The organism is Thermosipho affectus (genome assembly GCF_001990485.1).
GTDB classification, from domain to species: Bacteria; Thermotogota; Thermotogae; order Thermotogales; family Fervidobacteriaceae; genus Thermosipho; species Thermosipho affectus.
In genome coordinates, this window is record NZ_LBFC01000021.1 from 56,869 (window position 1) to 111,503 (window position 54,635).

A 54,635-nucleotide genomic window follows, 5' to 3' on the forward strand; every position below is an offset into this window, starting at 1 on the left:
TTCCACCTGCATTTGTCAAATCTTTGTTTTCAAGACCTACATTTGGAGCAGGTCCCATACCGATAATACCATTTTCGCTTTGAAAAAACACGTGAATATTTTTTGGAATGTAATTTGCCACTAGAGTGGGTAATCCTATTCCAAGATTTACCAATTGCCCATCTTTCAATTCCTTGGCTACTCGTATTGCAATTTTTTCTTTTATATTCATTTTTCCACCCCCACAATGTAATCGACGATTACTCCTGGAATTTTTATTTCATTTGGGGCGAGTGAACCTGTGGGGACTGTTTCTTCTACTTCTACTATTACCATTTTGGCGGCAAGTGCCATTAGTGGATTGAAATTTTCTGCGGTAAGATTAAATACTAAATTCCCCATGTAGTCTGACTTTTTAGCTTTAATAATGGATATGTCTGCGTGTAATGGGAGTTCTAAAAGGTATTTTTTTCCATCAATTTCTAATAGTTTTTTTCCGTTTTCTACCACGGTTCCTACTCCAGTAGGTGTTAGTATTCCTCCCAATCCTACCCCAGCAGCACGAATTCTTTCGGCTAGTGTTCCTTGTGGAACTAATTCAACTTCTAAGCTTCCTTCTATCATTTGTTTTTGAGTTTCTGGATTTGTTCCAATGTGTGAAACTATTACTTTTTTACATAACTTATTTTTTATTAATTTACCTATTCCTTTGTCTTCAAATGCCGTATCGTTTGCTATAACAGTGAGACTTGAGATCTTATTTTTTACTATTTCGTCAATAATTTTTTCTGGAGTACCTACTCCAAGGAACCCACCAATCATTAAAGTAGCTCCTTCGTATATTAGTGTCTTGATTTCTGATATATCTATTACTTTCAAAAAATCTCCCCCCTTTTTTGTAAAAATGTTTCAAAGAAATTATAACGTTTTTCTAAAAATTATTCAAAAAGGAAAAGAGCAGAAAATTTAAGGTTTTTTGGTTATAAAACCTAATAAAAAAAAACTCCAGGATTTCCTGGAGTTTAATCATTTAAGAACTCTTTAATTTTTTTTGCTGCTTTTTTTCCTGCGCCCATTGCAAGTATTACAGTTGCCGAACCTGTTACAATATCTCCGCCAGCGAAGACTTTTGGAATACTTGTTTGGCCATACTCGTTTGTTTGTATGTATCCCCATTTGTTTAACTTTAAACCTTCAAATTTTGAAAGCAAAAGTTTGTTTGGGTTTGTTCCTATAGCTTCAATTGCAATTTCTGTAGGAATAATGAATTCACTATTTTCTATTGGAATAGGTTTTCTTCTACCACTTTTATCTGGTTGACCTAACTTCATTTTTACACACTTTATGCCAATTAAGTTTCCTTCTTTGTCACCAATATAGCTAATAGGTTGTGTGAGTAGTTGGAATTTCACACCTTCTTCCTTAGCGTGGTGGATCTCTGCTTTTCTTGCAGGCATTTCTTCTTCGCTTCTTCTGTAGATTATAGTAACATTTGCTCCGAGTCTTAAAGCACTTCTTGCGGCATCCATTGCAGTATTTCCTCCCCCAATTACCACAACATTTTTACCAATTTTTACTGGAGTGTCATATTCTGGGAATTTATACGCCTTCATTAAGTTTATTCTTGTTAAAAATTCATTTGCAGAATAAACACCGTTTAATTCTGTGCCTTCTATATTCATAAATTTTGGTGTACCGGCACCAACACCAATAAAAATTGCATCGTATTTTTCTAATAATTCTTGCGGTTCAATCGCATTTCCCACGGGAATATTTAAGAGTATGTTTACTCCTAGTTCTTTCAAAAAATCAACTTCTTTTTTTACTATTGATTTTGGTAAACGAAATTCTGGAATTCCGTATATTAGAACACCACCAGGCTCTGAGAATGTTTCATATACATCAACCAAAAATCCTGATTTTGCAAGTTCAGATGCAGCAGTAAGTCCAGAAGGTCCAGCTCCTATTATTGCTATTTTCTTATTTAATTTTTTTTCAATTTTTATCTCATCTTTTATATTGTTTTTAGATGCCCAATCGGCAACAAATCTTTCTAACGATCCAATAGCTATGGGTTTTCCCATTTTATTTAATACACAGGCACCTTCGCATTGTACTTCTTGTGGACACACCCTTCCGCAAATTGCAGGAAGAGCGTTGTATTTTTTCAATATTTTGTATGATTCTTGGAATTTTTCATTTGCAATTTGTTTTATAAATCCAGGAATGTCAATGCCGACGGGACACCCTTTTACACATGTAGGGATTTTGCATTGTAAACATCGTTTTGCTTCTATTATTGCTAAATTTTCAGTATACCCCAATGAAACTTCAGAGAAGTCTTTTGCACGTTCTTTTGGATTTCTTTCGATAGGGTTTACTCTATCTTTTAAAGCCATGTTGGTTCCCCCACAATCTTTAAGTAATTTTCTAAAGCCTTCTTTTCTTCTGCTTTATATTGTGAAAGTCTTGTTAAGAAACTGTTCCAGTCAACATCTCTGCCATCAAATTCGGGACCGTCAACGCAAGTGTATTTTAATGTATCTTTTATTCTAACACGACATCCACCACACATTCCAGTTCCGTCAACCATTATGGCGTTTAATGAAACAAAAATTTTTAAATTGTGTTGTTTGGCAACCTCAGAACAAGCTTTCATCATTAAAGCGGGACCTATAGCCCATACAACATCGTATTTTTCTTCCTTTATCAACTTTTCCATTAATTGGTTAGGAAATAACTTTTCGCCTTTACTTCCATCATTAGTTGCAAAATATAAGTTTTCTGAATCTTTGAATTCATCTTCCAAAATTATAGATTCTTTGTTTCTTGCAGCTAAAATTGTATCTACCTTATTACCGACATTTATTAATGCATCAACGATTGGTGCAATTGCTGCAATTCCTACGCCACCACCAATTACCAATACTCTTCCATAACGTTTTATTTCACTTGGAGTTCCTAGAGGTCCTACAACATCCTTTATATAATCATTTTCTTTTAGTTTGCAAAGTTCATACGTGCTCTTACCAACTGCCTTTACTATTACTCTGAACATATTGCCTTTAGTTTTAGAGATAGTTAAAGGAATTCTTTCGCCACCTTCGTGAATTCTAAAGATAACAAATTGTCCAGGTTTGGCTTTTTTTGAAATTATTGGGTTTTCTATCCAGAAAAGATGTACACCATATGCCAATTTTTCCTTTTTTACTATGTTATTTAACAATAAAAGCCCTCCTTTAAATAGTAGATTTATGACTTTGGATTTTTTTTGCTGCAAATGATATGGAAAAGTTCAATATTTTTTCGATGTCCCATTTTTTTATATATCCATACAAATAAGCTGCAGAAACAGCGTCTCCAGCGCCTGTGGTGTTTACTACTTTTACTTTTTTTGCCTTTTTTTGTATCATTTGCTTTTTGTTAGCGTATAAAACACCATCTTTTCCCATCTTTAAGATAACGTTATTTGTGTATTTTAAAAGATGTTGTATATTGTCTTTTAGAGTTTGTTTTTTTGATATTTGTTGTATTTCTTGAAGATTCAAAGATACCATTTCAGGTTTGAATTTTTTAATAATTTCAAATTGGCTAGTTTCTGAAAGTTCTACAAATGAAATTTTTGAATTTTTAAGTGCTCTAATAAGGGTGTTTTCTGGAATACCTGTTTGGATAAATGAAAGTTCCATTTTTTCCGGAATTTGGTCTTCTGATAAAAATTTATTTGCTCCAAGGTTGTGAAATATTGTGTTATTTCCATTTTTATCTATTATTATACTGGTAACAGCAGTAGATGTGTTTGCAATTTTTGGAGTAAATAGTAATATATTTTCAAGTGAATTTTTAATGAATTTTCCAAAGATATCATTTCCAATACATGAGATAAGCCTTACCTTTAGACCGAGTTTTGATAAATTTACTGCAACATTTGTAGCTTTTCCGCCTGTGGAAAGAACGGTAAAATTTGAAATGTTGTTGTTTTCTAATTTAATAGAGTCTACGTAGTAAAGTATATCTAGATTTGTTTTTCCTATACATACAATATCAACTTTCTCTTTGTAAAACAATGGAAGCAGCCCCCAATATACCAGCATTTTCGACTAAAGGACTTTGAATAATTTCATATGTGTTTTTAAAAGAAGGCATTACAAGTTCATCTACCCTTTTCTTAAGTGGATTAAAGAGAATATCTCCTGCTCTTGATACACCGCCTCCGATAATTATAACTTCCGGGTTGAATATGTGGATGAAACTTGTAATACCTATTGCAAGTGCTTCTACAACTTCATCTTTAATCATATTAGCCAATCTGTCATTTTGTTTTGCTAAATCAAATATGGATTTAGCGGTAATTTCGTTATCTTTAAATATCAGTGAATCTGGGTATTTCTTTTTCCGTTCCTGTGCCATTCTTACTATCGCAGTAGCTGATGCATAGGCTTCAAGACAACCATAGTTGCCACAACCACATAAAGGACCGTTTGGATTTATTATTACATGTCCTAATTCTGTGCCGATACCGTTATTTCCAGTAATTAATTTGTTGTGAGATATAACTCCTCCTCCTACACCCGTTCCAAGTGTTAATGCCACAATGTGTTTTTTTCCTTTTCCAGCTCCAAACCATTTTTCACCTAAGACAAAAGAATTTGCATCATTTTCTATGTAGACTTTTTTATTTAATAATTTTAAAAGTTCTGGTCCAAGCTCAAAGTTATGCCAATCTGGGAAGTTTGGTGAAAACCTCACAATTCCATTATCTTTATCAATTGAACCAGGAGAACCAATTCCAACAGCGTGAAAATCACCATTTGATAATTCCAAAATTGCATCTGCAATCCTTTTGACTACGGTTTCTCCGCCAAGATGTACTTTGGTTTCTATTGATGATTTTTTTAAAATTTTTCCTGATTTTGTATCTACTAATCCGATTTTCACGTATGTTCCACCAAGATCAACACCTATGATTTTCATTTTGTGGCCTCCTTTGCAAGGTAAAGTGAGCAACATCCTTTATAGTCATAGATTTTGCTTGCAGAATTTACAAAAATATCAGGAGAGATGTTGTTTAAAAGTACTTCTCTATATTTTCCATGTGGATGCATGCATCCAAGCACGACGGTTTTAAAATGTTTTTGTGCCATATCAAAAACCATTTTTACATCATTTATAGCAGGTGGCTTACAGTTTTCAAATTCGGTTTTTTTCGTTGGGATGAATATGTTTAATACTATAGAATCGAAATATTCTTTTAACATTTCCAAACTTTTTATTTCATGAGTTATTTTCCCACAGAAAATCCCGATTGTTATATGTGGTATCTTTTGTGCCTTTAATGGTAAAACAGAGTTTAGTATTTCTTCTGGGGATCTAGAGAGCTTGTATATATCTTTCATTACATCTTTATCTGAGAAAAAATCGAAACTTATGACATCCGCGATTTCGTCTATTTCAAATGGAGGATTTTTGGGAAAGCCTATGTGAAAATTGTAAATTAAATTATACTTTTCTTTTAGATCTTTTAATTTTTTGATATAACCTTTAAAGGGTATGGTACCATCAAACATCATTCCACCACTTATTAGAAATGATTTATATCGTTTTGTGTATCTTTCCATATCATCTATGTGTGTCATACTTTTAATATAAACTCCTCCACAATGTTTACAGTTTATAGGACAGGATTTTGTAACAGATATGGGTAAAGTTCCAGAAGGATTTACTATTACCACTTAAAATTCACCGCCTTAGTAGTTAATTTTTCTTTTTCATCAGTTTGTATCCATCCTTTTAATCCTAGAAGTTCCATGTATTCCACTGCTTCTGTGTATTCTGATTTTGTAATTTTTCTGCCAATAAGTGGATCGTTTTTTGCTCCAAAATGTGGAATGTACTGTGACATTAGAGAGACAGGTATTCTTGGATCAAGTTCCAATACAAATCTTAAGGCTTTGAAGTGTCCAGATACATTGTTTGGTAGTACAAGTATTCTAATTATAAGTCCTTTATTTTCAATAAAAGGACCTACTTGCTTGTACATTTCCTTTATTGCAACTTGCGCAATTTCCCAATAATTGTCAACTTTTGAGTAAATTTTACCATACATAGAGTTCGTATATCGAATGTCGGCAAGGTATATATCTACATAACCTTCAAGCATCTTTAAAGTTTCTACATTTTCATAACTTGAGGTATTATACACAACTGGTAATTTGAATCCTTTTGATTTTGCGATATTCAATGCTTCTATTATTTGTGGTACATATTGAGTTGCTGTAACTAGATCCAATGTATGTGCACCACTTTCTTGTAGCTTTAAGAATGCATCCGAAAGTTTTTCAACTGATATTTCTTTACCGATACCTTTTTGTGAAAAACCCATATTTTGACAGTATACACATTTCATTGGACAACCTGAAAAAAATACAATTCCCGCCCCATTTTTTCCGGAAATAGGTGGTTCTTCACCTTTGTGAAGTAATATATTTGCAATCTTAATTTTGGAGTCTGCTCCACAAATTCCCCGTTTTTCATATCTATTTATCATGCATTTTCTTGGGCATAATGTACATCTTTTTAGCATTTTACCCTCCTCTTTTGAGTTCTATAAAATGTTTTTCAAATTCTTGGATTTTATTTCTAACCTTATCTATAGCATCTTCAACTTGCTCAAGACCTGCATATAATTCTTCAGTTGCTTCGCGGGTAGTTTTAGAAACTTTGATAATTTTATCGATATTATTTATTGTGGAATTATTTATTTCGCTTATAGCGTTAAGTGATTCATTTACTTCCAGTATTTCTTTTGAGGCTTTTTCTGAAATTAAAATGTTTGATGTTATAATTTTTTCGATATTTGAGAGTGATTCTTTGGAATTTTTGGCAAGTTCTCTCGTGCTATTTGAAAGTTCCATTATCATCTCTGCAATCCTGGAAAGTCCTTCTCTATCAATATTTTCTCTGCTTGTTTCAATTGATGCATTTATTGCAAGAACAGTAATGGTATCTGAAATATCCGTTATTTTTTCCGTTAGATTTCCTAGAACATCTGTTAAATTTGCAAGTTTAGCACTGGATTCAATTATTTCTTTCATTTGTGCTGTGAAATCTTTGACTTTTTCTGTAGATGTTTCGATTTCAGCAGTTGTTTCTTCAATAAATGCGGCAAAATCTTCTACAGATTTGTCAAGTTCATTCATGGCATTTTCTGTATTTTCGGCCATTGATTTTATTTCAGCTGTCGAAGATGAAGTTAAGACAATATTTTCAAGTATATCTTTGAAGAGATTGTTAACTTTTTCGAAGTTTTCTTGGCTTTTTTTGTTTATAAATATACCAAATATATATCCCAAAGTTATGCTAATTATGGATATCAACGGAAGTATAACAGTATAAAATAGCTTTTTGAATTTTTTTATCATTGGAAATAGATCATCTTCGTTAACAGCTGCTACTATAAAATTTTCTCCATCGAATGAAAAAGCTGCGATCTTTTTTTTGTTTTCAAATGTATATTCGTATGTGCCTTCCTTTTTTTCTTGCATATACTTGAAGAAGTTTGGGAGAAGTTTTGAAAAATCTTTTCCAATTTTTGATTTATCATTATGATTTAAAGTTATACCATCTTTAGATACTAGGTAATAATACTCCAGTGTATCTTGTTTGAATATTACATTATATGCTTTTGTCTTAGCAATTATATTTATTTTGTCTTCAAATTGTGAAACGGCGGTTTCCTTAAGCGCTCTAGAGAAAAAAGGAATAACAAAGGTAGTTGCCAATAGCCAAACAATTACCAAAAAACATATGCTAAGCGCTAATGAAAGTTTGGAAAAATTTTTCATATATATCCCTCCTGAAATAAATAATTACTTTTTCTCATTGTTGAGTGAAACTATTATATTTTTCATTTTTTCAAGTGTTAGTAATGTGAAGTTCTTATTCTTTCTTATATAACTATTTGGTAAATAATTAAAATTGGCATCTTTTTGTATAAAAAATTTGACGTTTTTATTTTGGAGTTGTTCTATGTATTGTTGTCCGTCATTTCCCAAACCACTTAAAACAAAGATAAGAAAGTTTGAACTTGCATATTTTATTAAAGATCTAAATAATGTATTTATCGAAGGATGTGTAATGGTAGATTTATCTTCAACGCTCTTAACTTTGTCTTTGGATATAAATATCAAACTTTTTCCTCCATCTGGTAAAAAAATTCCCTGTGATAATTCTGTAATATTATTCACAATCATTACGTTTTGATGCGTAGTATTTCTTATATGTTCTGCAAAACTTTCCATGAATTTTCCGGTAAAGTGAATATTTATTATAACTGGTACATTTAATTTTTTATTTATATTAACTAGCTCAACTGCATTATTAGGACTACCTGCAGAACCAACTATTATAATCTTATTCATTTGCATCACCCAATAATTTATTGATTGTATTTACAATTTTTTGTGGAGATTCGTCTTTTGAAATAAATGCATCTGCCCCAGATTCAAGTGCTTTTGATAAGTTGTTCTTTGTAAGAGTACTTAAGAGTATTATAGGAATATTTTTTTTTGTTTTTTTAATTTTTTTTGTAAGTTCAAAACCATCTAAATTAGGCATTTCAACATCTGATATAATAAGGTCGAAATGTTTATTTTCAAGTTTTTTTAACCCTTCAATTCCATCTTTTGCGGTTTCGGTCTTGAATTTGGATTTTTCAAGAAAGTTAGAGATAATTTTTCTTGTAATAACAGAATCGTCTATAATCAGTATCTTTTTGTGATTTTGAGATGTTTTTACGTGTTTATTGAATTTTTCTATATCTATTACAGGGATGGGATATGGAAAAATATTTTTTACAAATCCTTTTATGTATGAAAGCTCTTCTGGAACAAACTTCCCATCAAAGATACCAATTATATTTTCTACAACTAATGCTTTGTCATTTTGGGTTATAACCACAAATTTTGGCTTTTTTGAATTATATATTACATCATATACTTTATTGCTTAATAGTATTTTACCATCTATTACTTCTTCATACTTTGAAAGCTGGATAATATCTGAAGTTTCTATTGAAAATACCATATCCTCGTCTTTTAGTATGAGTACTTTTGTAATGAAATTCTTTATTTCAAAGAAAATAGTAAATTTAGTGCCTTTATTTTTTTCACTTTCAACTTTAACGTCTCCACCTCTTAGAGTAGAAAAATTTTTAACCATATCTAAACCTATACCTCTACCGGAAAGTTCATCCGCTTCATCTTTTGAACTAAAGCCTGGTAGAAATATGGCTTCTTGAGGTGAAACATCTAAATTTAATTTTTTTATTTTTTCTTCTATTTTATTATAGTCAATTCCCCTGCCATCGTCTGAAATCTCAATAAATATTTTATTTTGTTTTATATATGCTTTTATTTCTATATTTCCAATTTCATTTTTGCCGATTTTTTTTCTTTCTTCAGGTGTTTCAATTCCATGTGCAACGGCGTTTCTTGCAAGGTGTACGAGTATGTTTATTATATCTTTTACATCTTTCTTTTCAATTTTGACGCCTTTTACGTTTAGTTTTACATTTATTTTTTTTCCATATCTTTTTGCTTCTTTTTGTACAAGTTCTTTGAAGTCATTTAAAACACTTTCTAAATCTGTAAATAAAATACTATCAAGTATTTCGAGCATGTTCTTTTTCAAGTTTTTAATTTGATTTAAGGCGGTTTTTAAATCATTTCTTATAATTGTATTTTCTATTTCCAAGATTTGTGAGATAAACTCACTGATTTCGGAAATTTCAAATATGTCTTTTTCTGAAATCATCAAATCTTCTTCTATAGAGATCTTTCCATCAAGTATATCCGAAAATTTTGAAAGTTCGCTTTCCGTTAAATCTTCTTTTTTATTTGAAATGTTGGAGATTATAGTTATGACGTTGCCCAAAAATGTATTATCGGGTATCTCTTCATTTTCCGATTTTTCTTTAAAATAACTTTCTATCTTATGGAAAAGCTTTGAAAAATTTTTCATTTCAACAAGACTTGCTGATCCCTTTAAAGTGTGAAAGATTCTATACAGATCTTTTATATAGCTTTTTTCGTTTTCTTCTTTTATTTTTGAAATAAGTTCTTTTGCTTCTCTAGATTTTTCTGAAAGTTCCGACAGAAATATTTCTGTAAAATCCATAATATCACTCCAATATTTGCAGATTACCAAAGTCACATTTTAAGATTTTCATATCGTTACTTTCGAAAACTTTTCCATTTATAAGTCTTATTTTGTTGCATTGATATGCATTATGGTTTGTGACGACTACGTGTTTGCCGTCTGTTATCTTTTTTACTGGGATTATTTTTTTGTGTTCTATAAATCCAATATACTTATCTACGGGAAATTTTATAACTTCTTTACTTTGAAGTATTGTAACTACATTTTTTTTATAAATAGCAAATTTTTCATCTAATATTAGATATTCTTTTTTATCTTTGCCGATCTTTTTTTCATTGTTTTGGGTGGAGGTCCTTATTTGGTGTGGAACAGATATTTTTTCAATATTGTATATAAAATATTCATCTTTATCAAATATCACACCTGTGTAGATATCGTTATTTTCTATTTTTTTAGGGGAGTAATTTGTTTCTTTTATTATTCTTGTTATACCAAAGGCGAATTTTTCAAAAACGAGAAAAAATTTAAGTCTAGGTTTTTTGAGATTTTTATGAGAGTATACGGGATAAAGCTTGTTAGCAAACAAACAAAAACTTACATTATCGGGTGTTTTTATTAGCTTTGAACTTATTCCTGTAATTTTTTCCTTTGGAAGAGCTATTTTGTATATTTTGTTTGTATCTTCTATTTCACATAAAAAAAACATAAAGTTCACTCCTTAAGGAGGTATTTTAATTGCCATATTTCATCATCGTTATTTTGATTTAAAAGTACTGCCACTTTATAGGATTTTTTAGCATCATTTATCTTATTAAGTTTTATTTCTAAGAAAGTTTTATATTTGAATACCATGTAGGATAGAGGAATTTTTTTAGATAGCCCCTTTATTATTCTGTAAGCTTTTTCATATTCCTCGTTTTCAATGTAATTTTCAACTAGGTGAATTTCATCTTCAAAATCAAGTTCTTTTTCGGAAATTTTTGGAACATATTTTTCTTTTATTTTTTTTGTTTTTTTCAATATGTATGGAACATCTATAGGGATGAAAAAATCATATAACGCAGGATGATATTCACCTTGACCCAAAACTACATATCCATTTTCTTTTGTTAGTTCAAAAAGTTTCTTAGCCATTCTTTTTTGCTCAGGTATATATATTAGGACTCTCCTTATAAATATTATATCAAATTTATCATTCAAAATTTCCATTATATTTTTATTGTAAAATTCGACATATTTTTTATACTTTTCTTTTACATAAAATGTATTGCCTACTACGTTAAAATATTTTCTTATTTCTGTGTTAGTAAGAAATCGTACACTCCAAAATTTGTATTTTCCATTTTTTGCTTCTTTAATTCTATCGGAATTTATATCTATACCTATTATTTTTGCATTCAAGTTTAAATCATCAATCAAAAACGATAAGGAGTATACTTCTTCTCCTTTTGAGCAACCAACACTTAGGATTTTCCAAAAATCCTTTTTTTTCATGATATTTTTTAAAAACTCAAAAGTTTTTCTATCTCTGAAAAAGTAAGTTTCTCCTATTGTTAAGTTGTCTATTACTAGTTTTTTAAGCATGTTTTCACTTAAATTTTCTACGTTTATTTGTTTTTCTAATCTTTCTACAAGTTTTTTAGAAGTTTTCAAATTTAACTCTTTTAAGATTTTTGATAGTTTTTTTCTCATTTTTCCCCCTAGGCAAATTATACTATAATTTTGTGTGATATAATACGTAAGAGGTGATTTACATGCCAATAATTAATCTTTTTGGAAACTCAGATCTTATGAAAGAAAAGTACGTCGAAAGTTTAAAAGATCGTGTTAAATCAGAATATATAAGAATATATCCAGGATATGATATATCTGTAGTAATTGAAAAATTGTCAAATTTGGGGTTATTTTCAGAGAACGTTATAGTAGATATAATTGATTTTGATAAATTTAAAACAAGTGAAAGAAAAAAAATATTGGAGTTGAATGTTTCAGATAAAGATTTTTTGATTTTAAGGACACAAAATAAGATTAAGGGATTAAAAGTTGAAGAATTTAAGTTACCAAATGTTTGGGAAGAAGAAAAATGGAAGAAGTTGATATCAAAATTTTTAGTTGATGAAGGTTTGAAAAATGATGAAGAGCTAATTAATTTGTTATTTGAAAATGTAGGGCCTAATGAATATGCAATTTATAATGAGATAAAAAAGTTAAAAGTTTTTGGGAAAGATTTATCTATTGAATTGGCAAAAGATTTGATACACAAATATACTACTTCAAAGTTGGATGATTTTTGTTTCATGATTTCTGAGAAAAGGAAGGAAGTATTCAAATGTGTAAAAGAAATAACAAAAGATTATGAATTTCCTAAAATAGTTTACAGTTTGGCCAATCATTTTATCTCATTATACAAATTAGCGATTTATGCAAATGGTAAGGTACGCTTTAGTTGGCCCGAGATTTCAAAAATTTCAAGAGAGTTGAAAGTTTCAAGCTCAAAGATAGCAAGATTTGTAGGATTTAAGTTTAAAAATCAAAGATTTGAACCAGTAAACCACTTAATTACTTATGATTTAGACAAAATAGAGGCTATAATAAAAAGATTGTATTTTTTAGATAGAGCTGTCAAATCTGGAGGGGTTATGAATGTTGAGTTATTGAATTTTATTGAGGAGGTGTGGTAATTGTTTTACGAAAAATATGCAAAAAAGATAATGGTATTTCTAATGATAATTAATGTTACTTTCTTTATTGGATTGTTTAGGATAAAGTTGAAAGCAGATTTTTCACTTTTTAAATTGGAAAATTCAAAGTATGAAAAAATTTTAAATGAGATGGAAAAAGATTTTTCATCTGAAAACCAACTAAATTTATTAGTAGAATTTGACTTTAATCCATTAAGTCTAGAAGGGTTAAAGAAAATTAGAGAGTTAAATGAAAAATTGGAGGGAATTGATGGAATAGGGAAGGTTGTTTCCCCACTTCCAAAAGAGATACCTGTGGGATTTAGAAAGGTGAATATTTCAAATATAACAGAAGAGAATTTTAAGTTGGCTAGATCTTTTCTTGAAAAACTTAATACGGTTTTGAAAAATGATGGAAAGTACTATGTTATGTTTTATATTTTTCCAGAGAAAAAGGTAGTGTCAGAGATAGATAAAGTAATTAATATACCGCATTATTTTGCAGGTAGTGCATATTTGCAAGAAAAAATTTACGATTATTTGTTGTTAATTATCTTTACTATTCCGCCTATCGCAATTTTAACCATATTTATTGTGTTTAAATGGAGATTAGGTGGAATAAAGCCTACGTTATTTTCTGTTTTTCCCGCGGGAATGGGTGCATTGTGGACTCTTGGATTTATAGGTTGGACTGTGAAGGAGATTTCAATTTTGACAATACTTGCACCTATTTTCACGATAATTATGGGAAGTGCGGATGGATTGCACTTTGTTTCTCATTTTATGGATAACAAAGAGAAAAATGATAAATTTGGTGCTTTAAGGGAGACATTTAGAAGTACTGGTGTTGCAATGATTTTAACTACAATAACAACAGTTGCTGGCTTTTTATCACTAGTGATAATAGATTCTCGATCTTTAGCTCAAATGGGCAAATTTAGTGCACTTGGTGTTACTTTTGCAGGTATTGCCACTTGGTTTTTTTTGCCGGTTGTACTCCTAAAGAGTGATATAACACCTAGAAAGGAAAAAAGTAGAATATCGGTAATGTTTAAGAATTTTATAGGTAGAAAGTCTGTGATTTTTACGATATTTATATTATTAGTGTTTTTACCAGGGATGTATTTTGTAGATAATAATTTTTATATGTTGGATCTTTATAAAGAATATACTTCCGTTAAAAAAAATGTAGATGTTGTAAGTAAAGTTGCAGGTGTTTCCGTACCAGTATATGGATATTTTAAAACCAATGATTTGCTATTACCGGATTTTGCAGATAAAATATTGAATTTTGAGAAGAGTTTATCTAATGTTAAGGCGGTTTCGTTTTACGATATAATGAAAAACATAAATGAGAAGGTCCTAGGACAAAAAGGTTATCCAAAGAATATTTTTCAGGTAAAAGTACTTTTAAATTTAATTCCACCTATTTACGATAATTTTATAAATTTGGAAAGCTTGTCGGGGAGAATTTTGATTTTTCCAAAAGAAATTAACAATGAAATTTTAACTGATATAGAGAAAAAAGCTCCATCAAGTGTAAAGATAACAGGTACTCCGTACATTATGAAAGAGATGAATGAGGTATTAGTCCCTCAACAGATAAAGTCTTTATTACTTGCAGTACTTTTGGTGTTTTTGATTGTCTTGATTAGATTAAAAAACTTAAAGGAATCTTTTATTTCAATTTTGCCTATTTCCTTGTCTTTGCTAGTTATGTTTGGGTTCATGGGCTACTTCAATATAAAATTGAGTATAATTACTGCAACAATGGGAAGTATTGTGGTTGGAGTTGGTATAGACTATGCTATTCACTTTATTGAGAGTTATAACTACTATTTAAAAATTTTAAAGAATAAAAAACTTGCCATTGAAAAATCTTTTGATGTAACTTCAAAACCTATTTTGGCAAACGCATTAGGACTTGCAATAGGTCTTTCGGTTTTACTCTTGTCTCCTTTGAAAATACATGAATATTTAGTTGGAATAATGTGGGTTTCTATGATTACAAGCTCAATTTTTAGTTTGACACTTTTACCTACTTTACTGTTTATTGCAAATTCGGATAGAAATGGAGTATAATATTAATATGGATGGCTGGAAGGAAATATCATATATTTTAAAAAAAGAGGTAGCATCCTCTAAAGTTTCGTTATTAAAACTTTCAGAAAAGCTGGAAATAGATATTGAAAATCTCCGAAGATATTTTGAAGGAGACTTTTCTGGCGAGCCTGAATTTATCAAAGATGATTTAAAAAAACTGAGGTTTTTTTTTAATATTTCTGAAGACCTCACTACTTTATTTGAACTTGGGAAAAGTCAAAGAGAATTTCCATTAAAAAGGTTAAAAAATATATATGTAATTTATTTTTTGCTTTTTATCAGTGGTTTGTTATTTTTTATTTCTGTAAAATTGTTAATTGAAATTTATAAAGCTCCTTTAGTGACTTTAAGGTCGCAAAAAGAGATTGTTGTTGATGGAAAAGTTGGAAGGATATTTTCACTTGGGATAGGAGAGCATGTAGTAAATGGAAAAGCTTTGCTTTTGAAAATCAACAATGAGAAAAAGCTAATCAATATGTATAATTTTAAGGTGGTGATAAAATGGGAAAAATAAGAAAGGTAGATATGGTTAACTTAGTCATGTTTTTTTTCTCTTCTCAAGTTGAATATTGGTTTGAGGAAGTTAAGAATAGATTGATAGAATATTTTGGCCCTATTGATTACAAATCCGAGATTTTAGATTTTGAAAAATATACATTGTATTATAACAAAGAGATGGGTGAAGGTGTACGTGGAATATTAATAAGTTTTGAAAGACTTATCCATCCTGCACAACTTGCAGATATAAAAAATATTACTAATAATATTGAAAATGGATTTGCGGTGAATGGAAATAGAAGATTTAATATTGATCCAGGTTATATTCACCATATGCAATTTGTACTGGCAACTACAAAAATGTGGCCACATAGAATATACATTGGAAAAGGAATATATGCAGAACCTACATTGATGTACATTAATGGAAGGTGGAAGGATTACGATTTTACATATCCGAATTATAAAGAAGAAGAATACAAAAAAGAATTGGAAATAATAAGGTTAATGTATCTTGAAAAGAGAAAAAAGTTTTTGAGGTGAAATGATGAATTTTTATGTGGATGTTTTAGGATGTCCAAAAAATGAAGCAGATTGTGCAATATTAAAGGCTCATTTGAAAAAAATGGGAAATAACGTGGTGGATAATTTAAGTGAAGCAGATGCGGTGATTGTTGATACTTGTGGTTTTATTTTGAATGCTAAAAAGGAATCTATTGAGGAGATATTAACATATGTGGAATTAAAGAAAGAAAGGAATTTAAAGGTTTTTGTAACAGGTTGTTTAGTACAAAGATTTGGAAAGGAATTGAGAAAAGAAATACCGGAAGTTGACGGATGGTTTGGTGTTGTAGAACCGGAAAAGATTGCGGAAAATATAGGTAAAAAAAGTGTTATCCCCGATATGCCAAATGCGGTTTATAATTTTTATGGACGAGTTGATAACAAACAATATGCGTATGTGAAAATTTCAGATGGTTGTGATAGAGCGTGTAGTTTTTGTACTATTCCGTTATTCAAAGGTAGTTTTAAGAGTAGAAAAATTGAGGACTTGTTGAATGAAGTAAAGTTTTTAGTTGATTCTGGGATAAAAGAAGTAATATTGGTGGCACAGGATACAACGGGATATGGTATAGATCTTTACGGAGAGCAAAAATTACCTGAGCTTTTAAAAAGGATAAACGATATACCTGGAGATTTTTGGGTTAGGGTTATGTATATGCATCCCGATCATATCACAGATAAGATTATTGAAGCTTTTTCTTATGAAAAAGTTTTAAAATATTTCGATATGCCTATTCAATATGCAAGTAATAATATACTACGATTAATGAATAGAACTAGAAAAGTAGAAGAACTCCTATTGTTGATTAATAAAATTAGGAATTTTTACAGCAATGCCGTTTTGAGGACAGGTATAATTGTGGGATTTCCAGGTGAAACAGATGAGGAGTTTCAAAAAATGCTTGAGTTTATAAAGGAGGTAAAATTTGATAGATTAGGTGCATTTTTGTATTCAGATGAAGAAGAGGCAGCTTCCTTTAAACTAGATGGAAAAGTTCCAAGGAAATTGGCTGAAGAAAGATTGGAAGAATTAATGGATATTCAAGCTCAAATTTCTTTGGAAAAAAACGAAAAACTTGTGGGAAAGGTATTAAAAGTATTATTTGACGAAGAAGAAGCAGGAGTTTTAGTTGGAAGAAGCTATATGGATGCTCCAGAGATTGACGGTAGTGTATTTGTTAAGGGGAATTTTAAAAAGGGGTTTTTTAATGTAAAGATTACTTCTGCAGACATCTATGACTTAGAAGGAGAATTTATTGAGGAGTGGTAGTTTGAATATTCCAAATACTATTACTTGGGCTAGGGTACTTTTAACTGCTGTTATAGTTTTTTTGATTTTGAAGGGATTTTTTTTATTTGCATTTGCGTTATTTCTAGTTGCAGCTATTAGCGACTATTTTGATGGATATTTTGCAAGAAAATTAAATCAGGTAACTAACTTTGGTAAAATTTTCGATCAAATGAGTGATAAGATATTTATTACGAGCATTTTGATAGCTTTTGTAGAGCTTAACTTAGTTCCAAGTTGGATAGTCATAGTTATAGTTTTTAGGGATACGTTGGTTACTACAGTGAGAATGGCAGCTCTTGTGTCTAATCAAGTAATTGCTGCAAATTACTTTGGAAAGTTAAAAACTGTTTCTCAAATGATTTGGATAGTTGTTCTATTTTTGAAAAGTATAGGATATAACGTTTATATGGTAGATGATATCTTGGCGTATGTAGTAGTATTTTTTACCATTGCTTCTGGAATTTTGTATCTTGGACAAAATATTAGAGTTTTGAAGGGGTGATTTTAATTGCGAACGTTTGTTGCACTTGATATAACTGATGAAGTCAAAAAGGTATCTGAGGAAGTTATATCAAAGTTAAAGCGTATGGGGTTTAAGGCTTCGTGGGTTTCTTCTGAGAATTTACATCTTACATTATTTTTTCTAGGAGATATCGACAAAGAAAAGGTAGAGTTATTATCAGAGAAACTTCACAAAAGGCTAGCTGGATTTCCCAGTTTTTCTTTTAATGTTACTGAATTTGGCTTTTTTAGATTCAAGCATTTGCCTAGAGTGTTTTTCTTAAAGGTGGAACAAAATAAAATATTACAAACACTTTATCTTGAAATGCGCTCAGAGATGAAGAAAATGCGCATTTCATTTGATGATAAGGGAAATTTTGTACCGCATGTTACTTTGGGAAGGTTAAAGTATAGTCCAGAAAACTGGGAGGAACTTGTCAAGGATATTGACATTCCAAAGATGATTGTTCCTGTTGATAAAGTAACTATTTATTCTTCTACTTTGACACCTACTGGACCAATATACAAATGGTTGTATAGGGTGAAATTTGAAGGAGGTTTAGACAGAAATGAATGATAATAAGCAAAAAAAAGAAGTATTAAAAAAAGCCATTGGAAAAATTGAAAAGACGTATGGAAAAGGTTCAATAATGTTTTTAGGAGAAGAAAGTAGTGTTCAAAATATTGAAACTATATCAAGTGGTTCTGTGGCAATTGATATTGCTTCAGGTGTTGGAGGGTATCCAAGGGGAAGAATAATAGAAATTTATGGACCAGAGTCTAGTGGTAAAACCACAATAGCATTGCATGCAATAGCTTCGGCACAAAAAACTGGAGGTATTGCTGCTTTTATCGATGCAGAGCATGCACTTGATCCGGTTTATGCAAAAAATTTAGGGGTGAATGTTGAAAATTTGCTTATTGCTCAACCAGATTATGGAGAACAGGCACTTGAAATAGTTGATGAACTTGTAAGAAGCAATGCTGTGGATCTTATTGTAATTGATTCTGTTGCAGCTTTGGTTCCTAGAGCTGAAATTGAAGGGGCAATGGGGGATGTACAGGTGGGGCTTCAGGCAAGGTTAATGTCTCAAGCTTTAAGAAAGCTTGCTGGAAATATAAACAAGTCTAAAACTGTGGTTATATTTATAAATCAAACTCGTATGAAAATTGGTGTTATGTATGGGAACCCTGAAACGACTACAGGTGGTGTTGCGTTGAAATTTTACGCTACTATGAGACTTGAAGTTAGAAGTATAGGAAAGATAACAGAAGGGAAAGAGAATATAGGAAATCAAGTTAGGATTAAATTTGTAAAAAATAAGGTTGCGCCACCATTTAAAGAAGCAATTGTCGATGTTATATATGGAAGGGGAATTGTGAGAGAAAACGAATTGTTTAATTTAGCGGTTGATGAAGGATTAATTTCTAGAAGAGGAAGTTGGTTCTCATATGTGGATTCTTTGGATACAGAACACTCCTTAGGTCAGGGAAAGAACAATTCGTTGGAATATCTTTTAAACCATCCTGAATTGTTGAATGAAATAGAGGAAAAAATAAGGGAAAAGCATGGTTTACTAAAGAAAGGTGAAACAAGTGAAGAAGAATCCTCTAAGTGATGCTCTGAGATTTTTAAAATATAGAGCGCGTTCTGAAATGGAAATTAAAACTCGATTAAAGTCAAAAGGATATTCAGCGTGTGAAATAGAAGAAGTTGTTTTACAATTAAAAGAGAAAGGTTTTTTAGACGATGAAAAGTTTGCGTATCTTTATGCATATGATTCATTGACGTTAAAAAAGAAAGGTCCATTTTTAATAAGATTGGAATTACAAAAATTGGGTGTTGATGAGTTTATAATTGAAGATGCATTGAGTAGAGTATTAGAGGAAGTGGATGTGGAGAAAATAAAAACGGAAATAACAAAGAATTTAGACGAAAGAAAAGCAAAAGAATACCTATACAGAAGAGGATTTGGAGGTGAATAAGATGTTGACATATATACTAACGGGAATAGGATTATTAATTGGTGCATTTTCGGGATATGTTATCGCAAAGAAAAAAATAGAAAAGCAACTTTTGATTACAAAGCAAGATGCAGAGCATATAATAAAAAATGCGGAAAAAGAAGCAAGTGAAATCAAAAAGAAAGCCGTTATTGAGTCAAGAGAAGAACTCCACAGGATGAGGGAAGAGTGGGAAAAAGAAAAGAAAGAAAGAGAAGAGGAAATTAGATATTTAGAAGATAGATTGATGAAACGAGAAGAAATGTTGTCAAAAAGGGAAGAACTCCTTGATAAAAAGGAAAGTTATATTGAAGAGATGAGAAAGGAATTAGATGCAAAACAAAAAGATCTAATTGAAAAAGAAAAAGAATTAACTGAAAGATTTGAAAGACTTGCTGGTATAACCCCTGAGCAAGCTAAAGAAATGGTTTTGGAAGAGGCGCGTGAAAAATATGAATATGAAATAGCAAAAGTTTATTCTCAAATAAAATCAAGGTACGAAGAAGATTCTGAAAAGTATGCTAAAAAGGTAATAGCAGATGCTATTCAAAGGTATGCGCCAGAATATGCAGGTGAAGTGACGGTAAGTACCATAATGTTGCCAAACGATGATATGAAGGGAAGGTTAATTGGTAGAGAAGGTAGGAATATAAGGGCATTTGAAAAAGTAACTGGAGTTGACTTGATAATAGATGATACCCCTGAGATGGTTACCGTAAGTTGTTTTAATCCTTTAAGGAGGGAAATTGCAAGGAGAACTATAGAAAAATTAGTAGCTGATGGTAGAATACATCCAACGAGAATAGAAGAAATGTATGAAAAATCAAAATCTGAGGTTGAGAAGGTAATAAGAGAGGCAGGACAAGAGGCAACATTCGTTACAGGTGTTGGAGGTTTACATCCAGAAGTTATTAAGTTACTTGGAAGATTGAAATTTAGAACAAGTTACGGTCAAAATGTTTTGAATCATTCTATAGAAGTGGCATTAATTGCGGGATTAATAGCATCTGAATTAGGTGTAAATGTTGAAAAAGCAAAACGTGGAGGACTATTACACGATATTGGAAAAGCTCTTGATCACGAAGTTGAGGGTTCACATACAGTAATTGGTGCAGAAATTCTAAAAAGATATGGTGAAAGCCGAGAAATAATAAACATGGTAATGGCACATCATGGAGAAGAAGAACCAATGACACCAGAAGCGGTTATAGTTGCTGCTGCAGATGCCCTATCAGCAGCACGTCCGGGTGCAAGAAGAGAAGATGTGGAAAATTACATTAAAAGACTCATCAAACTTGAAGAAATAGCAAAGAGTTTTAAATATGTGGAGAATGCGTATGCAATTCAAGCAGGAAGAGAAGTCAGAGTTATTGTTCAACCGGATAAAATTGATGATGCATTAGCAGATAAACTATCCCATGATATTGCAATAAAAATTGAAGAGGAATTACAATATCCCGGTGTTTTAAAAGTGGTAGTTATTAGAGAGAAAAGAAGTGTAGCTTATGCAAAATAAAAGGCTCCTTGTGGAGCCTTTTATTATATAATAGCTTTGCCTGTTTCTTTATCGAATATGTGCATGGTATTCATATCAAATACTACGTCGATCTCTTGTTCTTCTTTTGCCTCAGTTTTGGGATCAACAACTGCTATAAACTTGTCATTTCCAGATACAAGATGTAGTATTGTTTCACTTCCAAGTGGTTCAACAACATCTACTTTCGTTCTTGCCGTGTTTTCTCCTTCTTTTGGAGCCATGGCGAACATTTTGTCATAAATATTTTCAGGCCTTATACCAAAGATAACATCGCTGTCAATATATTTTTCCAATTTTTCCGCAATTTGTTCTGGAATTTTTAATTTTAAACCACTTGATTTAATCCAAAGACCATTTTCCTTTATAATTTTTGCGTCAATAAAATTCATCGCAGGACTTCCAATAAAGCCTGCAACAAATGTGTTTGCCGGTTTATTGTATATTTCATGTGGTGTTCCAATTTGTTGAATTACTCCATCTTTCATAACAATAATTTTGTCCGCCATTGTCATAGCTTCTATTTGATCGTGGGTTACGTAAACTATTGTGGCTTCTAATCTGTGATGTAATTTCTTTAATTCAGATCTCATTTGGACTCTTAATTTTGCATCTAAGTTTGATAGAGGTTCATCAAAGAGGAATACTTTTGGATTTCTAACAATTGCCCTGCCAACTGCTACTCTTTGCCTTTGACCACCTGAAAGTTGTCTTGGCTTTCTATCAAGGTACTCTTCAATACTTAAAATTTTGGCAGCTTCTCTAACTCTTCTTTCAATTTCATCTTTTGGGACCTTTCGAAGTTTTAGACCAAACGCCATGTTATCATAGACTGTCATGTGTGGATACAAAGCGTAATTTTGGAAAACCATTGCAATGTCTCTATCTTTTGGTTCAACATCGTTCATAACTTTTCCAGCGATTTTTAATGTACCTTTTGTGATTTCCTCAAGACCTGCTATCATTCTCAATGTAGTTGTTTTTCCACATCCAGATGGACCAAGAAGTACAACAAATTCTTTATCTTCGATTGTAAAGGTTGCATCTTTAACTGCTTCGACCTTACCATCGTAAATCTTCCATACGTGTTCTAATTCAACTTTAGCCATACGGGCACCTCCTATTTATCATCAAATATATCTTCAGGTTTTAATTTGGTATGTAATGAAGGATCACCAACTTCTAATAAATAAAGTTCCCAAATGTTTTCTAAAAAAGTCAATAATTTTTCAAATTTTTCATAGTTTATGATTACTGAGACTGGTTTTCCGTTTTTTGTTATTATTACATTATTATTCGTGGATTCTTCTACAACCTTTGAAAATTTTGCCTTTGCTTCTGCAAGATTATAATACAAATTTTTGTCTTTTAACAAAATAACACCCCTGACTATAATTATAGTCATTTTTTTGCAAAATTTTGATGTAGAACTCAAACGTAACATTTTCGAAACTTTTAAGAAATATTATAGGTGTAAAATTTGACTGAACGGTCAATAAAAAAATGGAGGTGGAAATATGGCTGTAGGTGGAATTAAGGGTATGATTTATAGGCAAGCTGGTAAGATGATTAATTCGTTTGTAAGAAAAGCAGATACAAAAGCCTTTTCGAAATTGTTATTCACCGTTGGTGCATTAAGTAAAGAACCGGCAAAAAGTGGGCTTAAAAAATTGGGATTAATGGCTCAAGAAGATCATCCTATGATAAAGAAGTGGATTGAAATTTTCCAAAAGTCAAGTCCAAAGTGTACCGAAAAGATTATTAACAATCTTATTATAAATGAATTTGCAATAGGAGAGCCCTTGAGACAAAAAATAATGGAGAAAGAAAAAGTTGTTTTACCAAAATTAGGGGTCATAAGCCCTACTTATGCATGTAATCTACAATGTATTGGTTGTTATGCAGGACTTTACGGAAGAAAATACGAACTTTCAAAAGATGAAGTAAGGAGCGTGTTAAGACAAGGAGAAGAACTTGGGATTTACTTTTGGATAATTACAGGTGGAGAGCCTTTCTATTGGCCACATTTATTTGATATTTTGGAAGAATTTGATCAACATTATTTCATGATTTACTCAAATGGTATATTAATTACTGAAGAAAAAGCAAAGAGATTAGCAGAACTTGGTAATGCAACTATTGCAATTTCTGTTGAAGGATTTGAAGAACAAACTGATTGGAGAAGAGGAAAAGGGGTATTCAAATCAATTCAAAATACTTGGGAAAGATTGAGAAGATATGGCGTTCCATTTGGAGCAAGTGTGACTGCTACAAAAGTTAATCATGATACAATTATGAAAGATGAATTTTGGGATTTCTTGGAAGAAAATGAGGTTAAATATGTTTGGGTATTCCAATTTATGCCAGTTGGGATGAATCCAACTATGGATCTTGTGCCAACTCCAAAGCAAAGATACGAAAGATTCTTCAAAACAGATGAAATGAGACTTAGTGGAAGATTTGCATTTGTTGCGGATTTCTGGAATCACGGATTTTTAACACATGGTTGTCTCTCTTCTGGTTCAAAATATTTCCATGTAAATGCAAAAGGATATGTTGAACCATGTGTTTTCCAACAATTTGCAAAGGATAGTATCAGAGAAAAATCATTGCTTGAAATATTTAAATCTCCGTTCTTTGAGGCGTACAAGAGAATGATTCCATTTTCAAATAATTTGTTTAGACCATGCCCAATTATTGATAATCCAAAAGTATTTAGAGCAATGGTTAAACATTTTGATGCTATACCACAACATGAGGGTTCCGAAAGAGTTGTAACAGAACTTGCTCCAGAAATTGATAAATTAGCTGAAGAATGGAAAGAGTATGCAGATAAACTTTGGTATGAACAAGGTTATGTTGAGAGATATCCTGTTAATAGAGGAATTTACAATTATGAAACGAGAATGAAAAGGTATGCAAATAGAGAAGAAGCTTTGAAAGTAGATAAAAAATTAGAGATTTAATTTTGTAAGGGGGTACTCCCCTTACATTATGAGGTGAGTATGTGTCTAAAAGAAATACAAAACAATTGATATTAAAAGCTGCAAAGGAAGCGTTTTCCAAAAAAGGATATGATGCGGTAAGTATAGATGAAATAGCACAAATTGCTGGGGTGCGAAAATCTCTTATTTATTATTACTTTCCCAGCAAGGAGGCGCTTTTTGAAGAAGTTTGGGTTAATTCCATTGAAGAATTGGAAAATGAGATTTTTGGTGTTAGCAAAGATGAACCGACTTATATTTCAAAAATAAAAAATTTTTTAAGAAGGTACATTGATTTTTTGACTAGTAAAAAAGAAATATCAGAATTGTTGAGAAAGGAAAAAGCAAAGGTACTTGATCAAGATAATTGGGTGAATGCAAAGGATAGGTACGAGGGATTTTTGAAGAAGATAGAGATGTTAATTATTGAAGGTAAAAATAAGAATGTAATAAAAGAAGATGTTGATCCCAAGGCAGCTACTGAGATGATTGCAAGTGTTGACTCTGTTCCAAGAAAGAGTTTATTAAAAGCAGTTGAAAATATGTTAATAAAAATTTTACTTAAAGATAACACTTAGACTTTACTTTAAATATTTATATGGTATAATATTGATGATATTAAATTAGGAAAATCTAGGAGAGGTGAGAAAATTGAAAAAAGGAATTCACCCGGAAATGAAATTGATTACGGTAAAATGTGCGTGTGGTGCTGAACATAAGTTTTATAGCGCAAAGGAAAATATAAGGATCGATGTGTGCTCTAGTTGCCATCCATTTTACAAGGGTGCTGGTGCTGCTGGTATGATAGTTGACACGGAAGGAAGAATTGAAAAGTTTAAGAAAAAATATAATTTAAAATAATTGCAATTGCCGGGAGCATTGCTCCCAAATTATTTTTTTAAACCATAGGGAGGTTTTGTGTATATGGAAGTTGGGCAAGTAGTAAAAGGTAAAGTAGTAGAGATACTAAAATTTGGAGCAAATGTCGAACTAGAAGATGGTGAGAAGGCATTTATTCATATCTCAAAGATTGCGCCAACGTATGTGAGGTCTGTGAACGATTATTTGAAAGTTGGTCAAGAAGTAGAAGGAAAGATTTTGGGAAAAACAAGAGATGGTAAATGGGAGTTAACACTTAAAGAATCTTCTTCAAATTCAAATGATGAGGAAAAAGGGAAAAAGTCAAATAGCGATTTTGAAAGGAAGTTAGCTAAATTTATGAAAGATAGTGACAGAAAGCATTCAGAATATAGGAAGAGATTAGACAAAAAAAGAGGAAAAAAGAATAGAAGATAAGTAGAAGGGCGGGAAAGCGCCCTTTTGTTTGTTTTCATGGGTTTGTGTTAAATAGTTAATAGTAGAAATATGGCTCCAATTATCTGGAGCCATATTTTTTATTATTTTACTTTTGATTTTTTCTTTTTAGGGACTCTTTTACATATATTTGCTATACAGTGTTTGTTTTCAATATGGTCTAAAAATTCATCTTTAAAATTATTAATCAATGAGAGTAAAGGTACTGGGAAACTTTGACCAAGACCACAAAGTGCTGTTTCTCTTGCCGTATTTGCAATTTCAATCAAGTTATCAAGATCTGTTTTAGTTGCTTGAAATTGTCCCATTTTTTCCAAAATTTTTACTGCCATTTTTGTTCCTTCTCTACAAGGTGTACATTTTCCACAAGATTCATGTCTAAAGAATTCCATTACATTTTTTGCAATATCAATAACACAGTGGGTATCATTTACACCTAAGATTACACCAGAACCTAAACTTACTCCATATTTTGCAAATGAATCATAGTCTAATGGTGTATCAAATTTGCTTTCATCAATAAATGTACCTGCAATACCACCAGTTTGAACCATTTTAAGATTTTCACCTGATACACCGCCTGCGTATACCAACAGTTCTTTGACTGTTATGCCCATGGGGAGTTCAACGATACCTCTGTTGTTTAAGTTCCCAGCAAAACAGAAAACTTTTGTTCCTGGTGAATTTTCAGTACCAAATTGTCTGAACCAATCTGCACCGTTTAATATTATTTGTGGTATATTTGCCAGTGTTTCAACATTATTTATTACTGTTGGTTTACCAAACAAACCACTTTGCGGTGGATATGGAGGTTTCAATCTAGGTCTTCCAGCATGTCCTTCAATAGATTCTAATAAAGCAGTTTCTTCTCCACAAATATACGCACCTGCACCTAGTCTTATTGATAGATCAAAGTTAAAGCCACTATTTAGTATATTTTTGCCCAAAAAACCATATTCATATGCATCATGGATAGCCTTTTTAATATTTTCAACTGAACCGTAATATTCACCTCTTATGTAAATGTAGCCTTTGGTTGCCCCAACGGTATATCCTGCTATTACCATTGCTTCAATTATACTATGTGGATCACCTTCCATTATTAACCTATCTTTGTACGTTCCAGGCTCACCCTCATCGGCGTTACAAACTATATATTTTTGATCAGAATTTGTTTTAAATGTAAATTCCCATTTCAAACCTGTTGGAAAACCTGCACCGCCTCGACCACGAAGACCACTTTTTTTTATTTCCTCTATTATATTTTCTGGCTTCATTTCTAAAGCTTTTGCAAGTGCAAAGTATCCGTTGTTTGCTATATATTCTTCTATATTTTTAGGGTCTATTTTTCCAATGTTTCTTGTTACGATTCTTATTTCTTTTGTTAATGATTCCTTTTTTGTAATTAAATTTTTGTGATTAATTTCAAGATCCAGGACTTTTCTCCCTTTTAAAATGTGCTCCTCAAAAATTTTTACAACATCTTCTTTTGTTTTTGCAGAATAAAATACATTATCTGGCATAACTGCAATAGTTACACCATTGTAATTGCCAAGTGTACCAGTTTCAAGAATATCTACAATATTGTCAAAGTTATAATCTTTTACTAATGATTTTAAAAGTTTTAAGAACTCTTTTGCACCCAATAATATACTGTTACTATCAACAGAAATTAATATAGTGATAGGTTTCATATATTCTCACCCCTTTTTAATTTATTTATTATTTCTCTTACTTTTTTTGGGGTGAGATCACCATAGTATTCGTTATTTATCATTATGACAGGAGAAACACCACAAAGGCCTAAACAGCTTGTTTCTTCAAGTGTAAATAACCCATCATCTGTTGTTTGATTAAAATCTATTTTTAATTCTTCTTTTAGTGTTTTGATTATTTCCCTTCCATTTGCAACATGACATGGTAAACTAGTACATACTCTGATTAAATACTTACCTCTTTTTTTGATGGAAAACATCGAATAGAAGGTGAGAACTTCATATACTTTGGATAAGGGAATATTTAATTCTTCACTTACTAGTTTTACTGCTTCCTCTGGTATGTAGTTACCTTCTATTGTTTCTTGAATCTTGTGAAGTGTATAAATTAAAATATCTCTTTCTTCCAATCTTTCTGATTTTGCATGTGAAATAATTTTTTTGATTTCAGTGAGCATAGCGCGACCCCCTTTTTTCTTTATTCAATTGCAGGTGTTACTTTGCTTATTGCGCCAAATCTACAGACTTCTATACAACTTCCACATTTTACACAAGCTGATTGGTCTATTTCATGGACTTTCCTTACTTCGCCAGAAATACAACTTGAAGGACATACCCTAGCACAAGCGGTACAACCTACACATTTTTCTGGATCTATAACGTAACTAATAAGTGCTTTACATTTGCTAGCAGGACATTTTTTCTCTCTCACATGTGCAAGATACTCATCTTTGTAGTATCTTAAAGTAGATAGTACGGGATTTGGCGCAGTTTGTCCAAGACCACAAAGCGAAGAGTCTTTAATAACGTTACCTAGATTTTCCAAGATTTCTATATCTTCTTCTGTTCCTTCGCCTTTTGTTATTTTATCCAAAATTTCATACATCTTTTTTGTTCCTTCTCTACAAGGTGTACATTTTCCACATGATTCATCTACAGTAAATTCTAAGAAAAACTTTGCAACATCGACCATACAATCGTCCTCATCTAAAACTATTAAACCACCAGAACCAACTATTGCTCCCAGTTTTTGTAGTGATTCGTAATCAACTGGTGTATCGAAATACTCTTCTGGTATGACACCACCGCTTGGTCCCCCAGTTTGAACTGCTTTAATCTTTTTACCAGTTGGAGATCCTCCGCCAATTTCGTATATAAGTTCTCTTAATGTAATTCCCATAGGTACTTCAACCAAACCTGTATTTTTAACTTTACCAGCCAGCGCAAAAACTTTTGTTCCAGGTGATTTTTCTGTTCCCCACTGTCTAAACCAATTTGCGCCGTGGTATATAATCGGTGGAACACATGCTAATGTTTCAACGTTATTTATATTACTTGGTTTTCCCCACAATCCTTTTTGTGCTGGGAATGGAGGTTTTACCCTTGGTTGTCCTCTTTTTCCTTCAATTGAGTGCATTAAAGCGGTTTCCTCACCACACACAAATGCCCCTGCCCCAATCCTTATTTCTATGTCGAACGAAAAATCTGTTCCTAGAATATTTTCTCCCAAGAAACCATATTCCCTTGCTTGATTTAAGGCCACCGTTAATCTTTCAATTGCAATTGGATATTCAGCTCTTAAATAGACAAAACCTTTTGTTGCTCCGATTGCATATCCTGCTATGGTCATAGCTTCAATTATGGTGTGTGGATCTCCTTCGAGAATTGATCTATCCATAAAGGCGCCTGGGTCCCCTTCGTCAGCGTTACATATCATATACTTTTCGTCACCAGGAGATTTCCTTGCGAACTCCCATTTTAAGCCAGTTGGAAAACCTGCACCACCTCTTCCACGAAGCCCACTATCTTTAACAACTTGTATAACTTCCTCCGGTTTCATTTCTTTTAGTGCTTTGTGTAATGCAAAATAACCATCTCTTGCTATATATTCATCAATATTTAACGGATCAATAATTCCCACATTTCTAGTTGCTATTTTTACTTGCCTTGAGAAGAAAGGAATTTCTTTTTGTGGTTGTGGGACTATTTTTCCTTTATCACCTTGATAAAGGTATTCCTCTACAATTCTACCTTTTAGAAGATGTTCTTCAACAATTTTTTCTGCAGCTTCTGGCGTTAATTTTTGATAGTAAACCCCTTCTGGATGTATTACCATTATTGGCCCTAAACTACAAGCACCCATACAACCAGTTTCAACGATTTTTATATTATCTTGTAAATTGTATTCTTTAATTTTTCTTTCTAATACATCTTTTACACTTTCTTCACCTGCGGAAATACAGGCTCCACCAGCACAAATAAGAATTGTATTTGTTTCTAAAGGCATTATTTTTCTACCTCCTTATTCTTCTCCTTTTTTTACTATCAAATCACCTACAAGCTCACCAGCAACTATATGGGACTTTATAATTCTTCTTGCATTTTCGGGATTTACGTGTCCATAAGTAATGGGGACTTCCCCGTTTATTTCCACTTTTATAGTTGGTTCAACTTCGCATAATCCCATGCAACCAGATTGGACAACTGATATATCGTCAATGTTTAATTCATTTAACGTTTCCACTATTGCATTTAAAGTATCTTTTGCGCCTGCAGCTATTCCACATGTTCCCATTGCAACTGTTATTTTTCCCCTTTTTCCTTCTTCCCTCATTTTAACTTTTTTTAATGTATCTTCTTTTATTTTCATAAGTTCTTCTAAGCTTTTTATTTTACCCATTATTTCCCCTCCCCTTGGAACTTTTTAATAATACTTGGAACCATATCGGGTGTGACTTTACCAAAAAATTCTTTTTCACCTATAAGGACAACAGGTGCCATACTACATGCTCCTAAGCACCTTACACCGTGAACTGAAAAGTTACCATCTTTAGTTACTTCGCCTTCATTTACTCCAAGTTCACTAAGAAACCTTTCCATAACTTTATCTGCACCTTTAACATAACATGCAGTACCCAAACATATCTTAATTTGATTCTTTCCTTTGGGCTTCGTAGAAAAGAAATTGTAGAATGTTACCACACCATAGACAACCGATGTAGGAATCTTAAGCTTTTCAGCAACGTGGTTTTGAACTTCTTCTGGAAGCCAACCAAATAGTTCCTGGGCTTTGTGAAGGACATTAATTAAAATACCTTTTTTTCCTTTTAATTCTTCAATATACGCATCGAGCTCCTTGTAAAGCTCGACATGTTTTTCACAAACTGCCAACATGGCCACCTCCTATTTAGTATTACCATCCAGGTATATTATAACATTAAAAGTAAAAAAATTCACTTGTGAAATGTTATTTTTAAGATAACATTTTTTTAATTATTCACGATTAATTACTTCAGATAAACAATCCCCTGAGATATCAGGGGATTGTCCAAAATAATATAAATTTATTCAAAAAATGTATTCAATATTTTATTTTCTATTACTCTACTTTCATCAAAATCATCAATCTGTAAATACCAGTTCATAGTTTCAATTGCAGCTCTTAGTGGAATCATTCCAATGATTTCTGAATTTAATACGGGAACACCATATCTTTGGGCTTCTCGTTTTATTGCCTCAAACACTCTAAAAATTGGAGATTTTTTGTAATTTGTCAAATTCATAGAAACTTGAACAATTCCTTTTTCTTTTAATTCAACGCCCATTGCCTTTACATATCTAAAACCACCACTTATATGTCTAACTGCTTTTGCTATTTTATTTGCTATTTCTATATCATTTGTTCCCAGATTGACGTTGAATGCAATTAGGTATTCTCTTGCACCTACTGCAACTACACCTGCGGTGGGATGTACTTTGTCGGGACCAAAATCTGGCTTCCAATTTTGATCTTTGATTTTTTCAAAAAATCCTTCAAATTCTCCCTTTCTAATTTTTGATAAGTTTTCCCTTTCAGGTGAAGTAGCTGATTTTTCGTAAAGATACACAGGAATGTTTAATTCATTTCCGATTCTTTCTCCTAATTTTTTGGAAATTTCGATACATTCTTCCATTTTTGTATTCATAACTGGAATAAAAGGGATAACGTCCGTTGCACCCATTCGTGGGTGTTCACCTTTGTGAATTCTAAGATCAATAAGCTCAGTAGCTTTTTTTACCATGTCGAATAATGCGTTTTCTATTTCATCTGGTTCACCTACAAGCGTAACAACGGACCTATTGTGATCATGATCCATGGACCAATCGAGGACTTTGACTTTTTTGTATTTTTCCGCTTCTTCGATTATCATTCTGATTTTTTCTATATCCCTTCCCTCACTAAAGTTTGGTACACTTTCGATTAATTTCATACTCCCCCTCCTATTTCATTAGTGATGTTTTTTATATCCTCTAAAATTGATGGCTTTGAAAATATATAACTTTCTCTTTCAAAAATTTTGGGTGTATTACCTTGAAAATTTATAATTTCTCCCCCAGCTTCCTTTACAATCAAATATGCAGCGGCTATATCCCATGGATTTGCACGTTTTGCAATGAAAAAATCAAATTTGTTTGCCGCAACGTAGCATGCAGAAAGAGCGGCACTTCCGAGAATTCTAATTCTTTGAACTTTATTTTCAACTTTTTCAATAAATTTTCCTGTAAATTTTCTGGAGAATCCAACACTTCCGATGGAAAATTTAAGGTCATTTATATCTTTTATTTCAAGTTTTGAGTGGTTTAAATACGCCCCCTGATTTTTCATTGCTAAGAACATTTCTTCGGTAAATGGATTGTATACTACACCAATTAGTGGTGACTTATTTTCATAATATGCAATTGATATGCAAAAATTTGGAAGACCATGGATGTAATTTAAAGTTCCATCAATTGGATCAATTACCCACTGATTTTCCCCCATATCTTTTGTGTTGTTTTCTTCTGCTAAAATATTATCGTCTGGAAAATACTTTTTTATTTCCTGTATTATCATTTCTTGTGCTTTTTTATCGTGTTCTGTTACAAGATCCTGGAAATTTTCTTTTTCTTCAATATTTTTTGCTTTTCCGAAAAATTGCATAAGATAAAAGCCAACTGTTTTTGAAATTTCAACTGCTAAATTTAATCTATTCATTATACTCATCTCCCAATAGATAATCAAATATCTTTCTTGCAAAGGGTGCAGCCATTTCAGCACCGCTTCCACCATTTTCAAAAAGCACTACAATAGAATACTTTGGAGACTTAAAAGGACCAAACCCTACAAACCAGGAATGAGATTTTTTATTTTTACCCACTTCTGCTGTTCCCGTTTTTCCAGCAACTTTGTATTTTGCATCTTTAAAACTATTATATGCCGTACCCCTATCTTGGATTGAACCACTATGTGATGTAACTTCTAAAAGCCCTTCTTTGATTGTTGCCCATATTTCTTTTGGAAGATTTATATTCGAATAAGTTGTTTGTGACTTTGCTATATGTGGAATAGGTGTTTTTCCATTATTGGCTATTGTTGTGTAAAAATTTAATAGTTGTAATGGAGTAAGTAATATATAGCCTTGGCCTATTCCTGCTAATATGGTATCACCTGGATACCATATTTCTTTCAACTTTTTTTGTTTCCATTCTCTAGAGGGAAAAATTCCTTCTTTTTCTTCAATATCAATACCTGTTTTCTTATCTATTTTAAAAATATCAGCTACATTTTTAATTTTATCAATTCCCAATTTTAATGCAATGTTATAAAAGTATACATTGCAAGAAACACGAAGAGCTTTAATAAGATCTGTTTCACCATGGCCACTTAAAAGCCAATCATTAAATATTGCAATGGTTTTTCCAGAACTTGATTTGTACTCGAATCTTCCTTTACAATTTACAGTAGCCGGTGTGCTTTCACTTAAAAGATACGCAATGGCAATGAGAGGTTTTATAGAAGAACCTGGGGAATATAATCCCATTGTAGAGCGATTTAAAAGTGGATTTTTTGGATCATTTATTATTTTTCGCCAGGTATATGTATCAATACTGTAGAATTCTTCTTCAATTCCAGGATATGAAACCATGGATAAAATTTCGCCTGTTTTTGTATCTTCTACAATGACAGAAGCAGGTATGTCGATTTCCTTCAATTTAGAATAAATGAACTTTTGAAGATTAAAATCAATAGTAGTATGTAAGTCCTGCCCATTTTCTGGGATTCTTTGTATGATTCGTTGTTTTATTTTTCCGCTTGGAGTTGAAAAAACTAATTCACTTCCTAATTTTCCATCAAGTATGTTATTGTACGTTTTTTCAAGTCCAAAATTTCCCTTTCCATTGGAATTTAAATATCCTATTATATGTAATACTTCTGGTAAGTACCTTCTGATTTCTTTGTATTGGATATAATACCCGAGTTTTTCAATACCGTAGATTTGATGATTTTCAAGTTTTACTTTCCCGCTACTAATTAACTCTGATAATTGTTTTTCTGTCAAAATATTTTTTAATTTATCCATCTCCATATCTTTAGAATAAATTAAAAAAGGGATTTTTTCGCTCCAAGCAAGTTTTATACCGTTTCTATCATAAATAGTTCCTCTTAATCCCTTTGTTAAAATAGTTTGTGTTAACAAAGAATTTAAAAATGCTCTGTGATTTTTTGATTCAAGTATTTGAATTTTTGTAAGATAAAACACCAAAATGCTAAACATTATTAAAAAAATTACTAGAGTAGATTTATACCTCATGTTTCCCCCTTAATAACTGGGTTTTTTTAAGCCTAATAAGTGTTTTTTCTTTTCCTAAAACTTCAATTGATTCAAATAAACCCGGTGTGACAAGTTTCCCCAATAAAGCACCTCTAATTGTTTGAAAGACCTTTTTTGTGGATAAATTTGTATTTTTTGATATGTCTCTTAAAGTGTTTTCAATAGATGATATATCAAAATTGTCTAATTTTTCAAAGGATTCAATGGCCTGTACAAGTATTATTTCTGCTTCTGGTTTTTTTAAGAACTTATCTATATATTTTTCATCATAAGGGTAATTATCGTCAAAGAAAGGGTATGATATGTCAAATAATTGTTCTAGTGTATTAACCTTTTCCCTACAAATGGAGATAACTTTTTTTGCATACATACTATCTAAATCTATTTTCACATTTATTAGGCTTAGATATTCCCTAAATTTTTCAATCACCTTTTCTATTGGTAACCTTCTTAGGTGTTGACCGTTGATCCACTCTAATTTTTTATAGTTGAAAACTACTGATTTATTGGATATATTAAATGGATCAAAAGCTTTTATTTTATCTGTTATATCAAATATTTCTTCTTCTGTTTTCCAACCCAATATTGCAAGGTAGTTTAATAAAGCATTATTTAAAATACCTATTTCTTTAAAGTAATCAACTGATGTGCCACCGTGTCTTTTACTTAATGGAGTTTTATCATTTCCAAGTATAAGTGGGATATGCATAAATACTGGAGGAGTCCATTCAAATGCGTTGTAGATCATAATTTGTCTGGGTGTATTTGAAAGGTGATCTTCTCCTCTAAATACATGGGAAATTTCCATTAAATGATCATCCACAACAACTGCAAAGTTATAAGTTGGATATCCATTTGATTTTATTATTATAAAATCTTCAAATAAGTTATTTTCAAAACTCATTTCGCCTTTTAAGAGATCCTGAAATTTTGTTTTTCCTTCTTTTGGGGCTTTAAATTTTACAACTATAGAATAGTCTTTAAATTTTTTTGGAAATTCGTACGATGTGAATATTTCTTTATTGTCAGAATATACGGCGTAGTATGCCAACTTTTTATCTATTAACTTTTGAGCAAAGTTATTGTATATATCTAGTCGTTCACTTTGTCTATATGGCCCAAAGTTTCCCCCAATATCTGGTCCTTCGTTCCAATCTATTTCCAACCATTTTAAAGCATTTAAAATTTTTTCTTCATATTCTTTTGTGGAACGTTCTGTATCTGTGTCTTCAATACGGAGTATAAATTTTCCTTTGTTTTTTCTTGCAAAAAGCCAGTTAAAAAGTGCAGTTCTAGCACCACCTACGTGTAGATAGCCTGTTGGACTTGGTGCAAATCTTAGCCTGAACAATATGATCATCCTCCCAGAATATCTTTTAGAATTTTAAAATCAAGTTTGACGTTGAAAATAAAATCTTTTTCTAATTCTTTTTTTAATAGAAAACCTGAAGCATCTTTTGTTAACGGAATTGGTGTACAAAAATATAAAAAATTATTTTCTACAGCTATTGTATAGAAAGGAAACATCTGTGCAATTTCCCATGCAAGCATATAGTTATTGGAAAAGAGAATATTCCTTTTGTTTTCCAAATTTCTTAATTTTTTTACGTTTAATTCCTTTATTTGATATATATTCTTTGACAATTTAACGTAGTTGTTGTATATAATGGAGTAATTTTTAAACTTCATCATCTTTTTTATTTTCTTAAAAATGTTTTCAGAAATATCTTTTGAAATAATAAAAAAGACTTCATCTGAATATTTCAAAGATTTTGGTATTTTTTTAAAACTTTCTAAGTTCTTTATATAGCATATGGAAAAATTTATGTTCTTCTTCTTCTTTTTATTAAAAAAAATCATATTTCACCACTTATTATAGCTGTTATTAGTTTAAAAGGAATTAATTCAAAAATTTTATTTTCTATTTTTGAATCGAAAAATTTTGTTTTATCAGCTATAACAAAAAATGGTTTATCATAGTATTTTGATAGTATAGCCAATGTTTTTGAACCTATTTTATTTATTACTCCGTTTTCACATACCGAGTCAGCACCTGTTACTATATAGTCTGCATCTTTAATGTATTTTTCTACTTCAAAATCATTGATTAATTTTACATTGCAGGTTGATTTTAGTTTATCATATAGTATTTTACCCTCGCCACCGGGATTAGATACGGGAACTACTATTTCCAAATTTTTTGGGTGGGTTTTAAAGTAAACTTCCAATGTTTTACTGTTGCTTATCGTAACTACCCTAGCATCAAAGTTTAAAAATTTTTGGGCATAAGATATGGTACTATTAAAGGAACTTTTTAAAATCTTTTTAATTTCTTTTATTGTGTAACCATTTTGTACCATCTTTTTAATCCATTTTATAACTCCCATTTCTTTTTTTAAATGTGAAATTTTGTCTAAAATATATTTATCTTCTTCCATCTTTTCTAAAAGCCAGAATCCAATTTCAACTGATCCGGCATTTTTTAGTAGTTCATCCATTAAATTGCCCCTTTCTAAAAGCGTAAAAAGAAGCTCTTGCAAGGTCCATATCATCAAATAACAATATGTTATCTCTAATTTTTTCCACGTTTAATTGTTTATTTCCATATGAAAAAAACCAGCTTTCATATTTTTTGGGAAAATGTACTTTTTTTATATTTAACCTTGTAATTATTTTGTAAATTGCCTTTGCTTTTACCATATCTCCAAATGACGGGTGATAGGGTCCTGCTACAATTTGGTTTCTTGAATGTTCAGGAACAAAATATCCCATTCTAATTACATTTGCATTGTTTGAATAAATTAAAAGTAACATTTCAGAAGATATATCCAGTGCCTCTTTTAAAGTTAATGGAGTATACAATTTTCTTTCGTACATTTTCTCTAATTCGGTATTTTTAAAAATTAAAGTGGGATGTATTCTAAAAATGTTTACTCCCAGTTTAAGTAATTTCATCAAAGACAATATAGATTTTTCTTTTGAATCTTTCGGGAGTCCGATCATTAAATGTGCAGAGACCTTAAAATTTCTCTCCATTAAAAGGCGTATAGATCTTTCGTTGTCTTTGACAGTATGTCCCCTGTTTGAAGCATCTAAAACATCATTGAACATGCTTTGAATTCCAATTTCTATGGTTTTAACATTGTAGCGTTTTAAAATTCCAAGATTTTCCTCTGTTATTTCATCAGGTCGTGTAGATATTCTAATTGGAACATTTAAATATTTGACAAGTTCCAAAAACTCTAATTGTTTTTCTAAAGAAAGGCCAGTGAAAGTTCCACCGTAAAATGCTACTTCGTCAATTGAAAAATTTGAATACTTTTGAATTGTATTAAGTATTTCTTTTTTTGATGGCATTTTTTCTCCGGTCATAGAATATTGGTTGCAAAAAACACAACGTTTTTTGCAACCAGCATTTGGTAAAAAAATAGGAAGAATCATCTTAGTAATTCCTTAACCACCTTACTAACTAGTGCACCATCTGCTTTTCCTTTTAGCTTTGCCATTGTTTCTTTCATAATTTTTCCAAAGTTTTTTTCTTCAATGCTATTTATGATTTCTTGAACTATATTTTTTATTTCCTCTTCACTTAGCATTTTTGGCGCGTAAATTTTTAGAATTTCAAGTTCTTTTTCTTCTTCTTTTGCAAGGTCTTCCCTTCCCGCATTTTTGTATGCTTCAATTGATTCTTGCCTTTTTTTAATTTCCTTGAGAACTATCTTTCCAATTTCCTCATCGGTTGCCTCTTTTCTTTTTTCTACTTCAAAATTTTTTATTGCAGAATTTAAGAGTCTTATTACTCTTAATTTTATTTGATCTTTTTCTTTCATTGCAGTTTTTAAATCGTTTAGTAATTTTTCTTTAAGCATTTTCTCCCTCCTTAAATGTTGAAAATAAGTTTATTGCTGCGTTTGTGTTCGCATATTTATCATAACCCCCTTCTTGAATAAAAATAATGGGGATATCTAGTTTTTTTAAAAGCTTTCCCATTTTTTTGTAATCTTCATCTACTAAATTAAAGTATCCCATAGGATCTTTTAAGTGTGTATCAAAACCAAGTGAAACTATGAGTTTTAGTGGAGATATTTTTTCTATTATTTCAAGTGCTATTTCAAGCACAACTTTATATTCCTCCCAGGTTATCCCCTCATCTAGTGGAAAGTTAAAGTTTGTACCTTTTCCATTGTCTTTTCCTACTTCATCCCTATAACCTGAAATCCATGGGAAGAATTTTTCAGGGGTTCCATGAATTGAAATGTAGGTTATTTGTGGATCTTCGTAAAAAATTTCTTGTGTTCCATTTCCATGGTGGAAATCCACATCTAAAATACAAATTCTTTCTTGAAAGGTACTCTGTAAGTATTTTGCAGCTATTGCGGCGTTGTTAAAAAAACAGTATCCCCCTGCAAAATTACTTGTGGCATGGTGACCTGGTGGTCTTGTTAAAATGTAAACGTATTTTGAATCAAGGTTTACTCCAGTCATAACTGTATAGTATGCGTTAATTGCGGCATTATAGGTTTTTTTGGTTATAGGTGTGCCCGAATCTAGTATACGATCCTTTAAAAAAACTTCTGGCAAATATTCGTTTTTTGCATTTTTTGATAAATTTTCCACATGTTTTACATACCATTTTGGATGTATGTTGTATAAATAATTCAAAGGATATTCTTTTGGATTTACGCATTCAAAATTGTTTTTGACAAAAATTTCCACCCCTTCCAATCGAGAAGGGGCTTCTGGATTTTTTACTAATTTTCCATTGTCAATTTCAAGAGTTGGTATATAGTCTTTGTTTAACTGCGCAACGGCCTTCATTTTATTCCTCCAGCTGGGAAATCTTATTTATCCTTCTTTCGTGCCTCCCACCTTCAAAGTCTGAATTTAAAAACGCATTAACTATCCAAGAAGCCAATTCAAAACCTATAAGTCTACCGGGAAGTACAAGGATATTTGCGTTGTTATGTTGTCTTGCTAATTTTCCCATTTCGGGAATGGTACACAATGCTGCCCTAATACCTTTTATTTTATTTGCTGCAATTGACATTCCTATTCCTGTTCCGCAAATTAATATACCAAAATCAGCTTCCTTTTTTACAACGCATTTTCCAACTTCTTTTGCAAAATCTGGATAATCAACACTTTGTATACTATTTGTTCCCAAATCTATTACTTCAATGTCTTTTTCATTTAAAAAGTCTTTGATTTTTTCTTTAAGTTCAAATCCTGCATGATCACTTCCTATCGCTATTTTCAAGATACTCCCTCCTTAGCTTTTCAAAAATTTTAATGCTTCATTTACTGAATTTTTAATATTTAATGCTTTGTCGAGGTTAGTCATTCTAAAGAGATTTTTAACGTTATCACTTAATTTTACTAATACTAATTCTCCACCTTGCAATTTAAAAGATTTGTGTAAACTTACTAAAATCCCTAATCCAGAACTATCAATATAGTTCATTTGTGAAAGGTCCAAAATACAATTCTTATTTCCTTTGTTTAAAATATTTTCCATTGCAAATTTTTTCAAGTTATGTGCATTTGAAATATCTATTTCACCAGTAATTTTTAGAATGGAAATACCATCTTTTGTTTCAAGTTCAAACATCTATTTCACCTCCTATTCGTAGAATCTTATTATCCCCACCAATTTTCCAATTACTTTTACATTACTTGTGTCACAAGTAATGGGTTTCATATTTTTGTTTTCTGGGACAAGTTCCACTTTTTCTTTTTTGTGGTAAAACCTTTTTAAAGTAACTTTGTCGTTAAAAATTACAGCAGCAATTTGCCCATTTGGAATTCTGTATTGTTTTTTTAAAATAACATAATCACCATCCATTATGTGGGCATCGATCATGCTGTCTCCTTCAACTTTTAATGCAAAATAATTGCCAAATCCGGAAATCATCCTAATGGGGATTTCTATTTCTTCATCGATTATTTCAAACATTTCTATGCCTAAACCCGCAGAGATTTTTCCTTTTACTGGAATAGAAACACTTTCAGGTCTTTTTATCAAAGAGATTGAACGGGAATTTTTAGGATTTCTTGTTATATATCCTTTCTTTTCAAGTGCAATTACGTGAATATGTGCCCCCCTTGGAGTTAGTTTAAAGTGTTTGGCAATATCTCTAATAGAGGGAGAATATCCATTTTGTTGTATATATGAAGTTATAAAATCTAAAACTTTTTTTTGCTTTTCAGTAAGTTCTTTCATATGTCAAACACCACCTTTATTTTTAACATATTTTCAATTTTTTCAATTTTTAGGTTGTGATATGTTAAAGCTTTGAATCCATTGCCAGTTATACCATCAAATGGGCAAAATTTTACAGTGTAATCTGCGTATATTTCAACTGGAAAATATCCCAACTCGATAGAGGCAATCCAGTCGTTAACTATATCAAATATCGCATCTTCATTTTCTTTTAGTTTGTATTTGTAGTGCTTATAACTTTTGCAATTAATCTTTGGAGCATAATTTTCTTTAAAAATTTTTATTATATCTTTTAGTATTTCAAAAAAAGATTGCGCACTTATTTCGTATGCCACATCTGCTGTGTGGTCTATTTCTTTATACATTTTCATCTTCTCCCTTAATTATTGCAACGTCTGCTATTTCATCCCCGTTTGAAAGGTTTAGTAATTTTACACCTTTTGTTACCCTACTAAGAGGTCTTAGACTACTAATGTTAATTTTAATTGACATGCCATGTTTTGTGAAAATCATTATATCTTCACGTCCCATAACATAACTTACACTTACAATTTCTCCTGTTTTGGAAACATCCGATATATTCTTGATTCCCAGACCTGCCCTTTTTTGGATCCTGTATTGTGATATTTCAGTGAGTTTACCGTATCCATACCTTGTAACTGTTAAGATGTAGTTTTTTTCGTCAGATAGAAGAGTGGAACTAACTACTTCGTCGTCCTTAGAAAGTTTTATGCCAGTTACTCCCATAGCAGAGCGTCCCATTGTTCTTACTTCTGAAATGGAAAATCTTATACTCATTCCGTTTTTGGTTGCAATTAGTATTGTTTGTTCTTCACTTTCAATTTTTTGTACGGATACCAGGCTATCATCACCGTCGAAATTAATAGCTCTAAGTCCTCTTGCGTTTATATTTTCAAATTCTTTTAATGCTGTTCTTTTTACTTTTCCGTATTTTGTTACGAAGAACAATTCTCCAGAAAAGTCGTCTACTGATAACATTGTTAAGATTTTTTCATCTTTGTCAAGGTTTAAATATTTAGAAACTAATTTTCCTCTACTTGTTCTTGAATTTTCCTCAATTTGGTAATTATTTAAAAGGTAAACTTTTCCTTTTGAGGTGAAAAACAGTGTTTTACCGTGAAGATGAGTGTATATAACTTCCATTATTACATCATCATTCATCAGAGAGGAACCAGTTACTCCTTTCCCACCTCTTTTTTGAGTTCTAAATGTGGAGAGGTTCATCATTTTCAAGTAACCCTTTTTTGTTAATGAAATCACTACTTCTTTATCTGGAATTAATTCCAACTCATCGAATTTGATTTCTCTTTCTTCATGATCCAAAATTTTGCTTTTTCTTTTATCACCGTATTGTGTTTTTATATAGTATAGCTCTTCTATTATTTTTTCATACACTTTCTCATCATTTTCGATTAATTCTTTTTCTATCTTCATCTTTTCCACAAGTTCATTGTAATCCTTTATTAGTTTGGAAATTTCAAGTTTTGTAAGTCTACCTAATCTAAGATCTACAATAGCTTTTGCTTGAGTTTCTGTAAAATCAAACATTTCAATTAGTTCCCTTATAGCACTTTCTTGATCTTCACTATTTCTTATTACAGAGATTATTGTATCAATAGAACGTGAAGCTTTGATTAATCCTTCTAATATATGTGCTTTTTTAGAGTATTGTTTATAGAAAAACTGTGCTCTTCTTCTTACCACTTCAAAACGATGTTCTACGAATGCCCACATTAATTTTTTGAGGTTCATTAGGGCGGGTTTTTTTTCTTTGTCAATTACCAATAGTTGTGCATGGAAAGTGCTTTGTAATTGTGTGTGTTTGTAAAGATTATTTATAATTATATCTTCATTTACATTCTTTGGTATTTCAATTACAATTCTTAACCCTTCTTTATCCGATTCATCTCTAATATCTTTGATTTGCAAATTTGAATTTTCTGCATATTCAACTATCTTTTTTATTAGGTCTGATTTATTTACGTTAAATGGAATTTCAGTAACAACTATTTTTTTCTTTTTCTTTTCCTCTTCGACTTGTATTATACCTCTGATTGTGAAACTTCCCCTTCCTGTTGTATACATCTCACGGATTCCTGATTTCCCAATTATCTCTCCACCTGTTGGAAAATCTGGCCCAGGAATAAAATTAATTAACTCTTCTATAGAAATTTCCGGGTTTTTAATAAGTGCTACAAATCCATCCACAAGCTCTGATAGATTATGAGGAGGTATGTTTGTAGTCATTCCAACTGCAATACCAGTCGAACCATTGGCGAGTAGATTTGGAAATTTTGATGGTAAAACAACTGGTTCTTTCAAGCTACCATCAAAGTTGTCCATCATATCTACTGTGTCTTTATCTATGTCTTCTAGTAATTCTTCTGAAATTTTTGCAAGTCTTGCTTCCGTATACCTCATAGCTGCTGGTGGATCTTTGTCAATTGACCCAAAGTTCCCCTGTCCTTCCACAAGAATATATCTCATTGACCACTCTTGTGCTAATCTAACTAGCGTATCATATATTGCGGTATCACCGTGTGGGTGGTATTTACCTATTACTTCACCAACGATACGCGCAGATTTTTTGAATGGTTTGTTGTGGCTTAATCCAAGCTCGTGCATGCTGTACAAGATTCTTCTCTGTACAGGCTTTAATCCATCCCTAACATCTGGAATGGCTCTACCAATGATAACACTCATTGAATAACTAAGATAAGACTCTTTTAATTCTTCTTCGATGGATCTATTTATTTCCATTAAATTCCCTCCAGTTATGAAATTTTTGCACCAGGTTCAATATCTCTATCTACGGTTAATACTGTTAAATCGTTATTGATTTTTGCCGCAAGTAACATACCTTGTGATTCTATTCCCATTAATTTTGCGGGTTTTAAATTAAATACCACAATTATCTTTTTACCTATTAGTTCTTCTGGAGAATAATACTTTGATATACCTGCAACTATTTGCCTTTTTCCATGTTTTCCAAGATCCACAATTAATTTTAATAGTTTTTCCGATTTTTCGACCTTTTCTGCTTCAACAATTTGTGCAACTCTAAGTTCTATCTTTTTGAAATCATCTATTGTAATTAGATTATCTAATTTGACTTCTGTTTTTTCATCTTTTTTGATTGCAATTTTTTCAAATTTTTTCAGGTCAATTTTTTGAAATAGTGGTTTATCATGTATTACTTTATTTCCAGCAACAAGGGTATTCCACTTGTCAATAAATTTTTGAGGTTCAAAATCTTGCCCAAGTCTTTTAAACACTTTTCTTGACGAATCAGGCATAAATGGAAGTAACAAAGTTGCAATTTTTAAATATGCTTCAAGTGTATAGTACAAAACAGTTGCAAGCCTTTCTTTGTTTCCTTCTTTTGCAAGAATCCATGGTTTGTTTTCGTCAAAGTATTTGTTTACAAATCTAATATAATCCCAAATTGCTTCAAGTGCATTTGTCAATTTATATTGCTCCATGCAACTTAAGTATTTTTCTTTTGTTTTAAAGTATTCATTTGCTAGTGATTTATCTGACTCATTTGGTGTTTGAGGGACTGGAATTTTTGAATCGAAATTTTTGGTTACCATCGCAAGTGTTCTATGGAGCAAATTTCCGTAATCATTTGCAAGGTCTGAATTTAATCTTTGTACAAGGTTTTCTTCAGAAAAGTCCCCATCTTTTCCAAAGACAATATCCCTTGAAAGGTAATATCTTATAACATCATTTCCATATTTTTTTACAAATTCCCTTGGATCAATAGCATTCCCAAGTGATTTGCTGATCTTTTGTCCATTTACCGTAAGCCATCCGTGTGCAAAGATCTTTTTAGGTAATGGAAGCCCTACAGACATTAACATTGCAGGCCAAATTAAACTATGGAATCTATTTATTTCTTTTCCTATTAAGTGTAAATCTGCTGGCCACCATTTTTTAAACGTTTCTTCATCATTTCCGTAACCAATTGCGGAAATATAATTTATTAGTGCGTCAACCCATACGTATATAACATGTTTTGGATCATTTGGCATTCTTATACCCCAATCAAAGGTAGTCCTTGTTATTGATAAATCTTTTAAACCGCTTTCTAATATTTTCAACATTTCATTTTTTCTAAATTCTGGTTCAACAAAATCTGGATTTTCTTTAAAATGTTTTAACAGAGGTTCTGTGTATTTGGAAAGCCTGAAAAAGTAATTTTCTTCCTCAACAAAATTTAGTTCTCTATTACATGTGGGACATATGTGTTTCCCGTTTTCTATTTTTATTTCGTCTTCATTCCAATATGTTTCACAAGGAATGCAATACCAACCTTTGTATGTTCCTTTATATATATCACCATTTTCCAGCATTTTTGAAACAAAAAATTGTACAGTTTCCATGTGTTTTTTATCCGTTGTTCTGATGAAATAATCGTTGGTTATATTTAAATCTTTCCATAATTGTCTAAATTTTTCAGAAAGTTTATCACAAAGTTGTTGAGGTTCTGTTCCTTTTTTCTTTGCAGCTTGTAATATTTTTTGTCCATGTTCATCGGTACCAGTAAGGTAAAATACCTCATATCCCATTAGTCTCTTATATCTTGCAATTATGTCTCCTATGATAGTTGTGTATGCACTTCCAATGTGTGGTTCTGAATTAACATAATATATAGGGGTTGTTAGATAAAATTTTTTCACTTTTACACCTCCACAAACGGTTTATTTTCTTTGTAAAATTATACCATATAAATGAAATTTACAAGATTATGAAACAAATGTATATCATTAATTTTTGGTTAATTAGATAGGCGGATATGTAAAAACAATATTACAACAAAAAATTAATGTTAAATCTTGATTTTTAATATTAAAATATGGTAAAATAATGTTACCATATTCCAAGGGAGGGGATTATATGAAGAAATTGCTGGTTATTTTGGGGTTGTTGCTTGTTGCTTTTTCTTTCGCAAGTAGTGTTATAGTTGTGGGTACAACTGACAAGATAAGGACACTTGATCCGGCGAATTGTTATGATTATTTTTCCAGTAACATTTTGCAAAATGTTTTAGCGGGACCTGTTGATTATGAAGTTGGAACTGCAAATATTAAACCGTGGTTGTTTGAAAAATGGGATGTTTCATCCGATGGTTTAGTTTATACGTTTTATATAAGAAAAGATGCCTACTTTGAAGATGGTACACAGATCGATGCAAATATTTTCAAATTTTCTTTTGATCGCGTTATGAGGTTAAATGGTGATCCCGCATTTCTCTTATCAGATGTTGTAGAAAAGACGGAAGTGGTGGATAAATTTACATTTAAAGTACATCTTAAAAGTAAATTTTCAGCATTTGTTTCGATATTAGGGTATACAGTGGCATTTCCAGTAAATCCAAAAGTGACACCAGAGGATAGATTTTCAGATATTGCTCCTTCTGCATCTGGCCCATATAGAATTAGTGAATGGATAAGGGATGTAAGAATAGTTTTAGAGGAAAATCCAAAATATTTTGGTCCAAAGCCAAAGACTAAGAAGATAATTATCCAATTTTATGAAAATTCACAACAATTGAGACTTGCACTTGAAACGGGAGAAATTGATATTGCGTATAGACATCTTGATCCAAGGGATATTTTAGATTTACAAAATGTTTCCGGAATAAAGGTATATTTAGGCGCAAGTCCGCAAATTAGATATTTAGTGTTAAATGTTAAACAAAAACCGTTTGATAATCCTTTGGTAAGGCAAGCAGTAGCACTTTCTGTGGATAGGAGTGCCATTGTTAAGGATATTTTTGTAGATCTAGCAAAGCCATTGTATTCAATGATTCCAGCAGGTATGTGGAGTCACGAAGATGTATTTCCAAAACGCGATTTACAAGCAGCAAAGGAAATTTTGAAGATTGCAGGTTATAGTGAAAAGAATCCACTTGTTATAGATTTGTGGTATACACCTTCTCATTATGGAACTACAGAAGCAGACGTTGCACAAGTTTTAAAAAGTTCTTTGGAAGAAACAGGGATGATTAGAGTTAATATAAAGTATGCTGAATGGTCTACATATGTCGAATATTTCTTGAATGGAACAATGGGATTATTCTTATTAGGTTGGTATCCTGATTACCTTGATCCTGATGACTATTTATGGCCATTTTTAAGTGTTAGTGGTGCAAAATCTCTTGGTAGTTTCTATGAAAATCAAATAGTCGAAGATTTGATGGTTGCTGGTAGAGCAGCTACTAACCAAGAATCTCGTGAAATGATTTATAAACTTGTTCAGAATTATCATGCGGCAGAGATGCCATATATTCCTCTTTGGCAAGGTTCTGCAGATTGTGAAGCACATGATTACATTAAAGGAATTATATTAGAGCCTACCCAAATCTTTAGGTATTATCTCCTCGAAAGAAAGTAAATATCACCGCCCATCTTGGGCGGTTTTTTAAAAGGAGGGAGAATATAGTGTCCTTGAAAAGTTATATAATTACGCGTGTTATACTTGCGATTCCTATGATATTTATTTTATTGGTAATGATTTTTTTTATTTTGAGAATTATTCCAGGTGACCCTGTTTTGGCTATTTTAGGGGGAAAAGCTCCTTTGGAGGTTATAGAAGCTAAAAGACACGAATTAGGGTTGGATAAGCCTGTAATTGTCCAGTTTTTTGATTATATTGGAAATGTTTTTAGAGGAGATTTAGGGGTATCAACGCTTACAAATAGACCTGTTTGGGATGAAATTAAAGATAGATTTCCTGCAACGTTAGAATTAACAATATTTTCCTTTATAATCGCATTATTGATAGGGTTGTTTTATGGTGCGGAAGCTGCGTGGCGTAAGGATAAATCTTTAGATATTTCTGCAAGGGTATATTCTATATTACTTTATGCTATTCCCGTGTTTTGGCTTGGCTTAATGTTACAACTTTTATTTGGAGTTTATTTAAGATGGTTTCCTGTCGGCGGAAGATTATCTCCTAGGGTGTCTTTGGATATAAAGACTGGATTGTTAATTTTGGATAGTGTTTTAAACTGGAATTGGGAGGCATTTTCAGATGTTTTAAAGCATTTATTGCTTCCTGGATTAACTTTGGGACTTGTAATTTCAAGTATTTTTTTGCGTATGGTGAGAAATAATACCGTATTGATGCTGTCAAAAGATTTTGTTAAAGCTGCAAAGGCAAGGGGATTAAAGTCGAGAGTTATTTTGTATGGTCATGCGGTAAAAAATGCATTTGTTCCTATATTTACGATTATGGGAATGCAATTTGCATTGTTACTTGCCGGTGCAGTTTTAACTGAGACTACTTTTTCTTGGCCGGGGATTGGAAGTTATTTGGTGTTGAAAATAAAATATAGGGATTTTCCGGCGATTCAAGGTACAATTGTATTTTTTGCAATGTTTGTTGTGGTTATAAGTATTGTAATTGATATAGTTAATGCACTAGTAGATCCAAGGGTTAGATACTAAGGGGTGATATTGTGAGAAAAAAGTTTGTTAGCGAGCGAATTGGCGAAATAATAAATGATTTATTTAAAACTGGAACGGGTTTGCTAACCTTTATAGGTGCAATGATATTACTTTTTTACATTACACTAGCAATTTTTGCCCCGCAAATTGCTCCGTATAATCCAATTGAAAGAGTTGGACGATCTTTGACCTCCCCAAATGATCAATTTGTTTTTGGTACGGATAATCTTGGTAGAGATATACTTAGTAGGGTAATCTATGGTGCAAGAATAGCTTTAACCATAGCATTTATTGCAGTTTTAATAGCTGCTGGTGTTGGAATACCATTGGGATTAGTTTCCGGTTATTTAGGTGGTGCATTTGATAGGGTTTTGACGTTGATAATGGATGCAATTTATTCTTTCCCAGGTCTGATACTTGCTATTGCAATAGCGGCGGTTTTAGGTCCGGGTGTTGTAAATATTTCTGTTTCTATAGCCGTTGTTTATACTCCGACGTATTTTAGGGTCATAAGGAATCAGGTTAGTTCTATTAAAAGTGAATTGTATGTTGAAGCAGCACGTGCTTTGGGCGCAAAAAATTATGAGATTCTTTTAAAATACATTTTTCCAAATGTTTTGCCATCAATAGTGGTTGTACTGTCAATGAATCTTGCAGATGCCATTATGACCGAAGCAGGATTGTCATTTTTGGGGTTAGGTATAGCACCTCCTACTCCAGATTGGGGATTTGATCTGAGTAATGGTCAAAGGTTTGTTTTAAGTAAGGCCTGGTGGGGACTACTTTATCCAGGACTTGCTATTGTGACAGTAGTATTGGGATTTTCAATGTTTAGTGAAGGGTTAAACGAGTTGTTGAATCCCACTATTAGAGAAAGAAGGTGAGTTTGTGTCAGTATTTGAAGCAAGAGGATTAAAAATATATTATAAAACAAAGCGTGGATATATAAAAGCGGTTGATAATATAAATTTTTCAATAGAGAAGGGTCAAGTTGTGGGCCTTGTTGGTGAATCTGGGTGTGGTAAATCAACATTTGGACAAGGAATATTAAAAATATTACCTCCTACGACTTTTTACAATGGGGTTATGGAAATCGAAGGGAAAAATTTAGTTACAATGGGCGAGGAAGATATTAGAAAAATCAGAGGGAAAAAGATAGGAATGATTTTTCAAGATCCGATGACTTCGTTGAATCCAATAATGAAGATTGAGAAGATATTTTATGAAACATTGAAGACTCATGAGCCTGATATTACTTTAGAGGAGGCAAGGGAAAGAACAGCAAGGGTTTTAGAAAAGGTAGGAATTAAACCGGAGCGCATGAAAGAATATTCATTCCAATTTAGTGGTGGAATGAGGCAAAGGGCTATGATTGCACTTTCGTTGGTGTTAAATCCTACATTGGTAATAGCAGATGAACCTACTACTTCATTGGATGTAATTGTCCAAGCTCAAATAATGGAATTGTTAAATGAATTAAGAAGAGAATATGATATGTCCATGATTTTAATTACTCATGATTTGGGAGTTGTTGCGGAAGCTGCGGATAAAATTTGTGTAATGTATGCTGGACACATTATTGAAGAGGCAAAGAGTGAAGAATTGTATTATGCTCCAAAACATCCATATACACAACTTCTTCTTAAGAGTATTCCAAATACAAATATAAATGATTTGGATTTAAAATATATTCCTGGTTCTCCTCCAGATCTTTTAAATCCGCCAAAAGGATGTAGATTTGCCCCTAGATGTCCGTTTAAGAAGGAGATTTGTGAATTAAAGGAACCTAAAGTTGTCGAAATCGATGGTAGTAAGGTAAAGTGTTGGTTATACAGTGAGGTGAAAGTATGATATATGTTAGAAATTTGGTAAAACACTTTCCCATAAAAAGGACAATAGGTGAAGTTTTAACAAGGGTACCGCAGCGTTTTGTGAAAGCCGTTGACGGAATAAGTTTTGATATAAAAAGAGGAGAAACTTTTGGTCTTGTTGGAGAATCAGGTAGCGGAAAAACAACCACAGGAAGACTTCTTTTAAGGTTAATTGAGCCCACTGCTGGGGAAATTTTTTTTGAGGGTACAGATGTTACCAAGTTAAGCAAAGAGGAGTTAAGAAAATTTAGAAAAAACTTTCAAATTATTTTTCAAGATCCAATGGCGGCTTTAAATCCGTATATGAAGGTTGGAGAAGCGATAAAACATGGCCTTGAGATACACAATATTGGAAATAGTAGAATGGAAAGAAAAAAGATGGTAAAGCAAATGCTTGAGAGGGTTAACCTTTCTCCAGCTGATGATTTTTATTATAGATATCCACATGAACTTTCAGGTGGACAAAGACAGAGAATAGTGATTGCGCGTGCGTTAATTTTAAGACCAAAATTTGTAGTTGCCGATGAGGCTATAGCAATGTTGGATGTATCAGTAAGATCACAATTACTACAACTATTAATTGACTTAAAGAAGGAGTTTAATTTAACATTTTTGTTTATTACACATGACCTTGCAACAACGAAGTATATTTGTAATAAAATTGGTGTGATGTATCTTGGAAAATTAGTTGAAGTAGGTGATTTTAAGGATATTTACCTCGAGCCTTTACATCCTTATACAAAAGCTTTGATTTCAGCTGTTCCAGAACCTGATCCAAAGAAAAAAAAGAAAAAAATTATACCACAAGGAGAAGTTCCTAACCCAATTAATCCACCAAAGGGATGTAGATTTCATCCAAGGTGCCCATTCGCAATGGATATATGTCGCCAAAAAGAACCTAAATTAATTGAATATAAAGGGCGGAAGGTTGCATGTCATTTGTATAAATAACCCCCGTTTATCGGGGGCTATATGTTCCAAATTTCTTCAAATGTATGTGGAGTTTCACAGTATTTGCATACAAGCTCTCCTTTTTCGTTTTTTATAAAAAACGCTTCTGCATTTTCACCGTGCGCAGGGTTTGTTATACAATTTTCGTTTTTGCATTTTAACTCTGCAAATCCATAAATATAAGGTGGAAGAGAAATTCTATATTTTTCCACAACCTTTGAGTTTTTGATAATATTAACCGTTGTATTTGGAGATATGGCAGAAAGTTTTTTTATTTCTTTCTTTGATAAATACCTGTCTGGAAGGCTTATGTACCCTTTAAAATTCCCGTCTTGTGATTGGAATATACCATCTGCACTATCAATGTCATACAATTTTAAGATTTTTCTTATTTTTACTATAGTTTCGTAGATTTGAGCTTTTGATTTTCCTTTTGCAATGTGATCTATTACCGTTCCATTTTCAATTGGTTTAATTCCCCTTTTTCCTTCTTTTAAAATTCCCTTAGTGCCATTTGTAATATTGGCTGGGATTATAAATTGTTCATCTATAATGTTATTTATTTTTTTGTCTAAATCCGTTTCAAGTGCTCCACCAAGCATAGAAAGTAAAACGGTTCTAGTCCAATATCCATTTATTGCTTGTTCTTCCCAACCGTTGAGTGGTAATGTATCCAGAAATGTGGGAATTGTCGGATACATTTTGTGCCTTGGAAGAGGGTGATAAAATTTTACATTTTTAGGTAACTTTTCCAAAAATTCCTTCCTAAATGTAACACTACTTCTTAAAACGTGTTCTTTTTCGAGGATATCTTCCCCCATTCTTTCAAGTTGTAACCTTGTGAAATACCAAATTGGGGCAATGTTTTCATTTTTTAAATAATTTTCAATTGAATCAAATAATCTAATTTCAAAACCATTTTTTTTCATTTTTTCTACATAGTGAATAGGCATAGAAAGTTCTTCGGGGGCAATTAAATCAACTAAGACATTTTTAAAAATTTTTAAACCATTTGCCTTAGAATGTACAGTTCTGCCATGCAAAAGATCTCCAACAAGTGCAATATGAATATAGGAATTATCAAAATTCAATTGTTCCAAAAATGTGAATTCATCAAGCAATTCTTGAGTTGGATGTTCATGTTTTCCATCACCTGCATTTATGAATGAGGGTTTTTCTAAACCGTGCCTTTTTGTGAATTCATATACTTTTTCATCAAGGTATTTGCAAGTTCCTTCAAGTTTTGTGCGGACTATGAAAATTGAATAATTGCTGTATCCTGTTAACATGTTAAATGTATCTACATAACTTTCCTTCTTATTAAATGAAGAATGTTCTGAATCAAAAATGTTTACTTTGGCGTTTTTGTGGAATTTTGCTGCATTAATGAATGATTCTTTTGTCCTAGTACTAGGTTCAACGAAGATGATATAAATTCCTACATCTTTTTTGATTTGAAATTTACTGGTATCTTTCTTTTCTTTCCAAAGTTGTTTTAGAAGTTTTGTTTTTTCGTACAAAAAGAGTTGTTCTTCAACTGAAAAATCGTTGATAACGGTAAGACTTCTCCCAAGAAAATTCACTTTCCCCCCACCTCCTAAATATTATTAAATTAAAAAAAAGAGCCCAAATGGGCCCATTATGCAATATCTAAATTTTCTTCTTTTAATACATCTAGAAAAGCTGAGACAACTTTTGGATCAAATTGTTTGTTTGAATTGTTTATTATTTCCTGCAAAGCAAATTCATATGTTAAGGCATCTCTATATGCTCTTTTACTAGTCATAGCATCCCAACTATCTGCAACACTGATTATCCTTGAAATAATCGGAATCATCTCGCCTTTTAACCTCCCTGGATATCCTGTTCCATCCCACTTTTCGTGATGATGATATACATAGGTTGCTATATTTTTAAGTGTTTCAGACGTTGATAAGAATTCAAAACCATATATAGGATGTTTTTTTATTATTTCATATTCTTCCATAGTAAGAGAGCCTTCTTTATTTAAAATACTATTTGGAATTGCTATTTTTCCTATATCGTGAACAAGACCTGTCCAATATGCATCTGAAATTTCCTGTGAAGATAAATTAAGTTTTTTTGCAATTTTTTGGGATAACTCTGCAACTCTAAGTGAATGACCTTGGGTATATCTGTCATAATATTCTAATATTTTTATCATAGAAAGCATAAGATCAATTTGGAATTTTCCATGTTTTTTAATTAGATTTTTAATTAGTTCAGATGAAGAGATTAAAGAAGAAATTATCTCAAGTTTTTCGGTTTTTGATTTAGAAATCTTAGACTTTGAATGAAGTATTAATCTTACTCCTAATGTATTGTCTATTGTAAAGTCTTTTACAAAGTAATCTTTGTAAAAAAATAATTTATCGTTGTATTCGATTTTTTGGCCAAAAGAAGATACTTCATTAAATTTATTTCCTTCTTTTACTAAAAAAATGCCCGAATCAATTTCGGGAAATTCTTTTGAAATAAACGATAACGCTTTTATTGGAAAATCATTGTTCTCATTTGTAAGTTGATTTGTAAAATCAAACACTACTTCTTTTAAGTTTATTTTTTTACTTTTAGCTAAATTAAATAAAAATAATGTTGTTATTAGCGAGTATATGGATAAAATTATTAGCAAAAACTCCAAAGTTTATCCCCCTTCCTACGTTAATTGTACTTTTAAAACTTCTTTTTACAACCTATTTTAGAAAAATATCTTGAAACAAATTAATCAAAGTTTTTTTACGTGTAATTTAAGGTATTTGTTCGATAGTCGAATAAAAGCGTTTTTTAGGCATTTGTGTTGTCTAGAATAAAAATTATAATAAAAAAATAAAAATATATTGACAATGTCTAAAAATGGATGTATAATAAAATTGGACATGATAAAGGAGGATTAGCATGGAGAGTTATGCGAAGATTTTAAAGCTTCACGATATAAGACCAACTATTCAGAGAATACAGATTTTAAAATTTATAATTGAAAGTAAAGTACATCCATCTGCTGATGAAATATACGAAGAGTTAAAGTCAAAGATACATGCTATTTCAAGGGCTACTGTTTATAACACCGTTAATTTGTTGAGTGAGAAAGGGGTAATAAAAGAGGTAATTACACCATCTGCGATAAGATATGATTATGAAATTGTTCCACATCATCATTTTTTCTGTTTGAAGTGTAAAAAAGTTTACGATGTATTTGGTGAATTACCAGAAATTCAAAAAGTGGATAGTATAGATGGGCATTTGGTAAAAAAAATCCAGTATTGTTTAGTTGGAATTTGTAAAAAATGTTTAAATGGAGGTGAGTAGTATGAGTTTACCACTTATTGGGGAGAAGGTTCCAGAATTTGAGGCAGTTACTACGAAAGGAGTTATAAGGTTTCCAGATGATTTTAAGGGAAAATGGGTTGTGTTATTTAGTCATCCGGCGGATTTTACACCAGTTTGTACAACGGAATTTGTTGCGTTTCAGAAGAGATACGATGAATTTCAAAAGATAAACACGGAATTGGTTGGATTAAGCATTGATCAGGTATTTTCACATATAAAGTGGGTTGAGTGGATCAAAGAAAAACTTAATGTTGAAATTAAATTCCCAGTTATAGCAGATGATAGAGGGAAAATTGCAGAAATGCTTGGGATGATTCATCCAGCAAAAGGTACTAATACGGTAAGAGCTGTATTCATAATTGATCCAAAAGGAATTTTAAGAGCTATTCTTTATTATCCACAAGAACTTGGAAGGAACATGGATGAGATTTTGAGAATGGTAAAAGGGTTGCAAACAGTTGATGAGAATGGAGTTGCTTTGCCAGCAAATTGGCCTAACAATGAACTTGTCAATGATGAGGTAATTGTTCCACCTGCAAGTAGCGTAAAAGAAGCAGAACAAAGGTTAAAGGAATACGAATGCTACGATTGGTGGTTCTGTCATAAAAAGTTAAAATGATATTTTGGAGGGGAAAACATGAAGAGATACGTATGTAGTGTATGTGGATATGTATATGATCCAGAAGTAGGGGATCCAGACAATGGGGTAGAGCCAGGGACACCATTTGAGAAATTGCCAGAAGATTGGGTATGTCCAGTATGTGGGGTAGGCAAAGACCAATTTGAAGTAGAAGAATAAGTGGGAAGATCGG

At 31.7% G+C, this 54,635-nt stretch carries 59 protein-coding genes (1 of these 59 running past the window's edge); 22 read left to right on the forward strand and 37 right to left on the reverse strand.

Annotated elements, in window-relative coordinates; genetic code table 11:
- The 13 genes from XJ44_RS06495 to XJ44_RS06555 all read right to left on the reverse strand — a co-directional run.
- Positions 1-211, reverse strand: the 5' end (the start) of a protein-coding gene (locus XJ44_RS06495) for a 3-oxoacid CoA-transferase subunit B (protein ID WP_075666176.1). It extends 434 nt beyond the left edge of the window; only the first 211 of its 645 coding nucleotides appear in the window; it begins with the start codon at positions 209-211; the stop codon falls past the left edge of the window.
- On the reverse strand, positions 208-858 hold the full coding sequence (locus XJ44_RS06500) for a CoA transferase subunit A (protein WP_075666177.1): 651 nt from the start codon (positions 856-858) through the stop codon (positions 208-210). The genes XJ44_RS06495 and XJ44_RS06500 overlap by 4 nt, the downstream gene beginning before the upstream one ends.
- A gap of 143 nt (positions 859-1,001) precedes the next feature.
- Positions 1,002-2,378 carry an NADPH-dependent glutamate synthase gene (gene gltA / locus XJ44_RS06505; RefSeq protein ID WP_077198465.1) on the reverse strand — a complete coding sequence of 459 codons (1,377 nt, stop codon included), beginning with the start codon at positions 2,376-2,378 and terminating at the stop codon, positions 1,002-1,004.
- Positions 2,369-3,205 carry a sulfide/dihydroorotate dehydrogenase-like FAD/NAD-binding protein gene (locus XJ44_RS06510; protein WP_075666179.1) on the reverse strand — a complete coding sequence of 279 codons (837 nt, stop codon included), beginning with the start codon at positions 3,203-3,205 and terminating at the stop codon, positions 2,369-2,371. Before XJ44_RS06510 ends, gltA begins: the two co-directional genes overlap by 10 nt.
- Positions 3,206-3,218: 13 nt before the next feature.
- Entirely contained in the window at positions 3,219-4,046 is an 828-nt protein-coding gene (locus tag XJ44_RS06515) for a carbohydrate kinase family protein (protein ID WP_075666180.1), read from the reverse strand.
- Positions 4,024-4,953, reverse strand: coding sequence for an ROK family protein (locus tag XJ44_RS06520; protein WP_077198466.1), 930 nt, complete (start codon positions 4,951-4,953; stop codon positions 4,024-4,026). Before XJ44_RS06520 ends, XJ44_RS06515 begins: the two co-directional genes overlap by 23 nt.
- Entirely contained in the window at positions 4,950-5,711 is a 762-nt protein-coding gene (locus XJ44_RS06525; protein WP_075666182.1) for a radical SAM protein, read from the reverse strand. The genes XJ44_RS06520 and XJ44_RS06525 overlap by 4 nt, the downstream gene beginning before the upstream one ends.
- Positions 5,705-6,562 (reverse strand): radical SAM protein, encoded by an 858-nt coding sequence (locus XJ44_RS06530; RefSeq protein ID WP_075666183.1) that lies wholly within the window; start codon positions 6,560-6,562, stop codon positions 5,705-5,707. Before XJ44_RS06530 ends, XJ44_RS06525 begins: the two co-directional genes overlap by 7 nt.
- Position 6,563: 1 nt before the next feature.
- Entirely contained in the window at positions 6,564-7,823 is a 1,260-nt protein-coding gene (locus XJ44_RS06535) for a methyl-accepting chemotaxis protein (protein WP_077198467.1), read from the reverse strand.
- Between the two features lie 24 nt (positions 7,824-7,847).
- Positions 7,848-8,399 (reverse strand): chemotaxis protein CheB, encoded by a 552-nt coding sequence (locus XJ44_RS06540; protein ID WP_077198468.1) that lies wholly within the window; start codon positions 8,397-8,399, stop codon positions 7,848-7,850.
- Positions 8,392-10,155 carry an ATP-binding response regulator gene (locus XJ44_RS06545; protein ID WP_077198469.1) on the reverse strand — a complete coding sequence of 588 codons (1,764 nt, stop codon included), beginning with the start codon at positions 10,153-10,155 and terminating at the stop codon, positions 8,392-8,394. The genes XJ44_RS06540 and XJ44_RS06545 overlap by 8 nt, the downstream gene beginning before the upstream one ends.
- A gap of 4 nt (positions 10,156-10,159) precedes the next feature.
- On the reverse strand, positions 10,160-10,843 hold the full coding sequence (locus XJ44_RS06550) for a hypothetical protein (RefSeq protein WP_075666187.1): 684 nt from the start codon (positions 10,841-10,843) through the stop codon (positions 10,160-10,162).
- Positions 10,844-10,848: 5 nt separating this feature from the next.
- Positions 10,849-11,829: a CheR family methyltransferase gene (locus tag XJ44_RS06555; protein WP_077198470.1), complete on the reverse strand. Its 981-nt coding sequence runs from the start codon at positions 11,827-11,829 to the stop codon at positions 10,849-10,851.
- A gap of 62 nt (positions 11,830-11,891) precedes the next feature.
- On the opposite strand from XJ44_RS06555, the gene XJ44_RS06560 reads away from it, so the two are divergent.
- Genes XJ44_RS06560 through rny form a run of 10 tightly spaced genes read left to right on the forward strand, consistent with a single transcriptional unit; the run spans position 11,892 to position 21,295 of the window.
- Positions 11,892-12,818 carry a DNA polymerase III subunit delta gene (locus XJ44_RS06560; protein ID WP_077198471.1) on the forward strand — a complete coding sequence of 309 codons (927 nt, stop codon included), beginning with the start codon at positions 11,892-11,894 and terminating at the stop codon, positions 12,816-12,818.
- Complete coding sequence (locus XJ44_RS06565) at positions 12,819-14,900, forward strand: efflux RND transporter permease subunit (RefSeq protein ID WP_233119533.1); 2,082 nt, start codon at positions 12,819-12,821, stop codon at positions 14,898-14,900. It abuts the gene before it with no gap.
- Between the two features lie 7 nt (positions 14,901-14,907).
- A complete protein-coding gene (locus tag XJ44_RS06570; protein WP_077198472.1) occupies positions 14,908-15,435 on the forward strand; it encodes a hypothetical protein in 528 nt (175 codons plus the stop codon).
- Entirely contained in the window at positions 15,423-15,962 is a 540-nt protein-coding gene (locus XJ44_RS06575; RefSeq protein WP_075666191.1) for a DUF4416 family protein, read from the forward strand. Before XJ44_RS06570 ends, XJ44_RS06575 begins: the two co-directional genes overlap by 13 nt.
- A 4-nt stretch (positions 15,963-15,966) precedes the next feature.
- Positions 15,967-17,253: a 30S ribosomal protein S12 methylthiotransferase RimO gene (gene rimO / locus XJ44_RS06580; protein ID WP_075666192.1), complete on the forward strand. Its 1,287-nt coding sequence runs from the start codon at positions 15,967-15,969 to the stop codon at positions 17,251-17,253.
- Position 17,254: 1 nt separating this feature from the next.
- The gene (gene pgsA / locus XJ44_RS06585; RefSeq protein WP_077198473.1) at positions 17,255-17,776 is read left to right on the forward strand and encodes a CDP-diacylglycerol--glycerol-3-phosphate 3-phosphatidyltransferase; all 522 of its coding nucleotides are present in this window, start codon (positions 17,255-17,257) and stop codon (positions 17,774-17,776) included.
- A 6-nt stretch (positions 17,777-17,782) separates the two neighbouring features.
- Complete coding sequence (gene thpR / locus XJ44_RS06590; RefSeq protein ID WP_075666194.1) at positions 17,783-18,352, forward strand: RNA 2',3'-cyclic phosphodiesterase; 570 nt, start codon at positions 17,783-17,785, stop codon at positions 18,350-18,352.
- Positions 18,345-19,394 (forward strand): recombinase RecA, encoded by a 1,050-nt coding sequence (gene recA, locus XJ44_RS06595; RefSeq protein ID WP_075666195.1) that lies wholly within the window; start codon positions 18,345-18,347, stop codon positions 19,392-19,394. The genes thpR and recA overlap by 8 nt, the downstream gene beginning before the upstream one ends.
- Positions 19,372-19,761, forward strand: a complete 390-nt coding sequence (locus XJ44_RS06600; protein WP_077198474.1) for a regulatory protein RecX — start codon at positions 19,372-19,374, stop codon at positions 19,759-19,761. The genes recA and XJ44_RS06600 overlap by 23 nt, the downstream gene beginning before the upstream one ends.
- 1 nt (position 19,762) lies before the next feature.
- Positions 19,763-21,295: a ribonuclease Y gene (rny, locus tag XJ44_RS06605; RefSeq protein ID WP_075666197.1), complete on the forward strand. Its 1,533-nt coding sequence runs from the start codon at positions 19,763-19,765 to the stop codon at positions 21,293-21,295.
- 23 nt (positions 21,296-21,318) lie between these two features.
- Here the strand turns inward: rny and XJ44_RS06610 are convergent, their stop codons facing one another.
- Both XJ44_RS06610 and XJ44_RS06615 read right to left on the reverse strand, forming a co-directional pair.
- Positions 21,319-22,422, reverse strand: coding sequence for an ABC transporter ATP-binding protein (locus XJ44_RS06610; protein WP_075666198.1), 1,104 nt, complete (start codon positions 22,420-22,422; stop codon positions 21,319-21,321).
- A gap of 11 nt (positions 22,423-22,433) precedes the next feature.
- On the reverse strand, positions 22,434-22,718 hold the full coding sequence (locus XJ44_RS06615) for a type II toxin-antitoxin system Phd/YefM family antitoxin (RefSeq protein ID WP_075666199.1): 285 nt from the start codon (positions 22,716-22,718) through the stop codon (positions 22,434-22,436).
- Positions 22,719-22,830: 112 nt separating this feature from the next.
- On the opposite strand from XJ44_RS06615, the gene XJ44_RS06620 reads away from it, so the two are divergent.
- The 4 genes from XJ44_RS06620 to XJ44_RS06635 all read left to right on the forward strand — a co-directional run bounded on the left by XJ44_RS06620 (position 22,831) and on the right by XJ44_RS06635 (position 25,593).
- The gene (locus tag XJ44_RS06620) at positions 22,831-24,279 is read left to right on the forward strand and encodes a radical SAM protein (RefSeq protein WP_075666200.1); all 1,449 of its coding nucleotides are present in this window, start codon (positions 22,831-22,833) and stop codon (positions 24,277-24,279) included.
- 41 nt (positions 24,280-24,320) lie between these two features.
- On the forward strand, positions 24,321-24,875 hold the full coding sequence (locus XJ44_RS06625) for a TetR/AcrR family transcriptional regulator (RefSeq protein WP_077198475.1): 555 nt from the start codon (positions 24,321-24,323) through the stop codon (positions 24,873-24,875).
- Between the two features lie 73 nt (positions 24,876-24,948).
- Entirely contained in the window at positions 24,949-25,158 is a 210-nt protein-coding gene (rpmE, locus tag XJ44_RS06630) for a 50S ribosomal protein L31 (protein WP_075666202.1), read from the forward strand.
- A gap of 63 nt (positions 25,159-25,221) precedes the next feature.
- Positions 25,222-25,593 carry a S1 RNA-binding domain-containing protein gene (locus tag XJ44_RS06635; protein WP_075666203.1) on the forward strand — a complete coding sequence of 124 codons (372 nt, stop codon included), beginning with the start codon at positions 25,222-25,224 and terminating at the stop codon, positions 25,591-25,593.
- A 101-nt stretch (positions 25,594-25,694) separates the two neighbouring features.
- Here XJ44_RS06635 and nuoF (XJ44_RS06640) read toward each other — a convergent pair whose 3' ends face one another.
- From nuoF (XJ44_RS06640) to metG, 20 genes are all read right to left on the reverse strand, one after another.
- Positions 25,695-27,305, reverse strand: a complete 1,611-nt coding sequence (nuoF, locus tag XJ44_RS06640) for an NADH-quinone oxidoreductase subunit NuoF (protein ID WP_077198476.1) — start codon at positions 27,303-27,305, stop codon at positions 25,695-25,697.
- Entirely contained in the window at positions 27,302-27,784 is a 483-nt protein-coding gene (locus XJ44_RS06645) for an NADH-quinone oxidoreductase subunit NuoE family protein (RefSeq protein WP_075666205.1), read from the reverse strand. The genes nuoF (XJ44_RS06640) and XJ44_RS06645 overlap by 4 nt, the downstream gene beginning before the upstream one ends.
- A gap of 20 nt (positions 27,785-27,804) precedes the next feature.
- Positions 27,805-29,613: an NADH-quinone oxidoreductase subunit NuoF gene (gene nuoF / locus XJ44_RS06650; RefSeq protein WP_075666206.1), complete on the reverse strand. Its 1,809-nt coding sequence runs from the start codon at positions 29,611-29,613 to the stop codon at positions 27,805-27,807.
- Between the two features lie 15 nt (positions 29,614-29,628).
- Positions 29,629-30,006, reverse strand: a complete 378-nt coding sequence (locus XJ44_RS06655; RefSeq protein WP_075666207.1) for a (2Fe-2S) ferredoxin domain-containing protein — start codon at positions 30,004-30,006, stop codon at positions 29,629-29,631.
- Positions 30,006-30,500 carry an NADH-quinone oxidoreductase subunit NuoE family protein gene (locus XJ44_RS06660; RefSeq protein WP_075666208.1) on the reverse strand — a complete coding sequence of 165 codons (495 nt, stop codon included), beginning with the start codon at positions 30,498-30,500 and terminating at the stop codon, positions 30,006-30,008. The genes XJ44_RS06655 and XJ44_RS06660 overlap by 1 nt, the downstream gene beginning before the upstream one ends.
- Before the next feature lie 170 nt (positions 30,501-30,670).
- Positions 30,671-31,576, reverse strand: coding sequence for a glutamate formimidoyltransferase (gene ftcD, locus XJ44_RS06665; protein WP_077198477.1), 906 nt, complete (start codon positions 31,574-31,576; stop codon positions 30,671-30,673).
- Positions 31,573-32,340: an inositol monophosphatase family protein gene (locus XJ44_RS06670; protein WP_077198478.1), complete on the reverse strand. Its 768-nt coding sequence runs from the start codon at positions 32,338-32,340 to the stop codon at positions 31,573-31,575. Before XJ44_RS06670 ends, ftcD begins: the two co-directional genes overlap by 4 nt.
- Positions 32,333-33,937, reverse strand: a complete 1,605-nt coding sequence (locus tag XJ44_RS06675) for a penicillin-binding transpeptidase domain-containing protein (protein ID WP_077198479.1) — start codon at positions 33,935-33,937, stop codon at positions 32,333-32,335. Before XJ44_RS06675 ends, XJ44_RS06670 begins: the two co-directional genes overlap by 8 nt.
- Positions 33,927-35,309: a glutamate--tRNA ligase gene (gene gltX / locus XJ44_RS06680; RefSeq protein WP_077198480.1), complete on the reverse strand. Its 1,383-nt coding sequence runs from the start codon at positions 35,307-35,309 to the stop codon at positions 33,927-33,929. The genes XJ44_RS06675 and gltX overlap by 11 nt, the downstream gene beginning before the upstream one ends.
- Positions 35,310-35,314: 5 nt before the next feature.
- Complete coding sequence (locus XJ44_RS06685; RefSeq protein ID WP_077198481.1) at positions 35,315-35,818, reverse strand: hypothetical protein; 504 nt, start codon at positions 35,816-35,818, stop codon at positions 35,315-35,317.
- On the reverse strand, positions 35,815-36,456 hold the full coding sequence (locus tag XJ44_RS06690; RefSeq protein WP_077198482.1) for an IF-2B domain-containing protein: 642 nt from the start codon (positions 36,454-36,456) through the stop codon (positions 35,815-35,817). Before XJ44_RS06690 ends, XJ44_RS06685 begins: the two co-directional genes overlap by 4 nt.
- Entirely contained in the window at positions 36,449-37,399 is a 951-nt protein-coding gene (locus tag XJ44_RS06695) for an elongator complex protein 3 (RefSeq protein WP_077198483.1), read from the reverse strand. Before XJ44_RS06695 ends, XJ44_RS06690 begins: the two co-directional genes overlap by 8 nt.
- A complete protein-coding gene (locus XJ44_RS06700; protein WP_077198484.1) occupies positions 37,396-37,827 on the reverse strand; it encodes a GatB/YqeY domain-containing protein in 432 nt (143 codons plus the stop codon). The genes XJ44_RS06695 and XJ44_RS06700 overlap by 4 nt, the downstream gene beginning before the upstream one ends.
- On the reverse strand, positions 37,820-38,776 hold the full coding sequence (locus XJ44_RS06705; RefSeq protein WP_077198485.1) for a histone deacetylase family protein: 957 nt from the start codon (positions 38,774-38,776) through the stop codon (positions 37,820-37,822). The genes XJ44_RS06700 and XJ44_RS06705 overlap by 8 nt, the downstream gene beginning before the upstream one ends.
- 1 nt (position 38,777) lies before the next feature.
- A complete protein-coding gene (gene rpiB / locus XJ44_RS06710) occupies positions 38,778-39,215 on the reverse strand; it encodes a ribose 5-phosphate isomerase B (protein WP_075666218.1) in 438 nt (145 codons plus the stop codon).
- Between the two features lie 12 nt (positions 39,216-39,227).
- Entirely contained in the window at positions 39,228-39,566 is a 339-nt protein-coding gene (locus XJ44_RS06715; protein ID WP_077198486.1) for an STAS domain-containing protein, read from the reverse strand.
- Positions 39,567-39,578: 12 nt separating this feature from the next.
- Positions 39,579-40,178, reverse strand: coding sequence for a transcriptional repressor LexA (lexA, locus tag XJ44_RS06720; RefSeq protein WP_075666220.1), 600 nt, complete (start codon positions 40,176-40,178; stop codon positions 39,579-39,581).
- Positions 40,175-40,543 carry an archease gene (locus XJ44_RS06725; RefSeq protein WP_075666221.1) on the reverse strand — a complete coding sequence of 123 codons (369 nt, stop codon included), beginning with the start codon at positions 40,541-40,543 and terminating at the stop codon, positions 40,175-40,177. The genes lexA and XJ44_RS06725 overlap by 4 nt, the downstream gene beginning before the upstream one ends.
- The gene (gene gyrA, locus XJ44_RS06730; protein ID WP_077198487.1) at positions 40,536-42,959 is read right to left on the reverse strand and encodes a DNA gyrase subunit A; all 2,424 of its coding nucleotides are present in this window, start codon (positions 42,957-42,959) and stop codon (positions 40,536-40,538) included. The genes XJ44_RS06725 and gyrA overlap by 8 nt, the downstream gene beginning before the upstream one ends.
- A gap of 14 nt (positions 42,960-42,973) precedes the next feature.
- Positions 42,974-44,881 (reverse strand): methionine--tRNA ligase, encoded by a 1,908-nt coding sequence (gene metG, locus XJ44_RS06735; RefSeq protein ID WP_077198488.1) that lies wholly within the window; start codon positions 44,879-44,881, stop codon positions 42,974-42,976.
- 217 nt (positions 44,882-45,098) lie between these two features.
- On the opposite strand from metG, the gene XJ44_RS06740 reads away from it, so the two are divergent.
- The 5 genes from XJ44_RS06740 to XJ44_RS06760 are packed head-to-tail and all read left to right on the forward strand — an operon-like array spanning position 45,099 to position 50,475.
- Entirely contained in the window at positions 45,099-46,598 is a 1,500-nt protein-coding gene (locus XJ44_RS06740; protein ID WP_077198489.1) for an ABC transporter substrate-binding protein, read from the forward strand.
- Between the two features lie 47 nt (positions 46,599-46,645).
- Entirely contained in the window at positions 46,646-47,653 is a 1,008-nt protein-coding gene (locus XJ44_RS06745; RefSeq protein WP_077198490.1) for an ABC transporter permease, read from the forward strand.
- Between the two features lie 11 nt (positions 47,654-47,664).
- Positions 47,665-48,537: an ABC transporter permease gene (locus tag XJ44_RS06750; protein ID WP_077198491.1), complete on the forward strand. Its 873-nt coding sequence runs from the start codon at positions 47,665-47,667 to the stop codon at positions 48,535-48,537.
- A 4-nt stretch (positions 48,538-48,541) separates the two neighbouring features.
- A complete protein-coding gene (locus tag XJ44_RS06755; RefSeq protein WP_077198492.1) occupies positions 48,542-49,504 on the forward strand; it encodes an ABC transporter ATP-binding protein in 963 nt (320 codons plus the stop codon).
- A complete protein-coding gene (locus XJ44_RS06760; RefSeq protein WP_077198493.1) occupies positions 49,501-50,475 on the forward strand; it encodes an ABC transporter ATP-binding protein in 975 nt (324 codons plus the stop codon). Before XJ44_RS06755 ends, XJ44_RS06760 begins: the two co-directional genes overlap by 4 nt.
- Before the next feature lie 17 nt (positions 50,476-50,492).
- On the opposite strand, the gene XJ44_RS06765 is transcribed toward XJ44_RS06760, so the two are convergent.
- A complete protein-coding gene (locus tag XJ44_RS06765) occupies positions 50,493-52,058 on the reverse strand; it encodes a bifunctional aspartate carbamoyltransferase catalytic subunit/aspartate carbamoyltransferase regulatory subunit (protein WP_077198494.1) in 1,566 nt (521 codons plus the stop codon).
- Between the two features lie 56 nt (positions 52,059-52,114).
- On the reverse strand, positions 52,115-53,137 hold the full coding sequence (locus XJ44_RS06770; protein WP_077198495.1) for an HD-GYP domain-containing protein: 1,023 nt from the start codon (positions 53,135-53,137) through the stop codon (positions 52,115-52,117).
- A 254-nt stretch (positions 53,138-53,391) separates the two neighbouring features.
- Here XJ44_RS06770 and XJ44_RS06775 point away from each other — a divergent pair, with 254 nt between their 5' ends.
- The 3 genes from XJ44_RS06775 to rd are packed head-to-tail and all read left to right on the forward strand — an operon-like array spanning position 53,392 to position 54,622.
- Positions 53,392-53,802, forward strand: coding sequence for a Fur family transcriptional regulator (locus XJ44_RS06775; RefSeq protein WP_075666231.1), 411 nt, complete (start codon positions 53,392-53,394; stop codon positions 53,800-53,802).
- A gap of 1 nt (position 53,803) precedes the next feature.
- Positions 53,804-54,442, forward strand: coding sequence for a peroxiredoxin (locus XJ44_RS06780; RefSeq protein ID WP_077198496.1), 639 nt, complete (start codon positions 53,804-53,806; stop codon positions 54,440-54,442).
- A gap of 18 nt (positions 54,443-54,460) precedes the next feature.
- Positions 54,461-54,622: a rubredoxin gene (gene rd, locus XJ44_RS06785; protein ID WP_075665548.1), complete on the forward strand. Its 162-nt coding sequence runs from the start codon at positions 54,461-54,463 to the stop codon at positions 54,620-54,622.
- Positions 54,623-54,635 lie beyond the last annotated feature (13 nt).

Coding starts and splice junctions, on each gene's coding strand:
- gltA (WP_077198465.1), bottom strand. CDS start 2,378: ATGGCTTTAAAAGATAGAGTAAACCCTATCGAAAGAAATCCAAAAGAA.
- XJ44_RS06520 (WP_077198466.1), bottom strand. CDS start 4,953: ATGAAAATCATAGGTGTTGATCTTGGTGGAACATACGTGAAAATCGGA.
- XJ44_RS06530 (WP_075666183.1), bottom strand. CDS start 6,562: ATGCTAAAAAGATGTACATTATGCCCAAGAAAATGCATGATAAATAGA.
- XJ44_RS06535 (WP_077198467.1), bottom strand. CDS start 7,823: ATGAAAAATTTTTCCAAACTTTCATTAGCGCTTAGCATATGTTTTTTG.
- XJ44_RS06540 (WP_077198468.1), bottom strand. CDS start 8,399: ATGAATAAGATTATAATAGTTGGTTCTGCAGGTAGTCCTAATAATGCA.
- XJ44_RS06545 (WP_077198469.1), bottom strand. CDS start 10,155: ATGGATTTTACAGAAATATTTCTGTCGGAACTTTCAGAAAAATCTAGA.
- XJ44_RS06550 (WP_075666187.1), bottom strand. CDS start 10,843: ATGTTTTTTTTATGTGAAATAGAAGATACAAACAAAATATACAAAATA.
- XJ44_RS06555 (WP_077198470.1), bottom strand. CDS start 11,829: ATGAGAAAAAAACTATCAAAAATCTTAAAAGAGTTAAATTTGAAAACT.
- XJ44_RS06560 (WP_077198471.1), top strand. CDS start 11,892: ATGCCAATAATTAATCTTTTTGGAAACTCAGATCTTATGAAAGAAAAG.
- XJ44_RS06570 (WP_077198472.1), top strand. CDS start 14,908: ATGGATGGCTGGAAGGAAATATCATATATTTTAAAAAAAGAGGTAGCA.
- XJ44_RS06575 (WP_075666191.1), top strand. CDS start 15,423: ATGGGAAAAATAAGAAAGGTAGATATGGTTAACTTAGTCATGTTTTTT.
- rimO (WP_075666192.1), top strand. CDS start 15,967: ATGAATTTTTATGTGGATGTTTTAGGATGTCCAAAAAATGAAGCAGAT.
- recA (WP_075666195.1), top strand. CDS start 18,345: ATGAATGATAATAAGCAAAAAAAAGAAGTATTAAAAAAAGCCATTGGA.
- rny (WP_075666197.1), top strand. CDS start 19,763: ATGTTGACATATATACTAACGGGAATAGGATTATTAATTGGTGCATTT.
- XJ44_RS06610 (WP_075666198.1), bottom strand. CDS start 22,422: ATGGCTAAAGTTGAATTAGAACACGTATGGAAGATTTACGATGGTAAG.
- XJ44_RS06615 (WP_075666199.1), bottom strand. CDS start 22,718: ATGACTATAATTATAGTCAGGGGTGTTATTTTGTTAAAAGACAAAAAT.
- XJ44_RS06620 (WP_075666200.1), top strand. CDS start 22,831: ATGGCTGTAGGTGGAATTAAGGGTATGATTTATAGGCAAGCTGGTAAG.
- XJ44_RS06635 (WP_075666203.1), top strand. CDS start 25,222: ATGGAAGTTGGGCAAGTAGTAAAAGGTAAAGTAGTAGAGATACTAAAA.
- nuoF (WP_077198476.1), bottom strand. CDS start 27,305: ATGAAACCTATCACTATATTAATTTCTGTTGATAGTAACAGTATATTA.
- XJ44_RS06645 (WP_075666205.1), bottom strand. CDS start 27,784: ATGCTCACTGAAATCAAAAAAATTATTTCACATGCAAAATCAGAAAGA.
- nuoF (WP_075666206.1), bottom strand. CDS start 29,613: ATGCCTTTAGAAACAAATACAATTCTTATTTGTGCTGGTGGAGCCTGT.
- XJ44_RS06655 (WP_075666207.1), bottom strand. CDS start 30,006: ATGGGTAAAATAAAAAGCTTAGAAGAACTTATGAAAATAAAAGAAGAT.
- XJ44_RS06660 (WP_075666208.1), bottom strand. CDS start 30,500: ATGTTGGCAGTTTGTGAAAAACATGTCGAGCTTTACAAGGAGCTCGAT.
- ftcD (WP_077198477.1), bottom strand. CDS start 31,576: ATGAAATTAATCGAAAGTGTACCAAACTTTAGTGAGGGAAGGGATATA.
- XJ44_RS06670 (WP_077198478.1), bottom strand. CDS start 32,340: ATGAATAGATTAAATTTAGCAGTTGAAATTTCAAAAACAGTTGGCTTT.
- XJ44_RS06675 (WP_077198479.1), bottom strand. CDS start 33,937: ATGAGGTATAAATCTACTCTAGTAATTTTTTTAATAATGTTTAGCATT.
- XJ44_RS06685 (WP_077198481.1), bottom strand. CDS start 35,818: ATGATTTTTTTTAATAAAAAGAAGAAGAAGAACATAAATTTTTCCATA.
- XJ44_RS06690 (WP_077198482.1), bottom strand. CDS start 36,456: ATGGATGAACTACTAAAAAATGCCGGATCAGTTGAAATTGGATTCTGG.
- XJ44_RS06695 (WP_077198483.1), bottom strand. CDS start 37,399: ATGATTCTTCCTATTTTTTTACCAAATGCTGGTTGCAAAAAACGTTGT.
- XJ44_RS06700 (WP_077198484.1), bottom strand. CDS start 37,827: ATGCTTAAAGAAAAATTACTAAACGATTTAAAAACTGCAATGAAAGAA.
- XJ44_RS06705 (WP_077198485.1), bottom strand. CDS start 38,776: ATGAAGGCCGTTGCGCAGTTAAACAAAGACTATATACCAACTCTTGAA.
- XJ44_RS06715 (WP_077198486.1), bottom strand. CDS start 39,566: ATGTTTGAACTTGAAACAAAAGATGGTATTTCCATTCTAAAAATTACT.
- lexA (WP_075666220.1), bottom strand. CDS start 40,178: ATGAAAGAACTTACTGAAAAGCAAAAAAAAGTTTTAGATTTTATAACT.
- XJ44_RS06725 (WP_075666221.1), bottom strand. CDS start 40,543: ATGTATAAAGAAATAGACCACACAGCAGATGTGGCATACGAAATAAGT.
- gyrA (WP_077198487.1), bottom strand. CDS start 42,959: ATGGAAATAAATAGATCCATCGAAGAAGAATTAAAAGAGTCTTATCTT.
- XJ44_RS06740 (WP_077198489.1), top strand. CDS start 45,099: ATGAAGAAATTGCTGGTTATTTTGGGGTTGTTGCTTGTTGCTTTTTCT.
- XJ44_RS06760 (WP_077198493.1), top strand. CDS start 49,501: ATGATATATGTTAGAAATTTGGTAAAACACTTTCCCATAAAAAGGACA.
- XJ44_RS06775 (WP_075666231.1), top strand. CDS start 53,392: ATGGAGAGTTATGCGAAGATTTTAAAGCTTCACGATATAAGACCAACT.
- XJ44_RS06780 (WP_077198496.1), top strand. CDS start 53,804: ATGAGTTTACCACTTATTGGGGAGAAGGTTCCAGAATTTGAGGCAGTT.
- rd (WP_075665548.1), top strand. CDS start 54,461: ATGAAGAGATACGTATGTAGTGTATGTGGATATGTATATGATCCAGAA.